This is a genomic window from Actinomadura sediminis, assembly GCF_042675525.1.
Classification (GTDB): domain Bacteria; phylum Actinomycetota; class Actinomycetes; order Streptosporangiales; family Streptosporangiaceae; genus Spirillospora; species Spirillospora sediminis.
Genome location: NZ_JBHTJA010000008.1, coordinates 1 through 55,136 on the forward strand (window position 1 = coordinate 1; position 55,136 = coordinate 55,136).

Here is a 55,136-nt window from a genome sequence, read left to right on the forward strand (position 1 = left end):
GCGCGGTCGCGCACGTGGAGACCGCGGCGGACTCGGCCAAGATCCGCCTGCGCCGCATGTGGGGCAGCCAGGCCGCCGGATTCGCCACCACCCTGCCGTGCGGCATCTGTCCGCCCGCCCTCGGCCGCCGCCTCATCCGCTGAACCTGGAGCACTTATTCCTGATGACTCACCACGTTGAACAGCAGGCGATGGCCGAGCCGCTCGCCCCTGCTTGGGGTTGGCGCGGGCATGGTGCCGGACGCGCCGCGCACGTCGAGGCGGCGCCGGAGTACCAAGCCACCACCAGCCAAGCCTGCGGCCTCTACCCCTTCACCGCCGGCTCCGGCACGCCGACCGCCGGCACCCCCGTTGGACGCCACCAACTCTGGGGCGAAGTCGTTTGCCTCGACCCCCTCGCGTGGCTACGCGAAGGGCTCGTCACCAACCCGGGGATGTTCGTTCTCGGGCAGCCCGGTACCGGTAAGTCCACGCTGGTGAAGCGGCTCGTCACCGGCGCCGTCGCCACCGGAACCACACCGATCGTCCTGGGCGATACCAAGCCCGACTACACGCGCCTCGTCGAATACCTCGGCGGCCAGGTCATCCGAGTCGGACGCGGCGCCGACCGCATCAACCCCCTCGACGCCGGACCGCTGGACGAAGCCCGGCGACGCCTCACCGGCGCCGACGCCGAAACGCTCCGATGGGAAGTGCGGTCGCGGCGGCTGTCGCTGCTGCTGGCGCTGGCGACGCTCGTGCGCGAGGCCCGCATCACCAACGCCGAGGAGGTCGTGCTCGGGCAGGCCATCGACCTGCTCGACGACCGCCTCGACCATGAACCCACCATCGTCGACGTCCTGCGCATCGTCGAAGAAGGCCCCGCGGAGCTGCGGGCCGCAGCCCGCACCGACACCGACGTCTCCTACCGCACTCAGACCCGCGAGCTGGTGTTCACGCTGGATCTGCTCATCTCCGGCTCCCTGGCCGGTGTCTTCGACTCTCCCACGACCCGCACCCTCGACCTCGACGCGCCAGCCATCAGCGTCGACATCTCCCGCGTGCGCGCCGCAGGCGACAAGCTCCTCACGGCCGCGATGCTGTGCACCTGGGCGTACGCGTTCGGCATGGTCGACGCCGCCACCGCCCTGGCCGAACTCGGTGCCGCCCCACGCCGCTCCTACCTGGGCGTCATGGACGAACTCTGGCGTGCCCTACGCGGCGCCCCTGGCCTCGTCGAGCACGCCGACGCCCTCACTCGCCTCAATCGCGCCAAGGGAATGGCGTCCATCATGATCACCCACTCGCTCGCCGACCTCGACGCCCTCGCCACCGAAGAGGACCGTGCAAAGGCCAAGGGGTTCGCCGACCGTTCCGCCATCACCGTCCTGGCTGGGTTGCCGCCGCGCGAGTTGGCGCGCGTCCACGAGATCGCCCCGCTCACCGGACCCGAACAACACCTCGTGTCCTCCTGGTCGGCCCCCGACAGCTGGCAGCCCGGCGCGCGCCACCCCGGCCGCGGCAAGTACCTCATCAAGACCGGCGAACGCCTCGGCATCCCCGTCGAACTGTCCCTCGTCGGCGCCGAAAGCGACCTCTATGACACCGACCAGGCCATCCGAGGAACCGCATGAGTCGCGCACTCGGCCCTCGTGCGTCGATGTTCCACTCCAGCGCGACTGGTGGATGGTTCGTCCTCGCCGCCTGCTGGACGCCGATCGTCGGGCTGTGGATCCTGTGGGCCTCGGCCAAGGTCGCCGCCGCGTTCACCGATGGACGCGTGATGCCGTTCGGTGCCGACTTCGCGTTCGTCCTCGCCGAGCGGAACACCGACCAGGCATGGCCGGGAACGCCAACGCCCCTGGTCATCAGTGTTCTCACGGTGATCGTCACCGCCGCCGCGACCGGGATCTGGGTCGGGTGGGAACGTATCTCCGCGCGTTATCCACAGCCTGGGGATGCGGTGGCCGCGCTCGCCGACAACCCTGGCCTCACCGCGCTGCAATCGGACGCGACGGCGAACAAGGCCGTCAGCCTGCGCCGCTCTCTGCGCGACACTGCCCCGGGCGACGTCGCACCCGACGACATGGGGCTGGTGCTGGGCGATGTGCTTCTGCCCGGTGACCGTAGCGGCCCGACGTTGTTCACCTCGTGGGAGGACACCGTCGTGGCGTTCATGGCGCCGCGGTCGGGCAAGACGACCACGCAGTCGATCCCGCACGTGCTGTCGGCGCCGGGGGCGGTCATCGCGACCAGCAACAAGGCGGATCTGTGGTCGGCGATCGCCGCCGTCCGCGCCGAACGCACCGGCGGGCGCAGTTGGCTGTTCGACCCTCAGCACATCACCTACCAGCCGCAGACCTGGTGGTGGAACCCCCTCAACGGCCTGGCCACCTTCGAGGACGCCCACCGGCTCGCCGGGCACTTCGTCCTCACCGTCGACGACGGCCAGAAAAAGGACCTGTGGGGACCCGCCGCCCAAGACCTGCTGTGCGCGCTGTTCCTCGCCGCCGCCACGTCCGGACGATCCCTGCACCACGTCGCGCAATGGCTCGACGAACCGGCCGTCCCCACCCCGATCGAGCTGCTGCAGGAGGCCGGGTTCCAGCTCATGGCGTCCTCACTCAAGGGCACCCAGAACGGTGCCGTCGAGACCCGTGACGGGATCTACCAGACCGCCCGCACCGCCGCCAAAGCCCTGCGCGACGAGGAGATCCTCGCCTGGGTCACCCCCAACGACGACCTGCCGGTGTTCGACCCGCACGCCTTCGCCGGCTCCCGCGACACCCTGTACCTGCTGTCGAAATCGCTGTCGGCCGCCGCGCCGCTGATCGCCGCGCTCACCGACACCACCATGCGCGCCGCCGAACGCCGCGCCGAACAGGCCGGCGGACGCCTCGACCCGCCCCTGGTCGTCGCCCTCGACGAGGCCGCCAACATCTGCCGTATCGCCGACCTGCCTCAGCTGTACTCCCACCTCGGATCGCGCGGCATCATCCCGGTCACCATCCTGCAGAGCTACGAACAAGGCGTCACCGTCTGGGGCGAACCCGGCATGGCCGCCCTCTGGGGCGCCGCCACCCGCAAACTCATCGGCGCCGGCATCGACTCCCCCCGACTCGTCCGCGACCTGGCCACCCTCATCGGCCAGCACGACGTCCCCGTCCGCTCCATCACCTACAACGACGGACGCGCCAGCGAACAGATCTCCCTACGACGCCAAGAAATCCTCGAAGCCGCCGACATCCGCGCACTGCCCACCGGCACCGCACTCCTGCTCGCCACCGGCACCAAACCCGCACTCGTCCGGCTCCGCCCCTGGTACGCCGGGCCGCACGCCACCGCCATCAACCAGGCCATCAAGACCGCGGACGCCGCCATCGCCGAAGCCGCCCGCGATTACTACGCCATCCGCGACGAGCCCGCACCAGACACCTGGTAACGGCCGCGGCATACCAGAGAGGACGAACTCCCACGTGCATTCCTCGCGTACTCAGGAGACTCATTGCAGCCCCAGGACGACAACCGCTCAAGCTCGAACGAGACGCCGGAGCCGCTCTACCCCAACGTCACAAGGTGGGTGACGCACCACTTCATCCCCATGTACAGGCGCACGCTCGGCGGCGAGTTCCGCTGGTGCGCCGAATGGTGGCGGCACGACGAGGCGATCTCCCGGCTCACCGCCCTCTGGTACGCCTGGGAGGCCATGCGCCTGCAAGGCGCCACCGGCATGGCCCTGTGGTACCGCGACCACCTCGACCACCAACTCCCGGTACTGCTCGGCCCACGCGGGCCCTTCTACCAATGCACCGAGAACGAACACCTCGCGCCGCACCAAGCGCGCCTCGTCCCGGTGCCCTTCGGATGGCTGCGATCCGACGATGACGTCATCCATGCAGCCGACGCGTAGCTCTGTCCTGACCGCCAACTCGCAGAATCTTTCGCCTCTCCTTCTGGAGTTCCGCATGCCCGACCGCATCGACGCCGCCCTTCTCGCGCTCGACGCCTACCAGCAACACCTGCTCCCTGGCCTCACCACCGGCCACCGCGAAAGCCGAGCCGAAGCCGGAGGCCTCATTCACGGACTCGTCCACGACCTCCTCCGCTACGCCGAACACAACGACCTCGACACCGTCGACTTCATCGACCAGCTCGTCCGAGCCCGAACCGACCCCGACACCTACGCCATGGCCCTGCCCGACCGATTCCTACTCAACGCCGAAGTCGAATTCCGACCCGGCCGCCAACCCAACGGCGGCCCGGACTACCGCGGATTCATCGACGAACTGAAGGCATCCCCCACCGGCCAGAACACCTGCACAGTGCGCGTGCCAGGACTCGCCGAACCCCTGCAGGCTCGAACGTCCGACCTCCGGCCCGCCGTGCCCATCCCGCTCGTCCCGACGCGCACCACGGGCATCGTCCACTCCGCCACCGAGGCAGAAGCCACGATCATCGCGCTGTCCATCGAGATGCTGCGCGACCACGCCGGCTCCGCCGCCGACCCGCAAGCGCTGGCCGACCTCGCCGAACTCTCCGGAACGCTGGCCAACTGGTCCGGCACCACACACGCAACCGTCGCCCGCCACCTCCGCCGCATCGCCTGGAAAGCCCTGCACACCGCGAACGACGACCCGCGGGCGCCCTCATCAGCCGAACTCGCAGCCACCGCATTCCCCGACGACCTCGCCGACACCCTGCGAGCCGACGAAGAACACGCACGCCAGGTGCGTCCGACACGACCAACCGAACCCGGCCGTCCAGCCAGACAGCACCCCTAGCCCCGACCCGCCACACCGACCACCGGAGCCATGATGGCCAATGCCGGCCCGGACGAATTCGCCGAATTCGCAGCCACCATCCTCGACACCTTCCAGGGCCTGTTCGAGGAGACCGGACACCTCGGCCACCGGACGAGCGACGCCCACGCCCGTGACCTGCTCGGCGACCTCCTCGTCGACCTGATGCACTACGCCGAACGCCGCGGTCTGGACTTCGGCGACATCCTCGGCGAGTCGCGCGGCTACTTCCGCGTCGAGCAACAGCCGGCCGATACCTACACGATCGGCTCGACAGTCGAGCTCGAAGGGCCTGCCGCGGAGGAGGCGGTCCTACTCGGCCGCCCTACACGGGGCACCATCACCGGGCTCTTCGTCCCCGAACACGGCTTGACCGAGTACTACGTGCACTTCATCGGAGACAACAGCGACCGGCGGGTCATCGGCGCCGATCTCGATCCGGCTCCGGGCTTCCCCGCCACCTCCACCGCAGAAGGTGTAATCGCCAACCCGCTGAGAGCCGAGGAAGTACTGGTCGAGGCGACAACGCGCATCGGACTCGCGGACATCAGCGGAGTCGCCCCGAACCCGGACGATCTCCGGGATCACCGCGCCCTCCTCAGGGCATTCGTCTCCTGGACCGACATGGACAGGCGAAGCGTTACCGATCTCCTCCTCAGCCGCGTCGCGGAACGCCTCCCGTCACCGGGTGCCGCGCAGCAGCCGACGTCCACGGTGGAAGAGCCCACCCCGGGGAGGCTGGCCGCTCAGGGCTTCCCGGTACCCATCGCGGAGCGCTTGCGCGATTCCGTTGCAGGAGCGCCGAAGCCGGGGGCGAGCGCCCATCCCCGAAGGCACGGCCCGGCTCGCTAGCCGTCAACTTCGAGGCATAGGCGCGACACTCCGCCACGATCGTTGATCATTGCCTGGCGGATGCCCACACTGGCCTTATCAACTTTAGTCAACGAGGCACATCAAGGCCTTTTCAAGGCCATGGTGTCGACAAGGTGGAGCAGCTCCTTGCAGCAACATTTCGAGACCGTCAACGCAGAGATCCGGTCTGCAGACGGCGTCCCGGCCCTGCTCGCAGCAGCCTTCAAGGGGCTGGAAGTCGTCGAACGCGCCACCATCGTCCTCGCCGACGCCGCCCCGGCCAGCACCTATCCCGGATACCAGGTCGCACGAGCGGAGGCCACGAACGCCTGGTCCGCGCTGTCCATGGCTCCCACGCTGGGCTGCGCTGATCGTGCGTCCACCGAAGGCAACGACGTCGAGGAGCTCGCCGACTCCATTCGCGCCTTCGTATTGGTCGTTGCCGAGGCGATCGTGAACGTCGCCTCCAAGACGACCGAGCCCGGCGACCGGACGGCCTGTCTGCGGGCCGCGCATCACGCCGGTCACGTCCACACAGCATTGAGGTGAACAGATGAACCACGATCCGAAGACCAGCCAGCTCGTCCGAGCCTCCAAGGCGCTGGAGGGTTATGAAGAGGCCGCTTTCCCGGGCAAGTCTTCACTCCTCGGACGGGACAAGCTCTACTCCTCGGCGCTCCTGGCCGCACTGATCTGCGACCTGGAGCACTACGCCAACCAGCACGATCTCAGCTTCGCCCACGCGGTCAACGTCGGCCGATCCGCTCACGCCGAGGAGGCCGCCGAGCAGGCAACCTACTTCATCGGCGACCACGTTCGGCTTCTCAACCATGATGGTCGCTGCGGCACCATCATCGGCTGGGCGACCATCGACGACCACGAGGACCGCCTCTTCCTCATCGTCGTCCCCGGCGTCTCCCGCGTCTACGATGAACGTGCCGCCGACCTCGAACCGGCCCCACCGTTCCCCGCGACGAGCACGACCACCGGGGAAGTGACGCACGCGCTCCAGGCCGAATCGGCCTACATCGGCTTCGCGGCCCGCATCCCTCGCACAGCGCCGTCACTCCAGCCGGCCCTGCGGCAGGACTGCCAGAAACTGCTCTCCGCTCTCAGCACATGGAGCGGCGTCTCCGTCCCCGAACTCCTGAAGGGACTGCACCCCAAGGTCACCAAGCACACGGAGACGTTCTCACCCAAGGACGATGACCGTGCCTCCACATTCGAGCCGTCACTCGAAAGAGAGCACCACGGACCGTCCTGACGCTCACCTTCATGCCCCTACGGAGGACATCCCGCATGGCCCACGAACGCGAGCACGAAGAAGTCCGGCACACCTGGTTCAGCGAGATCATGACGGCCGCGCTCAACGACCTCGCCCACACCGAGCGCGTCATCACCGCCTTCGCCGCCCAAGAGCCCAACGGCTTCATCGCCTGGGGGCTGGCCGAAGGCGAAGCCGTCCAAGCCCACCAGGCCCTGAAGCAGGCCCCCTCACTGCACGCCGCCGTCCCGTCGGATCGCACCGCCGAGGACGCGACCGCCGACGCTCTGTTCGCACTCGCCAGAAAGGTGACCCAGAACCTCGTCCGCGCCGCCGAACTCGCCGCCGACCCTGACGACAAAGCAGCCTGCCTGCAGGCGGCCCTGCACGCCAGCCGGCTCCGGGAAGCCCTCCGGTAGCCGTGGCGACCTTCGGTGACATGTCCGCCCTCGCCCGCCAGCACCTCACCGAACTCAGACGAACACTCCACGCACCCGAAACCATCGCGCAAGCCCGGCATCCGGCCGTGCCCGCCGAGCTGTCGCGCCTCACCACCGTCCTGGCCCGCTACCACGACCGCCTCACCACCGGCTTCGGCGTCCCGCACCCCGACGAACACGGAGTGCGGGACGCCGCCCGCCGAAGTGCGCTGCTCCTCAGCGATGCCCAGCTCACCCTCGGCGCTCCTTCAGCCACCGAAATGCCGGCCACGGAGCTCGCAGGGAGGCTTCGGTCCGTCTCCGTCGCTCTGGGGTGCGGCCTCGACCTCCTGGCCTCTCACTTCCCCACGGCCCCTGATCAGCCGACCTCCGACAGCGCCGCCGTCATCAACGCCACCGACACGGCCCGCTCCCTCATGTACGACCTCGCCGAATACACCGCTACCTGCGCCCACTTGAGCCAGCAGGCGGCCTCCCCTTCCGCGGAGGCCGCCGGGCCCCTACTGCAGGCCGCAGTCATTTCCCGCGTGTTCGGACAGCACAGCCGGGAACTCGCATCCGCCATCCCTTTTCGGACCACCCCGGAGCGCATCCCGCCCCGGCCCGGCGAGGGGTTCGCTGAACTCCTCAACGGAATCCACGCCAGTGTCCAACGCCTCAAGAACCCGCAGGCGCCGGTCTGCGTCGCGACCTGGCGCTACCTCGCCACCGCAGCCGCCGTCACCAGCGACATCAACCACAAACTCATCCTCAGCCTGGCCCGGCGGCTCGAAGAGCTCCACGAAGACACCCCGGGCGCAATATTCAACGAAACCGCCATGGCCGCCAACCGCACCAGATGGAAATGGCGCCTGGTCGTCAAGCACTGGAACCGACTCCCCGGCTACTTCGGCCCTCCGGACAGCCCGATCTCAACCGATGCCAGCGACCTGATCGTCAGGCTCGGACGCCTCGTCTACAGCGACCCCGACTGGCGCCCGTCTCCCCGCAGCACCTACCTGATCAGGCCGCTCGATGAACTGGCACGAACGTCAGCACAGGCAACCGAGGTCGCAGCCGCCTCTCTGAAGGCCTTCGATGCCTGCAACACCATCGCCCACCACCGGCGCGCCGCCAGCCGCGACGCAGCCGTCATCATCGCCATCGAGAAAGAGAACCTGAACCACCCTCGCTACCCTGACGTCCCCAAATGGCACAACCGCGCCATCCAGCTTTTTAACCGCTATGAAGTCGCCGAATCCGAGGGGCACAACGCAGCAAACCTGCTGAGAAACGCAATCCAAAGCATCGAGGCGAACCAGAAGACTGCAACACCGCACCCGATGGCGGAGCAGCAAACCGCAGCACCGCTTGACGCTTTCCCCACCTCCCTCGCCAAGCACCTCGCCACGCAGCAACTCCACGACACGCCTTCTCGCCAACCCCCAAGCGGCAACATCTCGAGACCGGACAGATCCGGACCTTCAAGGTGACGCCCGGCCACTGGGGCCAGGACGGCTTCGGATTCGCTGGGGTGTCGACCCTGCTTCAGGCGAGCGTTGCCTCAACTGCTGGTCCCGCCTCTGCCCCGACGGTCCCGCCAGCTACACCAGCCGCGCATCCCCGCGGATGTCACTTGGGTCGAGCGGTAGGGGAAGGATCAGGACGTCGAATAGTGGGGCGTCCGGCCAGCTGGGGCGGAGTCGGCCGGCGCGGTGCCAGCCCCACGCCTTATAGGCGCGGTAGGCGGTGCGGTTGTCGGCTTCGACCAGCAGCGTGGCCCGCTTTTCGTTCCGCCGTGCCAGCAGCTCGTCGTGCAGCGCGTGGGCGGCACCTTGGCCGGTCCATCTGCGGCGAACCATGATCTCCGAGAGCGCGAAGGTTCTGGTGCCGTTCTCTTCGGTGAAGCCGGGCTCGGGCTCTTCGAGGAGTCCGCGCCACCATGCCGTGTCGGCTCCGAGCGGCCATCCCCAGGTCTGCCCCACCGGCTCGCCGTCGAGGTAGGCCACCACCATGTCGAAGCCGCGTCCGGAGGCGGTGTAGGCGTCGAAGCGGGTCATGAACTGCTCGGGAGAGTCGAAGGGGTCACCGCTGGCGATGGCGTCGGCGTAAGCGTCTCGGTAGACGTCTTCGACGGTGGTGCGGACGGCGCGGGCCTGCTCGGCGTCATAACGGCGGAACTCGAACTCGGGCGTGCCGCTGAGGGTCATGCCAAGGACGCTACTTTCGTCGATAGGTCGCTGGCGATCGTCCCGTAGCGATCGTGGAACTCGGCGTCGCGGCGGGCGAGCGGCTGCAGCGTTCTCAGCGCTCGCATCGAGCCCACGTTCTCCAGGTCGCTGAGGGTTCGGTGACCGACCTCCAACGCCTCGGCCGTATCACCGGCGGCAAGCCGCATCTCGGCAAGCATCGCCCGGTAGTACACCTGATTGCGCGGCGCCAGCTCCATCGTGTCGAGCACGCGTTCAAGGAGCTTTGCGGCCCTGGTGGGGTCGCCGAGCAGCGCGGTTACGCGTGCTTCGTGTCCCATGATTTCGGAACGCCTGACGAACCCGAGCGCTTGCCTGTCGGTGGGATGGTCGCCACGGTCCAGCTCGCGGTGAGCCGCGGCGATCGAGGCGCGGGCGGTCGCGGCGTCGCCGAGGAGGGCGCTCACCGTGGCGGTGCGCATATCGATCAGAGCATGGAGTCTCGGCGAGGGGTGGTGCTTCGCAGCTTGTGCGGCGATGCGCAGTGAGCGCAGTGCCTCCCGGGCGGGACCGCGCTGCCCGCTGGAACGGGCCAGCGCGGTCGATTGCATGGCGACCGTCGCGTGTACGTGGGCGCGCAACTCCGAGTCGTCTCCGCTGTCGGCGAGCATCGCGGCTTCCTGCGCGAGCCGGCGGGCGAGGGACCGTTCCCCGGAGTCGAAAGCCAGGAAGCTCGTGCAGTTCCCCAGGTCCGCGGTTGCCCGAAGGAGGTCGAGACCGATCCGTTCGTCGTAGTCGCTCTCGTCCAGCATCGCCTTGGCGCGGGCGAACAGGCGCAGGCCGTTCCTGAGCAAGCTCGCGCCGCCCACGCTCCAGTCCCGAGTCCACAGCTCGTCGGCGCAGGTCTGCAGGTAGTCGACATGAGTGCGGCCGATCCTGCCGGGCGAGAGGAAGCCGTCCGGTAGCAGGGGCCAGGCGGTCAGGGCGAGCATGCCGCCGTTGAAAGTCCTGCGGTCCAATTCGTCCCCCTCCCGGGGATCTTGAGGTGGGTAGACTGCGTCTGGCGTGCCCAGGACGAGCGGCAGCAGCGCCTCCCGTGGCACGCAGAGCGCGTCGGCCCACGCCAGCAGCTCCCGGATGTCGTACAGCGTTCCCCGCTCGCCGGATTCGGCCCGGGCGACCTTTGTCTTGCTCCAGCCGGGCACGAGGTCGGCCATCTGCTGCTGAGTGAGGCCCGCGGCCGAGCGCAGCAACGCCAGGACGCCGCTGAAGTTCAGCTCGGCCAGGGCCCGACGCATCGGCGGGGTGTCCCATAGCCACGTTGGCGCGCTGACAGGGGATTCCCGCAATGCCCGCTGGCAGGCCCCGCAGACGGGTTCGGTGTTGTAACGGGACAGCAGCGTTGAACGGCACCCTGGGCACAACTTTTGTTCGGGCATCTGGGCCTTCCCGGCCGGGGAGACGCGGACCTTCATCACTCACGCTAGAAGGCCGCGTTCCGCGCTGCCAGCAGCCTTGATGCCAATGTGGCACCCGCACGGTGGGACGCCGGTCGCCACACTGGTCGTTGCCGCTGCGGGCCGTGGCTGGCTGGCTTGTAACCCCAGCCGCCGCCCTTGGAGAGCTCGGTGACCAGCACATCCGAAAACGCGATTCGTCATCTGGCCGCGCTGGCCGACAGGCTTGCCGGGCATAGCGCGTTGCGCATCGACCGAGATTTCGCGCAGTCCCCACCACAGTTGTCGATCAAGAACGTCGCCGCGCGGGACGGTCGAGGGTGGGAGTTGATATCCGGTTCGATCCGCGTCCTGACGGAACGGGGCACGAGCTGGTTCGTGTGGGACGACGGAGTTCGACTCGGTCCCGTGGGAGCCCTCGACGCCGTCACCGAGTGCATCCTTCGGGCACTGACGGTCGGAGACGCGGGCTCCGAACTTCCACCACCAAGGTGCAGACCGAGTCGGCGCGCTCTGGAATGCCCGCCTCGGTAGTCACCCAGGTTCCTGCATCCCTTTGCTCACCGCCCACCTTCAGCCGCTGTGCGGCCCGTTTCCCTCCCGTCGCGGGCCGCACAGCTTTACTCCTCAGAGGCAAATGGAGCCTTGATGCCACTTCGACGAGAGCCCCGATACCAGTCCGTCACGCCGGTGACCGGTACCAACAGCGCCCGGGGCCAGCGGCGGTCTCGCCATAGCCGTTGGCGTACTCGCATCGCCCACTGGCTGGCGCCGCCCGTTCCCAACCGAGTGAGGGTTGGCTACGGGGCTGGAGTGTCCTCGCATGACGCGAGTGCCTGGCAAGAACTCTGTGACCAGCTGGCGTCACGTGTGCTGTTGCTGGCAGAGCAAGTTCGCCCGGCTCTCGACGAGTTGGAGCGGGACGAGGACGTCCCCGAGCGCGTGCGGCTGCTGTACGACATCGATCACGGAGTCGCTCGCATGCGGCGTCTCGCTCGTGACATCCGGGTCCTGGCCGGACGGAGCACGGACGAAGCCGGCACTCACACGTCCTCGCTCCTGGACGTCGTTCGCGTGGCGGCGTCGGGGATCGAGCACTACGACCGGCTCCACATCGGCCCGGTCGCCGATCGGGCGCTGGTGGATCACGCCGCTGATGACGTCGCCTCGCTGCTAGCCGTGCTCCTGGACAACGCCACGCGCTGCTCTCAGGCCCCGGCAATGATCAGTACTCGCTCGTTCGGTGACGGAAGCCTGCTGGTCAGGATCGAGGACGACGGCCCCGGAGTCGACCCGGCGTGGGCGGAGGCGCTCAACCGAGTGTTCGTCGGGCCCGTCCCGCCGCTGAGCCCCGCCAATTGCCGCCGTTCGGGTTTCGCGGTCGCTCACCGTCTGGCCCGTAAGCATGGTCTCGGGCTCGCTCTCGTCTGCCGCCGCGCGGCCGAGGCCACACCCGAGCGTGAGGGGCGAAGGGGCACGGTCGCGATGGTGACCATCCCGCCGCATCTGGTGTGCGAGATCCCTGAACCTGTCGGCGCCCTGTTGAACAGCCCGTCCGAGCCGGTCGTGGATCCGGGCCCGAGGACGGGCACCGCTGCGGGACGACGCGAGCGGGCGTCCTTCGCCGATGACGTGGCCGCCTTCAGCGCCGCAACGTCCAGCAGGTTCTCACCCGATACGCGCAGCCCCCGAGCCCACCCAGCTCCGTCCTTCATCAGTCACCCGCAGGGAGGAGCGAAGGCATGACCGCGCCCGAGCACGTCCACCACCCACCGTCCGTACCCGACGACATCGCCTCGCTCATCAACGACTTCGTCGGTGAAACGCCCGGCGTCTCGCACGCGATCATTGTGTCCGCTGATGGGTTGGCCCTGACGTCCTCTCGAAACCTCGCCATCGATCTGGCCGACTCGCTGTCAGCGATGGTCGCCGGACTGACCGGCCTGTGCGGGAGCATCGCCGACCATATCCACCGCGGAAACTACGAGCACGCCATGATCCGGCTCACCCCCGGTCACCTACTCATCATGGGCATCAGCCCGGCGGCGAGCCTGGCCGTCCTCACCGAGACCTGCGCGGATGCGGGAGCGGTCGCCCATCAGATGAACCGTCTCGTCAGCCGCACCGGACACCTCCTCACCTCGAATGCACGAGACGAGCTTCGCCGCCGCAACGGCCGGAGGCCAGCGTGATCGGCGACATCCACGCATCAACTCGACCGCCCCAGCACCCCTGGGTGCGCCCGTACATGGCGACGGGCGGGCGCGTCGACGTTCCACGGCAGGTTCCCCTGCACACACGCGTGACGGCGCAGGTCTACGACGGAGCCTTCGCGGCACGGCTGCAGCCCGAGTCGCGCCGACTGTACGAACGGGCCTATCGGTCCACGGCCGCCTCGGCCGCCGAGACTCTGTCCGAGCTGGCTGCCGGGTGCGGTGTGCCCCTGCGAGTTGCCCGCGTCCTGTTGAGCGATCTGGCCGCAGCCGGTCGGGTGCAGATCGGGTCGGACTTGGATGCCTCTCCGCACAGCATCCACCTGCTCGAAAGGGTCCTCGATGGCCTTCGCCAGCTTGCCTGACCGAATGCCGCAGACCGCGCTACGCGCCGTCGGCGTAGGCGGAGGCGATCTGGTCGAAGATCGCTTCGGCCTCCTCACCGAACAAGGCCGTTCTCTCCAGCTCGGCGAACAGCCGCACGTAGTACTGGATGTCTCGCGCATCGGTGATGGTGATCGTGGCGGTCTCCAGGCCCACCGTGACCAGCCGTTCGTCGAACGTCTCGAACCCGTGCAGCGGCACCTCACGGACGCGCGCGGCGAAGGGAATGATGCCGATCCGCACGTTCGGCCGACGAGCCAGTGCCGCGATGTGCCGAACCTGCGCCCCCATGACCTCGTCCGCGCAGAGCCGCCATCGCAGGGCCCCTTCGGTGAGGACGAACGTGAAGCGCTTGCTGCGGTCGCGGAAGATCTTCTGGCGTTCGGCCAGCGCGGCCATGCTGCGATCCAGATCGTCCCCGGAGACCGAGAGACTGTAGATCTCCCGCGTGAACTCGGGAGTCTGGAGCAGCCCGGACACGGTCGCCGGCTGGAAGAACCGGAGCCGCTTCGACTCCTTCTCGACGCGGCCGATCTGCTGCTGCTTGCGCCACGCGCCGCCCCGGAGGATCGCCCGCGCGCTCTCGGTGTGGCGGTGCAGCGACTCGGCCAGGCCGGTCAGTTCGGAGAGGGTTTCGCGGTCGGCACCGTACAACCGGCAGAGCGTTTCGATGTCCTCGATGGTCGGGACGGTGGTGCCGTTCTCGATCCGGGAGATCTTGGGCTGGCTCATGTCGGCCTGCCGGGCGGCGTTCGTCCCGGTGAGGCCGCTGTCGAGACGTAGCCGCCTGAGCGCGCGGGCCAGCTGGTCGCGTTCGCGCCGGTAGCGCTCGGGTGCTTCCTCCATCAGGGAGGGAGTCTAAATGCAGGGCAGGTCATGGCCGGGAACCGAGCCAGTTCTCGCGGCGGTACTCCGGGTGCCTGTCCCACCATGCGGTGAACGGTTCCGCCTTCTCCAAGACCGCGTCGCGGTAGCCGCGGTAGGCGGCGGCCCCGGCACCGTCGACGAGCTCGGCTCCGAGGAACCGTCCTTCATCGTCGTAGCGCAGGACGGCGACCTTGTCGTCGTCGAACAGCCAGAAGTCCTCGTTCGGCACACCCTCGGGCCGTGCGTGCTCGGCCTCGTCGAGGATGAAGACCTCCTGGCCGTACTGCGACGAGACGGCGTATCCCCATTCGCATTCGAAGCGCAGGTACTCGGAGATCGGGCTGCGCAGGATGTGCACCTTGTACCAGCGCTTTCCCGACGAAATCTCCTGCGCCATGAACTCCAGCCACTCGCGAGTGGCGGGCTCGATCTCCAGCGGGTCGCCGTTGAGGTAGCGCTCGAGGCGTTCGTTCTCCGACGACACGGTGTACCGATCGAGCGTCTCCATCCGGAACGTCTCGTTCTTGAAGTCGTCGAACAGCGCTTCGAGCTCTGCTTCAGTGAGCATTCGGAACCACCTCGGGAAGTAGCGAGATCGGCACTTCGACGGCCGTTTCCCCCGCGGGCAGGGCCAGCAGGGCGAGTGCCTCGGCGTCGTCGACCAGTTCACCGCGCACGATCGCCGTGCCGTGGCCGGTCAGCCGCACCGCAGGGGTTTCCGGGGACGTCGCAGAAGGGGACGTCCACAGCATCGTCACCGGCACCTCCACCTCCGCCTCCCGTTCCGGGAGAGGGCTGCTCGACTCCGAAGCGACGATGTAGCCCTGCACGATGAAGCTTCCCCGGTCGGTCAGGTACAGGGTGGGGCACGTGGGTTTCGGGTCGCAGGCCCCTCGAAGCCGGGTCAGGTGCATGGGGGTGTTCCCTCTCGGATCGTGCGGGGTGACCGTACCTGAAGCATTCGCTCCTAGCTTGAATATGTCAAGGTCTAGGAGGTGCGAGCTACCATCTTGCGCGCTTGGATCGTCGCAAGCCGGCCAACCGCGAAGGAGGATGGGCTCGGTTTTTCCGCCACGCCACCATCAGAGACGAGTGAAAACGACTTCGAAGCGGCGCAGTTCCGAGGCCGTTTGGACGGGCAGGTGCCAGCGAGTAATGATCATCACCACAGATATCCAATGAGCTCGTTCTCGACGACTGCCAATGCCTGCGCGGCATCCAAGGTGAGAAGCGGCTCCACCGCAGAGGCTTCATGTGGCGTTGCTGTCACCGAGGTTCCCTCGCTCCAGACCTCCGACGTCCAGCCACTGCTTCTCTGTCGGTCCGGGCTTGAGATGGGATCGCCGCGAACAAGCAGCAGCTCTCTGCGACAGAGTGGAGGATCACGCACGGGACCGCTCGCACCGTGCGGGATGGAGGGTCATTGTGGTCTGCGGTGGTGGACGGGGCGACCGCCGAGTTCGCGGGCGATGGTGTCGACGGCGTCTCGGGCGTTGATGCCGGAGCCGATGAGGGTGGCGGAGCCGGGGCCGGTCCAGTCTCCGTAGCCGATGAAGTGGAGGCGGGGTTCGGCGTCGGCGTGAGTGCCGGAGATGCGGATGTGGCCGTTCTCTTCGCGGAGCCGGAGCGGGGCAAGGTGGCGCAGGGCGGGGCGGAAGCCGGTGCACCAGATGATCGCGTCGCAGTCCAGGCGGGTGCCGTCGGGCCAGGCGATGCCGGTGGTGGTGAGGCGGTCGAACATGGGGTGGGCGTGGAGGTGTCCGCGGTCGCGTGCGGCGCGGACGGGCGGGACGGCGACGATGTCGCCGAGGTCGGCCACGCCGCCGCCGTCGGCGGTTCCGGCGAGGACGGCCGCGCGGCGGCGGGTGGCGATCTCGAAGAGGGCGCGGCCGTCCACGTGGTCCGGGAGGAGGCGTGGTGGACGCAGGGTGGCCCAGAACGTCTCGATGTCGGGATCGGCGGACAGGTCGGCGACTATCTGGGCGGCGGAGTTGCCGCCGCCCACGACGACGACTCGTTGCCCGTGGAAGGCGTGGGGGCCGTGGTAGCCGGTGGTGTGGAGTTGGCGGCCTCGGAATGCGTTCTGGCCGGGGTAGTGCGGGAGGTAGGGCTGCCACCAGGTGCCGGTCGCGCTGATCACGCGGCGGGCCGTCCATGGGCCGTGGTCGGTTTCGACGCGCAGGTTCTCGGTGTCGCGGTGGACGGTCTCGACGTGGACGGGACGGTGGACGGGAAGCTCGTAGCGCTTCTCGTAGGCGGCCAGATAGTCGGTCACGTGCGTCGCATCGGGGTAGCCCTCGGTGGCGGGCATGGGACGGCCGGGCAGGGAGCTGTACTGGGCGGGCGAGAACAGGCGCAGCGAGGGCCAGGCGTGTCGCCATGCGCCGCCGGGCTGGTCCTGCGCGTCGAGGATCGCGAAGTCCAGGCCGGCGCGGCGCAGGTAGAAGCCGGCGGCCAGCCCGGCCTGGCCGCCGCCGATCACCAGGACGTCGACCAGACCGGGGTGGAGGGACGCGGAGATCAAGCTCGCGCCCCCGGCGATTCGGCCGCGCGCGAGTTGATACGGCGGCGTAGCCAGAGGGAGACGTACACCAGGGCGACCAGGACGGGCACCTCGATGAGCGGCCCGACGACGCCGGACAGGGCCTGCCCGGACGTGACGCCGAACGTGCCGATCGCGACGGCGATCGCGAGCTCGAAGTTGTTGCCGGCGGCGGTGAAGGCGAGCGTGGCGGTGCGGTCGTAGGGCAGGCCGATGCCGCGGCCGAGGGCGTAGGAGCCGCCCCACATCAGCGCGAAGTACACCAGCAGCGGCAGCGCGATGCGCGCCACGTCCACCGGCTGCGAGGTGATCGTTTCGCCTTGCAGGGCGAACAGGATCACGATGGTGAACAGCAACCCGTACAGGGCGGTCGGGCCGATGCGCGGTAGGAAGCGGTCCTCGTACCAGTCGCGGCCCTTGGCCTTCTCCCCGAAGCGGCGCGTCAGGTACCCGGCCAGCAAGGGGACGCCGAGGAAGACGAGCACGTTGACGATGATCTTGCCGGTGGAGAAGTTCAGGTCGTCCTGGGCGAGACCGAGCCAGCCGGGCAGGACCTGGAGGTAGAACCAGCCGAGGGCGCCGAACGCGATCACCTGGAAGATCGAGTTGAGGGCGACCAGGACGGCGGCGGCCTCGCGGTCGCCGCACGCCAGGTCGTTCCAGATGATGACCATCGCGATGCAGCGGGCGAGCCCGACGATGATCAGCCCGGTGCGGTACTCGGGCAGGTCGGGCAGGAAGATCCAGGCGAGCGCGAACATCAGTGCGGGGCCGATCACCCAGTTCAGGACGATCGAGGCGGCCATCAGCCGCCGGTCGCCGGTGACGGTATCGAGGCGGTCGTACCGGACCTTCGCCAGCACCGGGTACATCATGACCAGCAGCCCGAGGGCGATCGGGAGGGAGATGCCCCCGACTTCCACCTTGGACAGGGCGTCGTCCATGCCCGGGACGGTGCGTCCGAGGAGAAGCCCGGCGGCCATCGCGGCGATGATCCACACCGGAAGGAAGCGGTCGAGGGTGGACAGCTTGCCGACCAGCCCGGCTTCGGGGGCCGGCGCGTCGGTGGTGGGAGCGCTCGTCACGGGCAGGGCCTCTTCCGGATCTGGGCGCGGGCGGCCTCGGCGGTACCGGCCAGGTCGGCGAGCCGGGCGGACGCGTCCCGCAGCGGTTCCGGCCGCAGCCGGTAGTAGGTGAACCGGCCGCAGGGCTCGGTCTCCACCAGCCCGGTGTCGCGCAGGACGCGCAAGTGGTTGGAGATGTTGGTCTGCCGGGCGCCGGTCTCCTCGACCAGGTGGCACACGCACAGCGCCTCGACCGCCAGGAGTTCCACTATCCGGGCGCGCAGCGGATCGGCCAGGGCCCGCAACACATCAGCATCCGTTGATATCAGCACAGGCTGATGATAGCCGCTGCACCCGAATGGTCGTGTTCGCGCCGCTTGACCGTGCGACTTACCTCAATCTACATTGAGTCAATGGATGCTGAGCAATCTGACCTGGTTCGGCGGGCGGCCGTGCACGCCGCGCTCGCCGAGCCGGTCCGGCTGGCGATGGTGGACGCCCTGGCGCTGCAGGACGTTTCGCCGAAGGAGCTCGGCGCGGGCCTCGATCTGCCCTCCAACCTGCTGGCGCATCACCTGGGGGTGCTGGAGCGGGCGGGCCTGGTGGTCCGGGGCCGCTCGGAGGCCGATCGCCGCCGCAGCTACGTCCGGCTGGTCCCCGAGACGCTGGACGACCTGGTGCCCGCGGCCGTGCGGGGGCTGGCGCGGCCGTCCCGCGTGGTGTTCGTGTGCACGCACAACTCGGCGCGGTCCCAGCTCGCCGCCGCGCTGTGGGTGCGCCGCAGCCCGGTGCCCGCGGCGTCGGCGGGGACGCGGCCGAGCCCGCACGTCCATCCCCGGACGGTCACCACCGCGCGGGCTCACGGGCTCGACCTGCTGACCGGCGGCACCGCGCACGTCCGGGACGTCCTGGAGCCCGGCGACCTCGTCGTCGCGGTGTGCGACAACGCCCACGAACAGCTGGCCGCCGGAAGGAGCGCGGGCCGGCTGCACTGGTCGGTTCCCGATCCGGTGCCCGCCGACACCGACGCGGCGTTCGAGGAGGCACTGGCCCTCATCCGGCACCGCGTCGGGCGGCTCGCCGCGGCCGTGGACACGTCCGCTCCGGGGAGCCCGGCGTGAACAGGACCGGTGAGCGGGCGGTGTTCGAGCGGATCGCGGTACGTCTCGCGGCCCGGTTCCACGGGCTCGCCTCCGCCGAGACGATCGGACGGCTGGTCGCCGATTCCTATGAGCGGCTGCGCGCGACCTCGCGTGTGGACGCCCATCTGGTCGTGCTCGCCGAACGGTTCGCCGCCGAGCGGCTGACCGCGCTCGCCCAGGCCGAGGGCCGACGCGGCAAACCGGTGCCGGAGGCGCTGTTCGTCTGCTCCGGGAACGCGGGCCGCTCGCAGATGGCGGCCGCGCTGGCCGCGGTCCGCGGTGCCGGGCGGCTCCACGCCCGCAGTGCGGGGACCGCGCCGGCCGCCGAACTCGAACTCGTCATCGTCGAGGCGATGGCGGAGATCGGGGTCGATCTGTCTCCGGAGTTCCCCAAACCGCTGACCGACGAGCTGGTCGCAGCGGCCGATCTCGTGGTGACGCTCGGCTGCGGGGGCGCATGCCCGGTGCTGCCCGGCATCCGCTACCTCGACTGGACGGTCCCCGACCCCGCCGGACGTCCCCTGACCGAAGTCCGCCGCATCCGCGACGAACTCGACCTGCTCGTCACCGACCTGCTCACCACCATCCAGTACAAGGAGAACGCATGACCGAGAGCCCCGCGACCACCGAGACCGGCACCACCGAGACGTTCGGCAAGCCGAGCGTGCTGTTCGTGTGCGTCCACAACGCCGGACGCTCACAGATGGCCGCCGCCTACCTCGCGCACCTGGCCGGGGACGCCGTCGAGGTCCGCTCCGCCGGGTCCGAACCGGCCGACCGGGTCAACCCGGCCGTGGTGCAGGCGATGGCAGAGGAGGGCATCGACGTTTCCGCCGAAACGCCCAAGGTCCTCACGATCGACGCGGTGCGGGCGTCCGACGTGGTCATCACGATGGGCTGCGGCGACACCTGCCCCGTCTTTCCTGGCAAGCGCTACCTCGACTGGAAACTCGACGACCCCGCCGGGCAGGGCGTCGAGGCCGTCCGGCCCATCCGCGACGAGATCCGCACCCGGATCGAGGCACTGATCGGCGAACTGACCCGCCCCTGACACCCCGCGGAAGGCACTCACGTCCCGGCCGCGCCCCGCCACCTCACAACTGAACATAGACAGACATCTATTTTATGTCTCAAGTCACACCTTGTTCGCCCGGTGTTCACATAGACGGACTTCTATATACGCGGGTGCCAACCGGTACCGCCGAGTCCGGCCCGCCGAGTGGAGGGCCGAAAGTGAACAAAGGACGACGGACGTGACCAACTCGATGCGTGTGCCCGTGCGCGGCTGGATGCGGGGCGCGACGGTCATCGCGAGTGCGGCAGGGCTGGCCGGGACGCTCGCCGCCTGCGGGGGCGGCTCGGACGACGGGGGCTCCGGCGGGGACCTGTCGGGCACGGTGAGGGTGGACGGTTCGAGCACGGTGGCGCCGCTGAGCACGGTGGCCTCGGAGCTGTTCACCGAGAAGTACGGGCGGGTGCAGATCCCGGTGGGAACCTCGGGCACCGGCGGCGGGTTCGAGAAGTTCTGCCGGGGCGAGACCGACATCTCCGGCGCCTCTCGTCCGATCAAGGACGAGGAGAAGCAGGCGTGCGCCTCCGGCGGCGTCAAGTATGAGGAGTTCGCGGTCGCCAATGACGCGCTGACCGTGGTGGTGCATAAGGACAACACCTGGGCCAAGTGCCTGACCGTGGAGCAGCTCAAGAAGATCTGGGCGCCCGGCTCGAAGGTGAACAACTGGAACCAGGTCGACCCTCAGTTCCCCGACGAGCCGCTGAAGCTGTTCGGGGCGGGCACCGACTCGGGCACCTTCGACTACTTCACCGAAGTGATCAACGGTGAGGAGGGCTCGAGCCGTACCGACTACCAGCCCAGCGAGGACGACAACGTCACCGTGCAAGGGGTGTCGGGCTCCAAGGGCGGTATGGGCTACTTCGGGTACTCCTACTTCGAAGAGAACGCCGACAAGCTGAAGGCCGTCGAGATCGACGGCGGCGACGGGTGCGTGGCGCCCAGCCTGCAGACCGCGCAGGACGGCACGTACAAGCCGCTGTCGCGGCCGCTGTTCATCTACCCGTCCGCCAAGGCGCTGCAGCGGTCCGAGGTCGAGGCGTTCGTTGAGTACTTCGTCGACAAGCACGCCGAGATCGCCCAGCAGGCCAAGTTCATCCCGCTCAATCCCACCCAGGAAGCCGAGCTGAAGAAGGACCTGGAGGCCCTCAAGAGCCAGGCCGGCGAATGACGGCGTCCACCCCGGCACCGCCGACCGCAGGGGCCTCGGCGCCTCTGCGGCGGCGGCGCCCCCGCTACGGCGAAGCGGTCATCAAGGGGATGCTGCTGGTGGCGGCACTGGTGTCGGTCGCCACCACGATCGGCATCATCGTCTCGCTGCTGCCGCCGACGCTGCGGTTCTTCGAACGTGTCGGCGTCTGGGACTTCCTGTCGGGCACCACCTGGAGCGCGTTGTTCGAGCCGCCGTCCTACGGCGTCCTGCCGCTGCTCGGAGCGACCCTGCTCATCACGGCCGTCGCGATTGTGGTGGCCGTCCCGCTGGGGCTGGCGGCGGCGATCTACCTGTCCGAGTACGCCCACCCCCGCACCCGGAAGATCTTCAAGCCGGTGCTGGAGGTGCTCGCGGGCATTCCCACGGTCGTCTACGGGTTCTTCGCGCTGGCCGCCCTCACCCCGCTGCTGCAGTCCCACTGGCCGTTCGGCGACGGCCCGGAGGTGTTCAACGCCCTGTCGGCGGGCCTGGTGATGGGGGTGATGATCATCCCGACCGTGGCGTCGCTGTCGGAGGACGCCATGGCCGCGGTCCCGCACTCGCTCCGCCAGGGCGCCTACGCGCTGGGGTCCACCAAGCGGATCGTGGCGATCCGGGTGGTGCTGCCCGCCGCGCTGTCGGGCATCGTCGCCGCCGTCGTGCTGGCGATCTCCCGCGCGGTCGGCGAGACGATGATCGTGGCGATCGCCTCGGGAAACCGCGCCAACCTGAGCTGGAACCCCCTGGAGGGGATGCAGACCATGACCGGCTACATCGCGCAGGCCGGTGAGGGCGACCTGCCGACCGCCTCATTCGACTACACCACGATCTTCGCCGTCGGGCTGCTGCTGTTCCTGCTCACCTTCGTGATGAACGCCCTCAGCATCCGCCTGGTCCGCAAGTACCGCGAGGTGTACGAATGAGCGCTGTCGAAGTGGAGTTGGAACGCCCCGTCGAGCACGGCCTGGAGGGGCGGCGCCGCCTGCTGGAGCCTGTGTTCCGCATCGCGCTGTTCACCAGCCTGGCGATCGCGGTGGCGTTCCTGGCCGTCCTGCTCGCCTACGTCCTGCACGAGGGCTGGGGCCGGCTGGACTCGCGGCTGTGGACGAACTTCCCCTCCAAGCTGCATCCGGAGCGGGCGGGTGCGCAGTCGGCCATCATCGGCACCGTGTACGTGGTCGGCCTGACCGGCCTGTTCTGCGTGCCCATCGGGGTGATGACGGCGCTTTACCTGGAGGAGTACGCCCGGCGGGACCGCTGGTACAACCGGCTGATCGAGTTGAACATCCAGAACCTGGCGGCGGTCCCCTCGATCGTCTACGGCATCCTCGGTCTGGGCATCATCGCCCGCGGCCTGGGGTTCGGCCGGACGCTGCTGGCGGCGTCGCTCACGCTGTCGCTGCTGGTACTGCCGGTCGTGATCATCGCGGCACGGGAGGCCGTCCGCGCCGTGCCCGGCTCGATCCGGCAAGGTTCTCTGGCCCTCGGGGCCACCCAGTGGCAGACGATCTGGCGGCAGGTGCTGCCCGCCGCCGTCCCCGGCATCGCCACCGGCGTCATCCTCGCCCTGTCGCGCGCGATCGGCGAGGCGGCACCGCTGCTGCTGCTCGGCGCCGTCGCCCACATCACCTTCAACCCCGAGAGCGTCAACGACGCCTACACCGTCCTGCCGATCCAGATCTTCAACTGGGTCAAGCAGCCCGAAGCCGAGTTCCACACCCTCGCCTCGGCCGCCATCGTCGTCCTGCTGGCCATCCTGCTGACCATGAACTCGGCCGCGGTCTGGCTGCGCAACCGCTTCGAGAAGCGCTGGTGAACGCCGACATGAGCCCGACCACTCCCGGAGCCCCCATGACCGAGACCACCCGATCCGCCGGCACCCAAGCCGCCAACAACCAGCCGGTGGCATCTGTGACCGGCCCGGCGACCGGCGGAACGGGCGCCCCGCGCAGCGACCGCCCCTCCACCGGCCGGACGGTGCACCGCGACGCGCGCCGTGAAGCCCCCGACCTGTCCGACCCCGTCTTCGAACTCGCCGACCTCAGCGTCTCCTACGGCGGCTATCAGGCCGTCCGCGACGTCACCATGACCATCGGACGCCGCCAGATCACCGCCATGATCGGCCCGTCCGGCTGCGGTAAGAGCACGGTCCTGCGCTGCTTCAACCGGATGAACGACCTCATCCCCGGCACCCGCGTCACCGGCAAGATCGCCTACCACGGCCAGGACCTGTACGCCGACGATGTCGACCCGATCGAGGTGCGCCGCCGCATCGGCATGGTCTTCCAGAAGCCCAACCCGTTCCCCAAGTCGATCTACGACAACATCGCCTACGGCCCCCGTGTCAACGGCGTCCGCAAGGGCCTGGACGACATCGTCGAGGAGGCCCTCACCGGCGCCGCGCTGTGGGACGAAGTCAAGGACAAGCTCAAGGACAGCGCCCTGGCCCTGTCGGGCGGGCAGCAGCAGCGGCTGTGCATCGCCCGCACCATCGCCGTCAAGCCCGAGGTCATCTTGATGGACGAGCCGTGCTCGGCGCTCGACCCCATCGCCACCGCCAAGATCGAAGACCTCATGCACCAGCTCGCCGCGACGTACACGATCGTGATCGTCACCCACAACATGCAGCAGGCCGCCCGGATCTCCGACCGCACCGCGTTCCTCACCGCCGACGTCGACGAGGCCGGCGAGCGGCACGGCCGGCTGGTGGAGTACGACGAGACCACCACGATCTTCACCACGCCCGCGGACAAGCGCACCGAGGCCTACATCACCGGCAGATTCGGCTGACCCGGCCGGAACTCAGGAGGCTCACGGACGTGAACGACCAAGCCGCCGCCGCGGCTGCCTCTCCCGCTCCCGCCCGGCACCTTCCGGCCGGGCCCGCGCCACTCACGGCCGTAGCGACCGCGGCCGAACGGGCGCATGTTCCGCTGCTGCTGGTGGCCGATCCCGACGCGGGCCTCGGCCACGAACTCGTCCTCGCCCTGGCCGCCAAAGGGGTCGAGACGACCGTGTGCACCGACGGCGCCCAAGCCCTGCTGCGCACCGGCGCGCTGCACCCCGACCTCATCCTCATCAGCGCCGGCATCCCCGTCGTCGACGCCGTCACCTTCGTCACCGCCGTCCGCGGCAGCCTGTCCACGCCCATCATCCTGGGCGTCGGGGCGGGCGACGCCGACCGCGCCGTCGAGGCCCTGGCCTCGGGCGCCAACCTCTGCGTCGCCCGCCCCTACCGGCTCCCCGAACTGCTTCCCCTCATCACCGGGATCCGCGACGACACCGCCGTGACCGGCACCCCCGTCCTGACGTGCGGCTCGATCGAACTGGACCCCACCGCCCACGTGGTGCGCGTCGGCGGACGCATCGTCGCGATGCCGCTGCGGGAGTTCGAGCTGCTGCACTACCTGATGCTCAACGCCGACCGCGTCGTCGACCGCCGCCAGATCCAGCACCACGTATGGCGAACCGACAAGGTCCGCACCAACACCATCAACGTCCACATCCGCCGCCTGCGCGAAAAGCTCGGCGACGACCCCGAAAACCCCATGATCATCCTCACCGTCCGCGGCATCGGCTACCGCCTCACCCGCCCCTGACCCGGTCCACCGGGTCCATGCCGGTGCATCCGCCGCCCCGTCCGGCAAGGGCGTTCACCCGCCGGGCGGGCACCGGTCATCCACGGGCCACGCGACCGAGACATAGACGTCCATCTATGAACAGCATGATCTACCTGTCGCGTACAGCAATCCGAAGGGAACAGCGGCGATGAAACAATTCGATCGCAGGCGGTTCTTGACCACTGCAGGCGGAACCATGGCCGCAGGGGTGGCAATGCAGACTCTCGGTTCCCATGCGGCGTGGGCGACGGCGGGGCGTCCGCGCCGCCGTCACGACCGCGACGGCTACGGGCCGCTGCGCCGCGCCCGCGCCGCCAACACCGGCGAAGAGCTCCTGGCGCTCCCCGCGGGCTTCACCTACACCGTGTTCGGGCTCACCGGAACCACGATGAGCGACGGGCAAGCCACCCCCATCGCCCACGACGGGATGGCCGCGTTCCCCAGCCCGCGCCGCGGTGCCGTCCGCCTCATCCGCAACCACGAGGTGCGCACCGGCCCGGGCAGCCCCACCGGCCGTGTCCATGTCCCCGGCTCGGACCGCTACGACGAGCAGGGCGTCGCCGGCACCACCACCCTGGACGTCGACCCGCGCACCGGCCGGGTCCTGGAGCACTTCGTCAGCCTCAACGGCACCACCACCAACTGCGCCGGCGGCGTCATGTACGGCGGCCGAGGCTGGCTGAGCTGCGAAGAGACCACAGCCGGTCCCCGGCAGGGATGGCAGCGCAAGCACGGCTACGTCTTCGAAGTGCCGCTGCACGGCCCCGGTCCCGGGCGTCCCGCCGCCTCCCGGCCGATCACCGCGATGGGCCGCTTCTCCCACGAGGCCGTCGCCGTCGACCCTCGCACCGGATACGTCTACGAGACCGAAGACGACTCCGGTAAGCCCAACGGCTTCTACCGCTACCGCCCCCGCAACCCCCGCGACCTCGCCGACGGCGGCGTCCTGGAAATGCTCAAGATCACCGGGCGGCCCGGTTACGACACCCGCGAAGGCCAGCGCATGGGCGCCAGGCTCCCGGTCGAATGGGTCCGCATCGACGACCCCGACCCCGACCTGGAAAACGGCGCGGCCACCTGCACGCAGCAGGGCCTGGCCGCGGGCGGCGCCAAGTTCAACCGCCTGGAAGGCTGCTGGTACGGCGACGGCAGCATCTACTTCAACTCCACCAGCGGCGGCGACGCCAAGAACGGCGACTCACCGGGCGCCGACGGCTACCGCGAAGGCTACGGCCAGGTCTGGCGCTACATTCCCGGCCGCCGCCGCGACCGCGACCACGGCGGCCGGGGTCCGCACCGCTGGAACCGGGACGGCGGAACCCTGGAACTCGTCTACGAATCCCCCGGACGCAAGGTCCTCGATTCCCCCGACAACCTCACCTTCACCCCGCGCGGCGGCATCATCCTGTGCGAGGACGACGCCTCGTCCGCCGACGCCGACCCCCACCCGCTCGCCCCCGGCCTCGACAACGTCAACCGGCTCATCGGCCTGGACCCCGGCGGCGCCCCCTTCGAGTTCGCCGTCAACATCACCGACGACAGCGAGTTCGCCGGCGCCTGCTTCAGCCCCGATGGCTCGGTCCTGTTCGCCAACACCCTCGGCTCCACCACCGACCTGACCCCGCCCGGACGCACCTACGCCATCCGCGGCCCCTGGCGCCGAGGCCCCCTGTAGACACCGGCCACACCAGCCCGCCCGTCCGTCCCCGCCCGGCCAGGTCTTCGGCCCCCCGACCGTGCACCGAGCCCAAGCCGGGCGGCCGCGAACGAGCAAGTGGAACCCCCGGTGCGAGCCCTCTCCGCAGGGCCGCCGCACCGGGGTCTCCTGTCCTCGCGTCAGCCGCAGGGCACAGGGCCGCAGGTCGCGGTCGGCGCCGTATCGGCGGCAGCCGTGGCCCGCAGGTATGTGCGGACGTACGGAGCCGGTCCTCCTTCCGCGAGGTAGGCGCCGAGGCGGCGACTGCGTTCCGCGACGGCCCGCAGCAGGAGGTCGAGCAGTGCCTCGGGCGCCGGCGATGCGCCGACCGTCCCCCGCCAACTCCAGACACGGGCCTGCGATCCGTCCGGATGCACCGGGCGCATCTCAAGACCTTCGGCACGGATGGTCGGCGATGCCACGATGCCCTGCTCGACCGCGTCATCCCACGTGGTGATCTTGGACGCCGCAACGTCGATCACGATGCCGAGCCGCTCGGCGAACGGGCGGACAGCATCGATGGCCTCGTGAAGCAGCGCGAGCGTCGCATCGCACGATCCGCACGAATCCTGATCCTCCATGGCCACGGTCCAGTACTCGACGATCAGCCGGACCCTGGACCCGGTACCAATGGAGACCGCCTCTGTGTCGGCGACATAGTTGACAGTCATGTTCTTCCTTCCTCGTCGGCAGTGCTGTTCGAAGCGCAGGCGGACGAGCGGGCGAAGTCGTCCCGGGCACGATCGAGCGTGTCGGCGATACCGCGCAGAGCCTCGCTCACGGCGTCGAACTGGATCTCGTACAAAACGCTCCGGCCGCTCTTGGCCGCCCGCAGCACACCGGCCGCACGCAGAAGCGCCAAGTGCCGGGACACCACCGACAGATCCACATCGAGGCATTCGGCCAGCTCGGACACCGAGCAGGCGCGGCACCGCTCCGCGAGCAGGTCGATGAGACGAACCCGCGTGGGATCGCTCAAAGCTCGAAAGAGCTGATGGGACAGCACCGCACCGAGGTCGCCCACCCCTTCATCCTTGCTCATTTGCACAACTATGCAAGCTTTCGAGGGTGAGCGCAACCCCTTACTCGCCGCCCCTGCGACCAGTGGGCGTCTGGCTGGTCCGGCAGGGGGCGCGAGCATCGTGGCTGGTCGTGGATTGGCGCGGGCGCCAGCACGCTCGGGTCGCACGGATGCGTCGCCGCCTTCCAGCCCGATGCGAACTTCGGTTGCATCCTGGCCGCCTATGGCGGGGTCTTCGTCGCCGGCTCGCTCGCCCGGGGGCATGGTGATGGACGGCTTTCCCCGACCGGTGGGACGTCATCGGTGCCCTGGTATGCCTGGCAGGAGTCGCGGCCATCATGTACGGCACCGCGCGAGCACTGAAGGCGAACTCCTGTCCCGAGCATCACGAAACAGCACAAGGCCGTGACGAAGCCGAGCGACCCCAGCCCTTTGCGCCGTTCATCGGACGTTCACTCTCGTTCACCGGACATACACTCGCGGCATGGACGATGGCGGCGTGACCCTGACCGCTCAGCACCAGCAGCCCGCGTCCGGCACCGATGCGTGCCACCCGCCGACCCCGATCACCCTCACCCCCATGCCCCGGTCGGAGGCCGAAGAGCGCGCGCGCACGTTCAAGGCGGTCTCCGACCCGACCCGGGTCCAGATCCTGGGCATGATCGAGGCCAGCCCGGACGGCGAGGCGTGCGTCTGCGACCTCACCACACCGCTCGGCCTGCGGCAGCCGACCGTCAGCCACCACCTGAAGATCCTCACCGACGCCGGTCTCGTCACCCGCGAGAAGCGCGGAACATGGGTGTGGTACGCGATCGTCCCCGAGCGCCTGGACGCGCTGCGCGCACTGCTGCACTGACTTCTCACGTCCACCGCCCCGCCGACCGGCGGCCCGCATGCACGCCCAGGCGATGAGGGACGCATCGACGAGTCGGTCGAGGAACTGCGCACCGCGCCCGCAGAGGCGGCAGGTCATCGCGAGCAAAAACGCTGCGGGACGCACTGCCCGACGCACCACGAGGGTCCCGAGGTCTTGCGCCCCGGACCGACATCGCACGCTTCTCGAACGACCCCGCACGCCAGCCCGGGCCGGTTGACGAAGGGGTGCCGCCGGCAACGAGCCACCTCACATATCGTCATTTTTGCATGTGACAATATATGGGTGGATGGCGGGTCGCCGCCGAGGCAGAGTCTCGATCAGCGAAGGAGTCCTTGCGTGCAACATCAAGAAGGCATGGCCGGCCCCGAACTCGTCCGGTGGGTCGAGTACGAGCGCGGGATGCACGCACGATGGATGGCGGACGTCACCGGCCCTTCGATGCACCAGGTCACCGACCTGGTGATCGCGAGGCGGCCTGCGCGGTTGTACCGGCCGAGTGCCGACGCGGCGCTGCCGGCTCTGGTCTACCTGCATGGCGGCGGCTGGGTGCTCGGCGACATCGACTGTTATGAGGGGGTGGCCCGGAGGCTGGCGGTGGCATGCAACACCGCGGTGGTGTCGCTTGAATACCGGCGTGCGCCCGAGCATCCCTTTCCCGCGGCGCTGGAAGACACCGTGGCGGCGATGGAATGGCTCGGCGCGCACGGCGGCGAATGGGGCATGGACGCCTCGCGCATCGGGCTTGCCGGTGACAGTGCGGGCGGGCAGTTGGCGGCAGCGGCCGGTCTGCGCCTGGCCGCCTCCGGCGGGCCGCGGCCGGCACTGCAGCTTCTGATCTATCCGGCGCTGGATCTGCGTGATCAGCGAGGCTACCCCGACATCATGACCCGGGTGCTGTCGCTGTACCTGGGCACGCGGGAGCGCACGGACGGCGAGGTTTCACCGCTGCTGGCAGCGGATCTGGCCGGTATGCCCCCGACGGTGATCGCGACCGCCGAGCACGATGTCCTCCACCTTCAAGGGGAAGCCTTCGCCGCCCGCCTGCAGGACGCCGGTGTGGCCGCGACCCATCTGTTCGGACAGGGGCTGCAGCACGGCTTCCTGGGACAACTCAGCACGGTTCCGGCGACCGCCGACTTCCTCACCGCCATCGGTTCCAAGGTCCGCCGAATCCTCCAGGAGGCACCGGGCGCCGGTCTGCGTTCCTGACCTCCGCGTCACCGAGCCGGCCGAGGCGGGACATCGGACCCAACGCCATTCTTGGCCCGAGAGGAGGATCGGGAACGGCCAGTAGCGACAGGGCGGCTGAAGCCGACGGTCAGCGGGGGTGTCGGCGAGCGGCGGGGTCGGTTTCTGCGGTGACGCGGGCGGAAGTGTGTTCGCCGAGGCGGACGTAGGCGCCGAGGCTGGCCAGGTGGGCGTGGCGGCCCTTGGCCTGGAGTTCGGCGGCGGCGCGCCCGGCAGCGGCGAGGTGTTGCAGCGCGGAGTGGCGCAGCTGGTGCAGTGTCCATCCGTTGCCGTGTGGGTCGAGGTCGCGGGTGGTGGCCTTGAACAGGTATTCGGCGCGCGGGTCGGACAGCCGGCCGTGTCCGGTGGCGGGCAGATGTCGGCGGCCGCGGGCGTGCGGGGTTCGAAGGTGGGGGCGCGGCGGTCGGCCAGGAGCACCGGTCCGGCGGTGCGGCCCTTTAGGAGGCGGGGCAGCAGCCAGGCGGTACCGGTGGCCCAGTGGACGTACTCGATCGCGCCGCCCTTGGATACCACGCGTGCCCGGCGGAACTCGGGCTCCAGATCCTCGATGTTGAGGGAGAGGATCTCTTGGACGCGGGCGGTTTCGTCCAGCATCCGCCACAGCACCCGCTCGCGCAGCGCGTGCGCGTCGTCGGCCAGCATCTTGTCCAGGCGGGCGCGGGGGATGGCGCCGTAGCCGCGGCGGGCGGTCTTGCGGCGGGTCAGCCGCCGCGCCGGGTTGGTGGCCAGGAGCTCTCGTGTCGCTGCGCCCAGGTGGTGAACGAGGTGAGCGCCGACAGCTGCCGGTTCCAGGTGGCGGGCCGCCGCGCCGTTCCACCGGTCCATCACCGCGGCCGGTCGACGGCGGCCGCGAGGGTGCCACAGGCGCCGGTTGGGCCGGGGCGGCCGGGGAACGCGACGACGGGCACGGCGAGACCTCCACGGGCGGGTGTGACACGTAACCTTGCCGAGTCGCCTGCGCCGCAGCGGACGGTGAGCTGGGCAAGCACCGGCTCCCGGGGATCAGTGTGAGAGGTCATGCAGATTCTGTGTCACACCGGTGCCTCCGGTCAGCCGGTGCGTGCTCCGCGGGGTTCGGCGCGCAGGATGTCGATGGCGGTCTGGGCGCAGTTGCCGCAGATCCACACGCCGGGTCCGGCGACCAGGGGGCCGAGGTCGGTGCAGCCGCAGAAGGAGCAGGCCCGGCCCGTGCTCTTGCCGATGCGGCGGTGCCGGCGCTGGACGGGCGCCACCCATTCCTGGAGGTCTTTCTTGAGCCGGGGGATGTCGGTGCCGAGGTCGTCCAGGACGCGGCGGGCGGCCGATCCGGGGTCGGTGGCCAGGCTGAACAGCAGGTGCTCGCAGCGGAGCTGGGTGTGGCCGCGGCGGGCGGCCAATCGGCGTGCTGCGGCGATGGCCTGTTCGGCTTCGCCGTCGCCGACGACCCGGCGTTCGGTTCCGTCTCCTGTGGCGATCGTCGCGGGTTCGAGCAGGCGGGCGGCCGCCTCGCGGACCTTGCCGCGGGTGACGCCGAGCCGGTCCAGGACGCCGGCCGACACTCCGCCGTGCAGCAGGCCGAGCAGCAGGTGGTGGGTGCCGGCCGCGCTGCCGTCGGCGTCGGCCGCGGTCTGGGCGACCTGGAGGCAGGCCTGCAGCCTCGGGACCATGGCCAGGTTCTCGGCGGCGTCGGCGATCTGGTCGTCGACCTGGAGCCGGTCGGCGAACTTCTGCCGTGCGGCCTGCTTGGAGACGCCGAGCCGTTCCCCGATCAGCGTCCAGGACACGCCCGCCGCCCGGGCCGCCCCCACGTAGTGCTCGATCAGCGCGTCGGCCGCGGTGCTGGCCTCGGCGGCGGCGGCGACCGCGGCCGCCAGCAACTCCAGCGGGTCATCGCTGTCGGCCCGCTGCTGCACGGCCGTCACCAGATCCTGGAGGTTCACCTCGCCCATCCGACAACCCTAGATTGTCGATTTCGAATCGACAATGCTGGCTTGTCGAATAGTTCGCCGTGGTTCAGTCCTGGCTGTCGGGGATGCGGGTGCAGCAGGTCAGGGCGGAGGCGTTGTCGGCGGCCAGCGAGCGGGCCAGGACGATCAGGTCGGCCACGCGCGGGTCGCCGACGGAGTAGCGCAGTCTCCTGCCGTCGCGGCGGGCGGTGACGTAGCCGCAGTCGACCAGGCAGGACAGGTGCACCGACACCCGCGGCTGCGAGATGCCGGCGTGCGCGACGCAGTCGGCGGAGGTGCGCTCGCCGCCGAGGATGTACTCCAGCAGCTTCAGCCGAGTGGGGTCGGCCAAGGCGCGGAAGAACTTCGCCACCGTGTCCAGGTGGGCGCACGGCACCTCCGTCGCATTACGGGCGGGCGATGCGGGGGCAGGGGGGCGGTCGGGCATGCGGGCCTCCACAACGGGAACTATTCGCCTACCCGCATAATATGGCTGCCAGTGAGCTATTCGGTTAAGCGCATAGGTCGCGGGTGGTTGTGGTCCCTGATGCGAGGAGGTGCTGCGGTGAACGCAGCGGGCAGCGGATACGACCTGGCGGTCATCGGCTCGGGCGGCGGGGCGTTCGCCGCGGCGATCGCCGCGCGGCGCAAGGACCGCTCGGTGGTGATGATCGAACGCGCCACCACCGGGGGGACGTGCGTGAACACCGGCTGCGTGCCGTCCAAGGCGCTGCTGGCCGCCGCCGAGGCCCGCCGCAGCGCACTGGAGGGGCAGCGGTTCCCCGGCATCCGCACCGAGGCCGGGCCGGTGGACTTCGACGCGCTGATCGACGGCAAGGACACGCTGGTCCAGCAGATGCGGGCCGAGAAGTACACCGACCTGGCCGCCGAGTACGGCTGGGACATCCTCCAGGGCACCGCCCGCTTCACCGGCAGCCCGGACGGCCCCGCCCTGCAGGTCGCGCTGGCCGACGGCGGCGGCATCCGCCGGATCGAGGCCGCGCACTATCTGGTCGCGACCGGCTCCGCTCCGTGGGCGCCGCCCATCGACGGCCTTGCCGAGGCCGGCTACCTGACCTCCACCACCGCGATGGACCTGGACGTATTGCCGGAGAGCCTGCTGGTGCTGGGCGCCGGGTATGTCGGGCTGGAGCAGGCCCAGCTGTTCGCCCGCCTGGGCACCGAGGTCACCGTGATCGCGCGCAGCCGCCTGACCTCCGGCGAGGAACCCGAGATCTCCGCCGCCCTTCAGGACGTGTTCGCCGGCGAGGGCATCACCGTCCACACGCACACCCGTCTGACCGCCGTGCGCCGGGACTCCGGCGAGATCGTGGCCACCGCCCGCACCGCAGACGGTCAAGAGCTGGAGCTGCGCGCCACGCATCTGCTGGTGGCCACCGGCCGCCGTCCGGTCACCGGCGGCCTGAACCTGGACGCGGTCGGGGTCACCACGGGCGAGCGGGGCGAAGTCGTGGTCGACGAGCAGCTGCGTACGGCGAACCCGCGGATCTGGGCGGCCGGGGACGTCACCGGGCACCCCCAGTTCGTCTACGTCGCCTCCGCCCACGGCGCGCTGATCGCCGACAACGCCTTCGACGACACCACCGGCCGGGCCGGGCGCACGGTGGACTACCACCACCTGCCCCGCGTCACCTTCACCACCCCGGCCATCGCCTCCGCCGGCCTGACCGACGCCCAAGCCGTCGCCCAGGGCTACACCTGCGACTGCCGTGTCCTGCCGCTGGAATACGTGCCCCGCGCGCTGGTCAACCGCGACACCCGCGGCCTGATCAAACTCGTCGCCGACGCCTCCACCGGCCGCCTCCTGGGGGCGCACGTCCTGGCCGACGGCGCCGGAGACGTCATCGCCACCGCCGTATACGCGCTCGCCAATGAAATGACGGTGCAGCAGATGGCCGACCTGTGGTGCCCCTACCTGACCATGGCCGAGGGCCTGAAGCTCGCGGCCCAGACCTACACCCGCGACGTCACCAAGCTGTCCTGCTGCGCCAGCTGAAGCCACCGGGAAGGAACCCGATCATGAACGCGAGCCGGACACGGCCGATGACGGTCGGCGAGCTGTCCCGCCAAACCGGGGTGCCGGTCAAAACGCTGCGCGCCTACACCGACCTCGGGCTGATCTACACCCTGGGCCGCAGCCCCGCGGGCTACCGGCTCTACACCGCCGACGCCCTGTGGTGCGTGCGGTTCATCGACCAGCTGCGCGGCCTGGGCCTGACCGTCGCCGAAATCCGCGAACTGACCACGGCACATCTCCACGGCCCCGACACACCGGTCGGCGCGCACCTAGCCGAACTGCTGCACCGCTCCCGCGAACGGCTGCGCCAGCGCATCGCCGCCCAGCAGCAGACCCTGAACCGGATCGAGAAGTTCCAGGCCGAGCACCGGGCGGACTTGGCGGAGGACGACCTGTGCTGGGCCGGCGACCCGCAGTGCGCTTGACCCTCACCCCGGGGGCAGACCCTACGGTCGGCACGCATCGGGCCCATCCACCCAAGGAAGGAACGCGGTCGTGGACACCGACACCCAGGACTTCGCCGCCCGCTTCACCGACTCGCTCACCAGCGCCCCCGGCCTGGAACTGACCCTGCTGCGGCCCCTGCTGAGGCTGCTGGCGGCCGGTGAGCCGGTCACCGTCGACCAGCTCACCGCCGAGACCGGCCGCACCCGCGAGGAGATCCGCCACGCGCTGACGGCGATGCCCGACACCGAGTACGACGCCGAGGGCAGAATCACCGGCTACGGCCTGACCCTCAACCCCACCCCTCACCGCTACGAGACCGACGGCCGCACCCTGTACACCTGGTGCGCGCTCGACACGCTGGTCTTCCCCGCCGTCCTGGGCCACACCGCCCAGGTGACCTCCCCCTGCCGCGCCACCGGGGAGCCGGTGCGGCTGACCGCGACCCCGGACGGGCCCGCCGGCATCGAGCCGGCCACCGCGGTCGTCTCCCTCGTCGCCTGCCAGGCTCCGGCCTCGATCCGCACCAGCTTCTGCAACGAGATCCACTTCTTCACCGGCGCCGAGGCCGCCGACGAATGGCTGGCCGGCCACCCCGGGTCCCGGGTGCTGCCCGTCGCCGACGCCTACGCCATCCAACAGCCGCTCATCCAGCAGATCCGCACCGGCACCCCGTCCGGCTGCTGCTGACCCCCAGGGGGTGGCCGGCCAGCGGCCACCCCCCGAGGCGGCCGACAGGAAGGAGATCGCCATGAACACCACCACCGCTGATCTGCTCACCGACGCCGCCATCGCCCCGGTCGCCGGATACGCGGCGACGAAGGTGATGGAGCCGGTGAGCATGAAGCTCTACCAGCTCCAATCCGACACGGCCCGCGGGCGCGAGGACGACGCCCGGCCCGGCTCCCCTCCCAGATCGCCGCCGACAAGACCCTCGGCCTGCTCGGCATCCACCTGAAAGGCACAGCGCGGGAGCGGTCCGGGACGGCCTTCCACTACGGGCTCGCCATCAGCTGGGCCCCGGTGTACGCGCTGCTGCGCCGCACCACCGGCCTCAATCCGGTGGCGGCCGGCCTGACCGCCGGGGCCGCGATGTCGATGATCGTGGACGAGGGCATCACCCCGCTGGCCGGCTTCTCCGCCCCCAACCGCGCCTACCCGGCCGTGACCCACCTGCGCGGCTTCGCCGCCCACCTGGCCTTCGGCCTCGCCATCGCCGCCGTCACCGAAACCGCCTGGACTATCCTCGACCGCCGCCCCGCGCGCTGACAGCCACCGGCTGCCGACCGGATGCGCAGGCTCGCTGCGTCCCATTCTTGTTCACCCTGGCCGCGTCCGGGTCACGCAGCGGCCGCAGGCCCCGCCCCCGGGAGTGGGGGCGCGGAAGTTGTAGTGGCCCAGGCAGTTGATGTTGGCGTGGCGCAGCGGGGAGCGGCGCGCCACATCCTTCTCCAGGACGTTCATCAGAACGCGAGATGGGGTGCGCTCACCGCCCCGCGGCGAGCCGCGGCGCGTGTTCGATGATCGCGCAGACGTCACCGTTCCCGTCGTGGACGGCGCCTCGGGTGGCGTCTCGGGCGGCGGTGTCGCGGGTGCGGATCAGGGTGCGGCGGAGCTGGCGCAGTTCGGTGATGGTGCGGTCGACCTCGGCGATGCGCTGGTCGAGGACGGTCAGTACGTGGGGGCAGGGTTGGATGCCGCCGCGGCGGATGGTCAGGATGTCGCCGATCTCGGCAAGGGTCAGGCCGAGGGTCTTGGCCTGGCGGATGAACCGCAGCACCGCAACGTCGTCGTCGGTGTAGAGGCGGTAGCCGGCCGCGGTGCGTTGTGCGGGCGGCAGCAGCCCCTTGGTCTCGTACAGCCGGACCGCTTTGGCGCTGAGTCCGGCTGCCTGCGCCGCTTCACCTACCGTCAGCATGTCGTTGCTCATCCTGGTACCTCCTGACGTGCGAGTCTATCCGGCTTGACTTTGCCCCTGGGGCAAGGTTCTACGGTCGCGGATATAAGGCTCCAACGAGAGGTGGCAGGCATGAGGCAGCTGGTGGAGCTGCAGGTGACCGGGATGGAGTGCGCCGGGTGCGCCCGGCGCGCCGAGGCCGCCGCGACGCGGGTGGACGGCGCCGTGTCGGCCGAGGCGGACCATGCCACGGGGCGGGTGCGGGTGGTCTGCGATCCGGCCCGCGCGCCCGAGCCGCAGATCGCGGACCGGTTGGCGGCGGCCGGGTTCGTCCCCGCCCCCGCCCCCGCCGCCCCGACCGGGAAGGCCAACGAGGCCGGTCGTGGCGATTCTGGCGATTCGGCCGGGGCAGGGGGGCGGCGATGACGACCAAGGCACCGAACATGAAGTCCCCGGACACCGGCACGGGCGCCGAGGCGGGGCGGGAGCGGTGGTGGGCGGCCGAGCCCAGCGACGTGGCCGGGCACGTGCGGATCCGGGCGCGGATCGCCGGGCTGCACTGCTCGCTGTGCACCGGCACCATCGACAAGGGCCTGGGCCGGCTGCCCGGGGTGGACAAGGTCGCCGTCAGCCTGACGCATGAGCAGACGCTGGTGGACTACGACCCCGACCGCATCACCCCGGACCGAATCCTGGGCACGCTGCAGGATCTCGGCTACCAGCTGTACGACCCGCGCAAGCTGCGCCGGTTCGAGGACGAGGAAGCCGACCTCGTGCGCGAGGGTTTGCGGCTGCTGACGGCCATTGCCGCGTCGCTGACGGCGATCGGGCTGATCGCGCAGCTGGCCGGGGTGTGGTCGGTGCTGGTGCCCGCGTCGGTGGTCGCGGTGATGGTGCCGGTCGGGTACGCCATCTTGCGTCCGGCCGGGCCGCTGCGCGCGGCCGCTGGAGCGGTCGGCATCATCGCTCCGGGCCTGGCCGCGATCGCCGCTCGGGTGACAGGCGTGCTGGGGGAGCCGGTGACAGGGTGGCTGGCCGGGGGGCTGGCGGCCGGTGTGGTGGCGGCGGTGGCGCCGCACATCGCGCGGATGGCCGCCGCGGCGGTGCGGCGGCGGATCCTCAACCAGCATGTGCTGCTGGAGGTCGGCGCGTTCGCCGGGATCGCCGGTGGCGTCATCGGGTTGACCGGGGTGCTGCCGGGCTATCCGACCGCGGCGTTCTTCGCCGTGACCGTGCTGGTCACCAACTACCACATCTTCTCCGAATGGCTGTCGCTGCTGGTCAAGACCCGCTCCGGCCAGGCGGTCAAGAAGCTGCTGGACCTGCAGCCCGACACCGCCTGCGTCGTGCGCGACGGGGTCGAGTGGCAGGTCGCCGTGGAAGACGTCGCGGCCGGTGAGCTGGTGCGGGTCCGGCCGGGTGAACGCATCCCGCTGGACGGGGCGGTGCGCGACGGGCACTCGGCGGTGGACGTGTCGGTGGTGACCGGCGAACCGGTTCCGGTGGAACGCGCCGCGGGCGATGAGGTGATCGGCGGATCGGTCAACACCACCGGCAGCCTGCTGGTCGAGGTCACCCGGACCGGAGCGGAAAGCTTCCTGGCGCAGGTGACCCGCCAGGTCGAGGACGCCCGCGCTCTCAAACCCGGCATCTTGCACCTGGTCGACCGCGTGCTGCGCGTCTACACCCCCACGGTCCTGGCCGTCTCCGCGCTCGCCCTGATCGGGTGGCTGGCCGGCTCGTGGGCGGCCGCCGGGGAGCCTGATGTGCGGCGGGCGGTGTTCGCCGCGCTGACGGTCCTGGTGATGGGTTACCCGTGCGCGGTCGGGATCGCCGCCCCTCTGGCGATCGTGCGCGGCGCCGGGCAAGCCGCCGACGCCGGGATCCTGATGCGCACCGGCGAGGCGTTCCAGACGCTGCGGCTGGTGCGGTACATGGTGCTGGACAAGACTGGCACCCTCACCCAAGGGACCCCCACGGTGCGAGCCGTGCACGCTCTGGACGGCGATGACGACAGGCTGCTGGCTCTGGCCGCGTCGGCCGAAGCCCACTCCGAGCACCCGCTGGGCCACGCCATCGTGGCCGCCGCGGCCCAGCTACACCTGCCCACGGCCGAGCCCGGCGAGTTCACCTCCATCACCGGCGCGGGGGTCCGCGCCGACGTCGATGGCCGCCAGGTGCTCATCGGCAAACCCGACCTGCTGGCCGAGCGCGGCATCGAGCCCGGGCCCCTCGCCGAGGCCGCCGACCGGTGGCGGCGAGCCGGGGACACGGTGGTCGCCGTCGCCGCCGACGGGCAACCCCTCGGGCTCATCGCGCTGGGCGACCAGATCCGCCCCGAAGCCGGCGAGATGCTCGCCGAGCTGCGCCGCCTGCGCATCGAACCGGTGCTGGTCACCGGCGACGACCCCGCCGCCGCAGCGCACGTGGCCGCCCGGCTCGGTATCGAGCGCGTTCACGGCGGGGTGCTGCCCGGCGGCAAGGCCGACATCATCCGCAGCCTGCAGGACAGCCTGCAGGGCGGGGTTCGGGTAGCGATGGCCGGGGACGGCATCAACGACGCCCCCGCCCTGATGCAGGCCGACGTCGGCATCGCCATGGGACACGGCACCGACATCGCCATCGAATCGGCCGACATCATCGCCCTCCATGAGGACCTGCGCACCGTGACCGCCGCGCACGCCATCAGCGGCACCGCCTACCGGCGCGTCAAACAGAACGTCGCCCTGGCCTTCGCGTTCAACGGCATCGGCATCCCCGCAGCCGCCACCGGCCTGATCTACCCGGTCTGGGCCATGATCGCCATGGCCGCATCGGTCACCGCCATCTTCCTCAACTCCATCGGAGCCCGCCCCCGCCTGCTGGTCGCCGCCATCGCCAGCGTCGGCCGCCGTCCCGCCACCGAGCAGAAACCTCACTGAACAGACGGCTACAAACCACAACGGAGGGTAGCCGGACGATCGAACGAAAGGAGATGGTCACCATGACCACAACAATCGCGCCCGACCGCACCCGCGAATGCATCGACGCCTGCGCCGACTGCGCCGCGGCCTGCCAGACCTGCGCCGACCACTGCATCCGCCAGACCGACCAGCAGATGATCGACTGCATCCGGCTGTGCCTGTCGTGCGCCGAGGCATGCCTGGCCTGCCTGCCCTCACTGGCCCGCGACGTCAACTACCAAGCGCTGTGCCGGGCCTGCGCCGAACTGTGCGACGCCTGCGCCGCCGAATGTGAACGCTACGACGACCCGACCATGCGGCAATGCGCCCAGGCGTGCCGCCGCACGGCCCAAGCCTGCCGCCAGATGACCGGCGCCTGACCGGCCGGCCACTCATTTCCCATCGGCGGCACCGGCACACCGTCGGTGCCGCCTGGTTTACGCTCACGTCCACAGCGGGCCGGAATCTTGCGGCCGCAGCGGGGGCCAGCCGCCAGCCGGGTCGATCCGCCGGACCACGCCCACGCCCCGGATCCACGAACACCACATCCGCCGACGTCAACGTGAAGAACCGGATCAGCTCGTCCCGCACGATGTCCAGGAACGATCGAAGCCGCTTCAGCTGCTCATCGGAGCACAACCGCGTCGCCACCCGCCCACTCCACGATCCCTACGCCGCACAAACGGTACGAACCGTAGCGGCCATGATCGCCAGCCGTTCCAGAAACCCACATCAACACAGGTCAGGCATATCCGTTGGTTTTGCCCGTACTGCCGGGACCCCCGAAGGTGCCGCCGATCGTCGCCGAACCGTCGACCGTGTCCGAGTCCCGCGCGGCAGTAGTAGCCGTCCGGCGCCGGGGTCCTGGGGAGCTTGCGGTGAACAACTGGTCATGATCGCGTGCTACGCGTTCGGCGCGCGCCCCCGGTCAGTCGGACGGCTCGGGGTCCGGTGGCGGGCAGCAGGCGTGCAGGTACGTCCGCAGTTCGGTGAGGGACGCGTCGACGGCGGCGGAGTCGATGCGGTAGTGGACCTGCTTGCCGACCCTGCGGGAGGTGAGCAGGCCGCCCCGGCGCAGGATCGCGAGCTGCTGGGACGCCGTCGGCTGCGCGATGCCGAGCCGTTCGGCGACCGCGCCCACGGTGATCTCGACGCCGCCGGTGAACAGCTCGAGCATCTGCTGCCGCTGCTCGCTGGCGAGCGCCTTCAGGAACTCCCGCGCTCCCGGGCCGAGCGGTGCGGCGCCACCGCACCCGGCCGGGGACTCGCCACGGTCACCGTTCACACCCGGCGTGTCCGGCCCCGTCGCCCCGTCGACCACAGACTCTGTCGCCACCCGGTTCCTCCTGTCCTCCGGAGCGAAGACTGCCTCCCACCCTACGCGACACATCATCATATTGACATATAAGAAAGTAGCGATATGTTGCGGGCATGAGTACGCACACCGCATCACTGATCGTCATCGGCGGCGGGCAGGCAGGGCTGGCAACGGCCCGCGTCGCCCGCGACCTGGGCCTGGCGTCGATCGTCCTGGAGGCCGCGAACCGGGCCGAGGGATCCTGGCCGCACTACTACGACAGCCTCACGCTGTTCTCGCCCGCCCGCCGAAGCGGTCTGCCCGGTGCGGTGTTCCCCGGCGACCCCGACCGCTACCCGACGCGCGACGAGGTCGTGGAATACCTGGCGGGCTACGCACGGCGGCTGGACGCCGACGTCCGCACCGGCCACCGGGTCGAGCAGGTGTCCGCACCGGCGGACGGGCAGGAGTTCCGGGTCGCCGTGTCCGGCGGGGAGGAGCTGACCGCGCCCCTGGTGGTCGCCGCGACGGGAGCCTTCAGCCGTCCGCACCGTCCCGCGCTCGCGGGCCTGGACACCTTCGAGGGGACGGTGCTGCACTCGTCCGACTATCGGCGCCCCGAGCCGCTGGCGGGCAAGCGGGTGGTGATCGTGGGCGGCGGTAACTCGGCGGTGCAGATCGCCATCGAACTCGCCGCGGTCGCCGACGTCACCCTGGCCACACGCCACCCGCTGCGCTTCATGCCGCAGCGCATCGCCGGACGGGACGTGCACATCTGGTTCCAGCGCACCGGCCTGGACACCGCGGGCTGGGCCAAGCCCCTGCTGACCGGCGGCAAGGGCACCCCTGTCATGGACACCGGCACCTACCGCGACGCCATCGCGACCGGCAACCCCGACCGCCGCCCGATGTTCACCCGGCTCGACGGCGACCAGGTCGTCTGGGACGACGGCACGCGCGAGCACGTCGACGTCGTCCTGCTGGCCACCGGCTACCGGCCCGGCGTGGATTACCTCGCCGGCCTGGGCGCTCTGGACGACGACGGGCTGCCGCGCCACCGCGGCGGCGTCTCGACCACCCATCCGGGGCTGGCTTACGTGGGGCTGGAGTGGCAGCGCTCGTTCGCGTCGGCGACCCTGCGCGGAGTCGGTGCCGACGCCCGCCATGTCCTGACCCGGCTGCTCAAGCAGCCCAGGCCGGACGGCAAGAAGCCAGCGCGGGCCGCGAACTGACGCGCCTCCATCATCTGGCGGAAAGCGCGAATGTCAGGTGCCGGTGAGGACAGGCAGTGCGAACAGCCCCGACAAGCGGGTCAGCTTCTCGGCCACCACCCTGTAGTACACCCACGTCCCGCGCCGCTCACCCTCGATCAAACCGGCGTTGCGCAACACCTTCAGGTGGTGGGAGATCGTCGGCCCCGACAGCTTGAACGGCCCGGTCAAGTCGCACACGCACGCCTCACCATCCTCGGCAGAGGCGATCATGTTCAGCAGCCGCAGCCGGACCGGATCGGCCAGCGCCTTGAACACCCCGGCGAGCTCAACGGCCTCGTCCTCGCGCATGAGCGGACCGCTCAGCGGCGTGCAGCACACGCCGTCACCCACAACACCCGGTTCCATCAACTTAGACATGCATCTAATTTGACATGCATCTATCCAGCGAGGCAAACTCCGTACTGCTTAGACGGATATCTAATCAGGAGGTCGTGGTGAAGACCTTGTTCGCCCGCATCACCGCCCATCGGCCTATCAGCCCGCGCATCGGGAAGATCACTTTCCAGGATGGGCGCGGCGAGGTCTGCACCCGCGCCTGCCGCTCGGCCGCCCACCGCGACCGTGTCACCATCGCCGCCTACCGCGCCCGCTTGTGACGCGCCCGCCCGACAACAGGCCTGCTCTCTCACCTAGGAGGATCCGATGAACAACCAGACCAGTCCGGAGGAGCCCACCGCGCAGGCAGGCTGCTGCGGAGCCGGCGCTTCCACCACCGACATCGGTCAGCCGACGGCCACGGCCGTCACCACAGACCAGATCGGTGACGTCCCTGTCGCCGGGCCGGTCGTGGTGATCGGGGCCGGGCCGGTCGGGCTGGCCACCGCCGCGCACCTGGCCGAACGCGGGCTCGACTTCCTCGTGCTCGAAGCGGGCGACGAGGTCGGCGCGGCCGTCCGCGAGTGGGGTCACGTCCGGCTGTTCTCGCCGTGGCGCTACGACACCGACGCCGCCGCCCGCCGCCTCCTCCAGGCCACCGGCTGGACGCTGCCCGACCCCGACCATTTGCCCACGGGCGCCGAACTCGTCGACGACTACCTCGTGCCACTGTCTCGGGTGCCCGCGCTGGACGGACGCGTCCGCACCCGCACCCGCGTCCTCGCCGTCACCCGCCGGGGCGCGGACGCCACCCGGACGATCGGCCGTGACGAGCGCCCGCTCATGGTGCGCGTCCGCGAGGCCGACGGGACGGTCCGCGACATCGACGCCCGCGCCGTCATCGACGCGTCCGGCACCTGGGGCAACGCCAACCCGCTCGGGCACTCCGGGCTGCCCGCGCCCGGCGAGCGGCAGGCCGCCGACCGCATCACCGGGCCGCTCCCCGACGTCCTCGGCCGCGACCGCGACCGCTTCGCCGGGCACCACGCTCTCGTGGTCGGCATGGGCCACTCGGCCGCCAATACACTCCTCGCCCTGGCCGAACTCGCCGAAGACGAGCCGGGCACGCGCATCACCTGGGCCGTGCGCGGCACCTCGGTCGCCCGCCTGTACGGCGGCGGCGACGCCGACGGGCTTCCCGCCCGGGGCGCGCTCGGCACCCGGCTCAAGCAGGCAGTCGAGGCCGGGAAGATCGAACTGATCCGCGGCTTCACCATCACCCGCTTCGAAGAGGACGGCCCGGTCACGGTCATCGGCACGACGGCCGACGGCGAACGCTCCGTGACCGCCGACACCGTCGTCGCCGCCACCGGCTTCCGCCCCGACCTGGACATGCTCCGCGAGGTCCGCGTCGAACTCGACCCGGCGACCGAAGCCCCGGCCAAGCTCGCACCGATGATCGACCCGAACTTCCACTCCTGCGGCACCGTCCCGCCGCACGGCGAACGCGACCTCGCCCACCCCGAAAAGGGGTTCTACCTGGCCGGGATGAAGAGCTACGGCCGCGCCCCGACGTTCCTCATGGCCACCGGATACGAACAGGTCCGCTCCATCGTCGCCGCGCTCGCCGGGGACCGCGAAGCCGCCGACACCGTCCACCTCGACCTGCCCGAGACCGGCGTGTGCTCCACCGACCTGATCACCGACGACCTCCTTCCCGGAGCGCAGGACGGCGGCTGCGGCACCTCGTGCGGCACCGAACCGGCCTCGCCCACCGCCCAGGAGGCCACGTCCTCCTGTTGTGGCACCCCCGAACCGGTCACCATCGGCGTCGGCGCGCCCGCCGGACTCGGGTTCGCCACCGGACGCGTACACGGCTACTCGGGCGACGCTGAACACAGCGAGGTCTGACCGCCCGTGGGTTTCGTCTCCTCGACGTCGGTCCCGGCGGCTCCGGCCGCCGGGACCGACCGGCATCTGCGCGGCGTTCTGATCGCCCTGTGCGTCACCGAGATCACCAGCTGGGGCGTCCTCTACTACGCCTTCCCGGTGCTCGCTTCCGCCATCACCGCCGACACCGGCTGGTCCACTCCCGCGATCACCGCGGCGTTCTCAGCCGCGCTCGTCGTTGCCGCCCTCGTCGGCATCCCCGTCGGGCGGTGGCTGGACCGCCGCGGCCCGCATCTGCTGATGACCGCCGGATCCGTGCTGGCCACGATCGCAGTGATCGGCCTGGCCGTCGCGCCGTCGCTCGCCTGGTTCGCCGCCGCCTGGCTCGTCGCCGGGATCGCGATGTCCGCCGTGCTCTACCAGCCCGCCTTCGCCGCCCTCACCCGCTACTACGGCCCCCGGCACCTCACCGCGCTGACCACCCTCACCCTCGTCGCGGGCCTGGCCAGCACCGTGTTCGCGCCCCTCACCGACATGCTGTCCGGCCGCCTGGACTGGCGCGACACCTATCTCGTTCTGGCCGTCGTTCTGGCCTTGGTCACCATCCCACTGCACGCCCTCGCACTGCGCCGCCCCTGGCCGACGCCACCTGATCCCCCGACCGACCACGATGACATCGCCGGGACGCGGCACATCACGCGCAGCCGCCCCTTCTGGATGCTGACGGCCGCACTGACCCTGTCGGCGTTCGCAATGTACGCGGTGCTGATCAACCTCGTTCCCCTGCTCACCCACAGGGGCGCGTCCCCGACCGTCGCGGCCTGGGCGCTGGGGCTGGGCGGTGTCGGCCAAGTCGCCGGGCGCTTGGCCTATGGCGCCCTGACCCGCCGCACGAGCGTCCGCAACCGCACCGCCCTGGTCCTCGGCCTGTCGGCCGTCACCACCGCGGCCCTCGCCGTCACGCCCGGACCAGCGCTCCTGCTCATCGCCATCGCCGTCCTGGCCGGAACCACGCGAGGGATCGCCACCCTCCTCCAGGCCACCGCCATCACCGACCGCTGGGGCGCCGCCCACTACGGCACGCTCTCCGGCCTGCTCGCCGCCCCGGTCACCATCGCCGGAGCCATCGCACCAGCAGTCGGCGCCGGTCTGGCAGCCACGCTCGGCGGCTACCCCGCGTTGTTCGCGGTCCTGACATTCACGGCTGCCGTCGCCGCCGCCCTCGCTCTGGGCAGCATCCCCACCACACCCACTACCCGAGCCGACTCCCCGATGCCCTGAGACACATAGTCGCCGAGACAGGGCACAATAGCCTCAGCCTTCCGCAGTGATCCATTTGCCGCGTACAGGCCCTCCCGCGAGGCCGTGGAGGAGCTGCCGTACGAGGGCGGCCCATCAGCGGCACCCCCGGCTTTCAAAATCCAAGGAAGGCCAAGTCCATTCTGAGCGGTAGGGCCCCAGATGCGGGGCCACGGGAATCGGCACAGGACACCCGGTGGCACGCTTCTAGCTTCTGCGAGCGCGAAATGACAAGAGGCCCACTCTCACGAGAGTGGGCCTCTGGCCTGGGGAACAAGGACGATGCTGGCTTCCAACCAGTAACCACTTCGTGGTCTTCGCCGAACTGGCCGGGAGCACGTCGATTGCGTCCGGGACGAGACAAGGAACGTCGCCCCCGGCGGCTCGGCTGCCGAGGGCGTGGAACTCTGGTGAGAGTATTCCTAAAGGTCGAACTCACCGTTCTTTATCTGCCTCACCAATGCGCCGTATGCTCCGGCGTGGAGAGCGAGGTGGCCGGCCTCGGGGTTCTTGGAGTCGCGAACCGCTCGGGCGTCACCGATGCGGGCGACTTCGACGCACTGGTTGCCGCCGCCGCTGTGGCTGGACTTGCGCCACACCGGGCTCGACGAGGCGCCAGAGTTGATCACCAAGCGTTCTCCTAAGTCACAGCTGATCGTGGAGTTCTCGGAGCATGGCGACGGACTCGTGCGGGTCGAGGGTTCCTTCCAGCATGTGAGTCCAGGCCAGTTGGTAGGTGTCCAGCTCCGGCTCCGATTCTAGATAGAGGTCTCCCATCAGCCCCTCGGCGTAGACGACCGGCGCATCCTCGGGGTTGTGGAATATGAGGATGACGAACTCGCCTTCGACGCCGGCGTGCGCCCCGAAGGTGAACGGCAGGACCTGGAGGGTGACGTTGGGGAGCGCGCTCGCCTCGATGAGGGAGGTCAGTTGGTCCCGCATGACGTCGCGGCCGCCTACGTGACGGCGGACGGCTGACTCGTCCAGGACGACGTGAACTTCGGGCGGGTCATCCTTGCCGAACAGGGCCTCGCGCCTGGCGGCGCGGGCTGCGACTCGACGTTCGACCTCTTCGGTTTCGAGGGTGGGCCGCGTGCGGCCGATGATGGCTCGCGCGTAGTCGTCCGTCTGCAGGAAACCGGGCACGAGCTGCGCGTTGATCCTGATTCTCGCCGCCGCGCTCTCCAGCCCGACGTACGAGCCGGTGAACACGTCCGAGTACTTCGTCCACCAGCCGCGGCGCCGCGCGTCGCGCCCGAGCTGGATCAGCGCCTCCCGCTGCGGGGATCGCACGTCGTACAGGTCGAGCATGTCCTCGAGGTCGTCGGTGCTGACGCGGCTGCGTCCGTTCTCCAGCCGGTAGAGCTTGCTCTTGCTGAAGTCGAGACGCTTCGCCGCAACCTCGAGCGATAGCCCGGCGGCCTCCCTGAGCCGCTTCAGCTCTCGCATCAGGCGACGGCCTCGAACGGTCGGACTCTGATCCATGTGCCTGCCCGCCAAGTCTGCCGATGGGTGCGCGGAATCACCAGGTTGTTCCCGGTTCGTCATATCTGCAACCTGTCACTTCTGAAACCAGTCATGTGTGATCTGTTGCATGTCTGACACGGTGCGTACATGATGCTAGTCACATCCTGGCGTTGATGCTGCTAGATCCCCCAACGCCCGCACCGCCTGAGCCCCATGGCAGGTCGAAGCCATCGACATGGCCGCTGATGTATGGCCTCACAGGCCGTTCTTCTTGATCGCTTCATCGGCCATCGGCTCCAGATGCCTGGCCGATGGGTGGCCGGGCGGCGTCCCGCAGCTTTGCCAGGAGGAGCACCAGGTTGCCGACCTGGTTGGACTACTCGGAGGCGCATGCCACATGGAGGCACCACCGCTCTGCAAGACGTCCGCGGCTCCGGACGAGCCAGAACGCACGCTCGTCCGGTGCCTGGACGGTCCCCGCCCCGAACACCGAGCCCGCGACGTGCTCGTCGAAGTACTGGGCCGGCTGGACGCCACGGAAGAGGCATTCGAGGCCGAGCTCGCCGTCAACGAGCTCGTCACCAACGCGCATCAGCACGCCCCGCCACCGTACGAGCTCCGCATCTCCTGGACGGATACACGAGTGACGATCGCGGTCGTGGACGGCGGCGCAGATCACGACACCGTGCTCAAGCGCCTGTCGCGAGCGACGGCCGGATGCCCGTCGGAAGGCGAGTCGGGCCGCGGGCTCCAGATGGTCGCCGGACTCTTCGGCGGCCGGTGCGGCGCCGGGACGACGGCTACGTCCACCGGCCTCGTCCCTGCGAAACAGATCTGGATCGTGCTACCTCGCAAGAGCAGGCACCCGGAAGGAGTCCGGTGATGGCGATGACCGAGAACGAGCGACAGGCGGTCCGGCTCGCAGACGACCTTCGGAACCACATCGGCCGCTGGCTAGCGCAGCGCGGACTGCAGGGCCCGGTGAGCGTCTCGCCGTACGTGGGGCGGGATGGGCGGCCGAACGTCCTGATCCGGACGGACGCGCATGTTGCTCGTGCCCTCGCGATGAGCCTGGACGAACGATCCCACCCGCCCCCGCAACGTCCATTGCCGCCGAACCGGCACGTCTGACGGCGCCCTGCGGGCGGCTGGGGGAGCACACGACCGCTCGACGCGCCCGTCGCGGCTCCGACCGTCGAGCGGTCGATTCAGTCGCCTTGAAGTCTCTTGAATTATTCACTGCTCACGTGAATAATCTCAGGTCGTCGACACTCGACGAAGGAGTCAGTGGCATTGGATGCGGAGAGCCTAGACAAGGCGAGCAGCGGCATCGACCCCAGCGTCGCGACCGCCGCGGGCATGTACGACTACTACCTGGGCGGCACGGACAACTTCGCGAGTGACCGGCGAGCCGCTCACCGAGTGATCGCTGAAGCCCCGGAGGCGCTGCTCCTCGCTCGGGAGAACCGCCGCTTCCTGCAGCGCGCCGTCCGCTTCCTCGCGCGGGACGCGGGGATCCGGCAGTTCCTCGACATCGGCACCGGGCTCCCGACGCAAGGCAACGTCCACGAGATCGCCCAGCAGGAGGCACCCGGCGCGCACGTCGTGTACGTCGACAACGACCCGAAGGTGCTGGCCCACTCGCGGGCGCTCAAGACAACGGAAGCCGGGACCACGGGGGTCATCACCGCGGACCTGCGGGATCCGCAGGCGATCCTCGACCACCCGGAGACCCGCCGGCTGATCGACTTCGATCGACCGGTCGCGATCCTCCTGGCGGCCGTCCTGCACTTCATCGCTGACGACGCCGACCCCTACGGCATCGTCGATCGGCTCCGCGCCGCCACGGCGCCGGGCAGCTACCTCACCATTTCCCACGTCACCGCCGACTCTCGTCCCCGGCGGGCCAACGGGCTACGAGACGTCTACCGGTCCACCAGGAACCCCGTCACCCACCGCACCCGCGAGCAGGTCGACCGCTTCTTCCACGGGTTCGAGTACGTCGACCCAGGACTCGTGTACGTCTCCGCGTGGCGCCCCGACGGCACATCGGACGTCAGTCCAGAAGAGGTGTGGGTGCTTGGCGGCGTGGGCCAGAAGCCGTAATACAGCGGCGCCTGAACTGCCAGGGTGCCGACAGGAAGAGTTGGTTCAAGAGACTTGGAGGGTCTCATGCCGAGGAACAGCACCGCAGAACTGGAAACCGTCGCCGAACAGCCTGGCGCCGTCCAGGACCTCTTCTATCTGGACGTCCGGCTGCTGGAGATCGCGGACCCGGCCGGCCTCGTGAACGTCACCGACGACGGGTGCACGAGCACCTGCGGGGCCTGCATCAGCAACGCGTACTGACCGGCTCGCCCACGAGCGCACTCCCGGCGCCGCCGCGACGCCCGCGGCGGCGCCACCGTCCCGCTCACGCATCACCGCCACGGAGGGCGTCGTGCCTCCTTCTGCTCGCTCGCAGAAGTTCGAATCCGTTGGCGCGGCCCTGTTCCGTGCCGCCGCTCACTCCTCGATGACGCTTCCACCCTGCCCCGAGCTGACCGGCAACGCCACCCCCGAACATGCCGCCACGTGGGCGGACTGGCTCGGGCAGGTCTGGTCGGACGAAACCGTGGCGGAGGCTCTCGAACACGCCAGCCCCTCGCTGGCCCGGCAGGTGCAGTCGATCCGCAGCGGCCAGACCACGACTCCGCGCGAGACGCGGCGCGCCGTCCTGTCAGTCGTCCGCTACCTGCAGCGCATGACGGGACGAGCCACGCCGTTCGGCCTGTTCGCCGGTGTCGCGCCCGTCTCCTTCGGTACGGAGCCGCGGTTCCGCTGGGGTTCGCGGCACCAGGCCGTTGCCCGCGCCTCCGCTGGTTGGCTCGCCGGAGTCATCGACCAGCTGGAAGGCTGCCCCGAACTCCTGGCGCGTCTGCCCGTCATGGCGAACAACACGCTGACCGTCCGCGGGAATCGCCTCGTCGTGCCTTACCGGCCATGGAAGCGAGCGCGTGGTGCGGGAGCCGTCGAGATCACCGTCCGTCATACGGATGTGGTTCGCGCCGCCGTCGAGGCGGCCCGTGCCCCCATCCGTATGGAGGGCCTGGCGGACAAGATCCAGGCTGACTTTCCCACCGCGGCACCATCGCAGATCACCACGTTGCTCACCGAACTAGTGAACCGTGGCGTTCTCATCAGCAGCTTGCATGCGCCGAGCAGCGAGCCCGATGCCCTCGGACACTTGGTGAAGGAGCTGCGGGCCGCAGACGCTTCGGCGGTTGTCCCTGTGGCCAGGCTCGTTGGCGAACTCGAGAAGATCCACGAGCTGATCGGTCGCCAAGAGCTCGCGCCGCCGAGCTCGGCGGGAGCGATACGCGTGGACGTCTCCGAGTTGATGCGCATGGTTTCGCCGTCCGGTCACCAGCCCCTGGCGATCGATCTACGGCTGGACGCGGAGGTCGATCTTCCGCACGAAGTCGTGCGCGAAGTCGAACGGGCCGCGCTCGTCCTCACCCGGACCAGCGCCTTCCCCGTCGGCTCTCCCACCTGGCGCGCCTACCACCAGCGGTTCTACGAGCGATACGGGATCGGATCGTTGGTGCCGCTCTTGGACGTCGTCAGCGACAGTGGTGTCGGATGGCCGGACGGCTACCCGGGCACGACGACCCCGGAGCGGCGCTCCCCGATGTCGTCCCGCGACAGGACGCTGCTCGCCATCGCCCAGCGGGCGGCCCTCGACCGTCGTGACGAGGTCGTTCTGGACGACGAGTTCATCGAGTCGCTGAGCCTCACCGCTGAGCCGCTGCGGTCACCGTCCCACCTGGAGCTGGGTGTGCGCGTGCATGCCGCCGACCGGCGAGCGCTGGAGCGTGGCCGCTTCACGATCGAAGTCGTCAGCGTCTCGCGAGGGGCCGGCGTCTCGTGCGGCCGGTTCCTGAACGTCCTCGCCGCACAGGACCAGGCGGTGCTCGCCGAGGGATTGGCACACCTCCCCGGAACCGACTCCGGCACCCTGGCGGCGCAGCTGTCCTTTCCGCCGCTGGATCCGGCGACCACCCACGTCACACGTACTCCGCGGTTGCTTCCAACCGCGATCAGCCTGGCCGAGTACAGCCCGGCCGACCGTACGACGCTGGCGCCCGATGACCTGGCGGTCGGGTGCGATGGCCGCCGCCTCTACCTGGCCGATCCGGTCCGTGGCCGACGGCTGGAAGCCTTCGGCATGCACGCGCTCAACCTCGTGACGCATACACCGCCGCTGGCTCGCTTCCTCACGGAGCTCGGCCGCGCGCAGTGCGCCCAGGTGACGACGTTCGACTGGGGCGCCGCGTCGCACCTTCCGTACCTGCCCCGGCTGCGCTACGGCAGAACCATCCTGTCCCCGGCTCGCTGGCGGCTACAGGCCCGCGGACTCCCCGCGCGTACACAGCCTTGGACAGCATGGGACACCGCGTTCGGGGAGTGGCGGGCACGCCGCCGATTGCCTCGATCGGTCTACCTCGCCGAGGGCGACCGGCTCCTACCGCTCGACCTGGAGCAGACGGTCCACCGAGTCTTGCTTCGCTCCCATCTGGACGGTGCCTCGGAGGCCGTTCTATCCGAGGGCTCCACTCTCGGCGACGCTGGCTGGTGCGACGACCGTCCGCACGAGGTCATCGTTCCGCTCGTCGCCACCGAGCCGCCGGCGTGGCCACCGCTGCCCGCCCCAACACCAGCGCGGGTCATCACCCGCGACCGGAGCGAGACGCCAGGCACCTCGCAGGTCCTGCTCGCCAGCCTGTACGGAGATGTTCAGCGACAAGACGTCGTCCTCACCGAGCATCTGCCTGCTCTGCTGCGCCAGTTCGACGAACCCGTCTGGTGGTTCGTCCGGTACCGGGACCCAGCGCATCACCTTCGCCTCCGCATCGTCCTTCCCGAACCGGAGGCGTTCGGCGATGCGGCCCGCGCGGTCAGCGCCTGGGCCGACGACCTGCGCCGTGGCGGCCTGCTGCGTGAGGTCACCTACCCGACGTCCTGGCCAGAGACCGGCCGCTGGGGCTCCGGGCCAGCATGGACGGCAGCCCGGTCGGTGTTCGCGGCTGACTCGCAGGCATCGCTCGTCCAGCTCGGCTCGGCCCTGCGCCTGCACCCGCACGCACTTGTAGCGGCCCAAGCCGTCTCGATCGCCGTCGGCTTCACCAGCGACGTCGCCGAAGGTATGCGATGGCTGATCGAGCACATACCGGCGAAGGCACCCGAACGCGTTCCGCGGCCTATCTTCACCGAGGCCACACGCATCGCCGACCCCTCCGACAGTTGGGCGACGCTGCGCCAAGCTCCGGAAGGCGCCGCGCTCGCACAAGCATGGAGCGCACGCGACCAGGCCTTGTCCGAGTATCGGACCTACTTCCCCTCCCCTCACACCGAAGGGATCTCGCCGAACGACGTGCTCGCGTCGCTCATGCACGTCAACTTCGTCCGATCCCGCGGCATCGACTTCGACGAAGAGGCAGCCGGCCTGTACCTCGCCCGCGCCGCCGCACTCGCATGGACGGTCCGTGCAGACAGGGATCGCCGATGATCGCTGGGCATCCCGCGCGCGAGATCGCCGATGCTGTCGCCGAGGTGCTTGCACACCCTGATGTCCTGCCCGCGCGGTTGACGTCCTGTCCCTGGTGGCGGCAGTCGCTGGCTCACGGGGCGCCCGGCATCGCCCTGCTGCACATCGAGCGCGCCGCCGCCGGGCTTGCACCGTGGCGGCACGCCCACGACTGGCTCGCGTACGCCACCCAGGCGCCGCTCACCACCGGGTTCGATAGCCACCTGTTCTACGGAGCCCCCGCAGTCGCCCATGCCCTGGCCTGTGCGAACGAGTTGCTTCCCGACTCCTATACCGAGGCTCTCGACCGCCTCGACCGAGTGATCGCCGACGATGCCCGCCGCCGGGTCGGTTGCGCGCTGGCGGCGCTGGACGCAGGGCACCTGCCGTCCCTATCCGAGTTCGATTTGATCCGAGGCCTCGCGGGCATCGGGTCCTACCTCCTGCGGCGCACTCCCGACGGCGATGCGACGCGCGCCGTCCTCGAATACCTGGTGCGCCTGACCGAGCCCACGCAGGACGGTGAGGAGACGCTGCCGGGATGGTGGGCGCTCTCTGGACCCGACGGGCAAGAGAGCGCCCGTTTCAGAGGCGGCCACGCCAACTCCGGGTTGGCCCACGGAATCGGCGGTCCGTTCTCCCTGCTCGCCCTCGCCGCTCGACGCGGCACCCTCGTGGACGGTCACCTGGACGCGATCGCTCGCATCTGCGACTGGCTCGACCGCTGGCGCACCGACACGCCGTCCGGACCCATGTGGCCCTACTGGATCAACCGAACTCAGCTGCGGGCCGGTCGGCGAGACGTCTCGGTCCAGCGGCCGAGCTGGTGCTACGGAACCGCCGGTCTGGCCCGTGCGCAGCAGCTCGCGGCCCTGGCGACCGAAGACACCGGGCGCCGGAACATGGCCGAGCGAGCCTTGATCCAGGCCCTGACCGATCCCGCCCAACGTTCCGCGACCACCGACCCCACGCTGTGCCATGGGTACGCCGGACTCGCCCATATCGCCACCCGAGTAGCCGCCGATGCCTCCCCGGACAACGCCGAAACGCTGCACGCCCTCATCCCCGACCTCCTGGACTCGGCCCACCAGACGTCCGCTCACACGGCCGCGCTCGTGGACGAAACGGGAAACAGTCCGGCGCTCCTCGAAGGGGCCGCTGGTGTTGCCCTCGGCGTTCTCGCAGCCAGCGGCACCGGCCTTCCCCGATCAGGTTGGGACACATGCCTGCTCGCCGCCTGAACATGAGGACGAACCGCCCGATGTCTACCGCCGACTGGCAGCAGTACAACATCGAGTTCCCAGACCACCAGACGGCTACCGAGGTCGCAGCGCACCGGCTTCGTCCCGCACTGGTCGCGGCACAGGAGGCGGGGCTCCTGAACGGCTGGTGGTTCATGCGCAAACGCCCATGGCGGCTCCGCTACATCCCGACCTGCGACGCGCCCGCCACCATCGCCGAACTACTGGACGACCTGGTCGGCGCCGGTCGAATCAACGCATGGACTCACGGCATCTACGAGCCCGAGACCGCGGCATTCGGTGGCGAGGCCGCCATGGACGTCGCCCACATGCTCTTTCACAACGACAGCCTTCACGTACTCACTCGCGCCGCGCAGCCCGCCGTCCCGGAACTGGGCCAACGGGAGACGACGGCGCTGCTGTGCAGCGCGATGTTCCGCGCCGCAGGCTTGGACTGGTACGAGCAGGGTGACGTCTGGTCGAAGGTCGCCGCACTCCGCCCCGCAGCGCCGACGACGCACCGTCCCGAGCTGGTCCAGGCAGCACATCGGCTGATGACCGCCGATGCCCACGATCTGTACGGCGACGGCCCACTCTGCGGCCACGAAGGCTGGATCGCCGCCTTCGAACGAGCCGGGCGCGACCTGGCGGCTCTCGCTCGGAGGGGCTTGCTGACGCGAGGGCTCCGCGCCGTCCTCGCCCACCACGTCGTCTTCCACGCCAACCGTGCCTCGCTGCCGGCGGCGGACCAAGCCGCCTTGGCGGCGCTGCTGTCGAACGCCGTCTTCCACTCCGTCCCGAACACGCCGACCGCATCCACCACGACGATTAAGGTCCAACCGATGACTACTCTCAGTAACGATCAAGCTGCCGCGTCCGCCGATGGACTCCGCGCCGCACTGGCCGACCGGCTCCGCGACCAGAACGTCCTGAAGTCCCCGGCGATCGAGGAGGCTTTCCGACGGACACCCAGGCACCTCTTCCTCCCCGGAGTCTCGCTCGACCAGGCGTACGCCGACACCCCCGTCTACACGAAGACGGACGGAACCGGAGAGAGCATCAGCGCGGCATCCCAGCCCTGGATGGTCGCCACGATGCTCGAACAGCTCGACGCTCAGCCCGGCGACCGCATCCTGGAGGCCGGCGCGGGTACCGGGTACAACGCGGCGCTCATGGCCGCGATCGTCGGCCCGACCGGCCACGTGACGACCATCGACGTGGACGAAGACCTCGTCACCGGAGCCCGCAAGCACATTGCCGCTGCGGGCGCCGAGAACGTCGACGTCGTCCTCGGCGACGGCGCCCTCGGCCACGCGCAAGGTGCGCCGTTCGACCGCATCATCGCGACCGTCGGCGCGTACGAGGTCCCGACGGCATGGCTGGAGCAGCTCGCGCCGGACGGACGCCTCGTCGTGCCACTGCGCCTCCGCGGCACCAACTCCCGCAGCGTCGTCTTCGAGCGCCATGGCGATGGCTGGCGCAGCGTCGACAGCCAGCTCGCCGTCTTCATGCCGCTGCGAGGCATCGGCGACGACGCCCGCCGCTACGTCTCCCTGACGCCGGAAGGAGACGTGACGCTTCAGGTCCACAAGGACCAGACAGTGGACGACCGCGCTCTCGCCGGCGTCCTGGACACCGACCGCCACGA

General features: G+C 69.9%; 60 protein-coding genes and 1 pseudogene (1 of these 61 running past the window's edge). 43 read left to right on the forward strand and 18 right to left on the reverse strand.

What is annotated here, in order from left to right:
- Window positions 1-163 precede the first annotated feature (163 nt).
- The 9 genes from ACFQ11_RS06610 to ACFQ11_RS06650 all read left to right on the forward strand — a co-directional run bounded on the left by ACFQ11_RS06610 (window position 164) and on the right by ACFQ11_RS06650 (window position 8,805).
- Entirely contained in the window at window positions 164-1,612 is a 1,449-nt protein-coding gene (locus tag ACFQ11_RS06610; protein WP_378296982.1) for a hypothetical protein, read from the forward strand.
- On the forward strand, window positions 1,609-3,420 hold the full coding sequence (locus ACFQ11_RS06615) for a type IV secretory system conjugative DNA transfer family protein (RefSeq protein WP_378296983.1): 1,812 nt from the start codon (window positions 1,609-1,611) through the stop codon (window positions 3,418-3,420). Before ACFQ11_RS06610 ends, ACFQ11_RS06615 begins: the two co-directional genes overlap by 4 nt.
- Window positions 3,421-3,483: 63 nt before the next feature.
- Complete coding sequence (locus ACFQ11_RS06620; protein WP_378296985.1) at window positions 3,484-3,888, forward strand: DUF4913 domain-containing protein; 405 nt, start codon at window positions 3,484-3,486, stop codon at window positions 3,886-3,888.
- Window positions 3,889-3,943: 55 nt separating this feature from the next.
- Entirely contained in the window at window positions 3,944-4,759 is an 816-nt protein-coding gene (locus tag ACFQ11_RS06625; RefSeq protein WP_378296986.1) for a hypothetical protein, read from the forward strand.
- A 30-nt stretch (window positions 4,760-4,789) separates the two neighbouring features.
- Window positions 4,790-5,629: a hypothetical protein gene (locus ACFQ11_RS06630; RefSeq protein ID WP_378296988.1), complete on the forward strand. Its 840-nt coding sequence runs from the start codon at window positions 4,790-4,792 to the stop codon at window positions 5,627-5,629.
- A 147-nt stretch (window positions 5,630-5,776) separates the two neighbouring features.
- Window positions 5,777-6,178: a hypothetical protein gene (locus ACFQ11_RS06635; protein ID WP_378296989.1), complete on the forward strand. Its 402-nt coding sequence runs from the start codon at window positions 5,777-5,779 to the stop codon at window positions 6,176-6,178.
- A gap of 4 nt (window positions 6,179-6,182) precedes the next feature.
- Window positions 6,183-6,893 (forward strand): hypothetical protein, encoded by a 711-nt coding sequence (locus tag ACFQ11_RS06640; RefSeq protein ID WP_378296990.1) that lies wholly within the window; start codon window positions 6,183-6,185, stop codon window positions 6,891-6,893.
- 35 nt (window positions 6,894-6,928) lie between these two features.
- Window positions 6,929-7,312, forward strand: coding sequence for a hypothetical protein (locus tag ACFQ11_RS06645; RefSeq protein ID WP_378296991.1), 384 nt, complete (start codon window positions 6,929-6,931; stop codon window positions 7,310-7,312).
- 20 nt (window positions 7,313-7,332) lie between these two features.
- Window positions 7,333-8,805 (forward strand): hypothetical protein, encoded by a 1,473-nt coding sequence (locus ACFQ11_RS06650; protein ID WP_378296992.1) that lies wholly within the window; start codon window positions 7,333-7,335, stop codon window positions 8,803-8,805.
- 111 nt (window positions 8,806-8,916) lie between these two features.
- On the opposite strand, the gene ACFQ11_RS06655 is transcribed toward ACFQ11_RS06650, so the two are convergent.
- Together ACFQ11_RS06655 and ACFQ11_RS06660 are read right to left on the reverse strand one after the other, a co-directional pair.
- A complete protein-coding gene (locus ACFQ11_RS06655) occupies window positions 8,917-9,522 on the reverse strand; it encodes a GNAT family N-acetyltransferase (protein WP_378296993.1) in 606 nt (201 codons plus the stop codon).
- Window positions 9,519-10,799, reverse strand: coding sequence for a helix-turn-helix domain-containing protein (locus tag ACFQ11_RS06660; RefSeq protein ID WP_378296994.1), 1,281 nt, complete (start codon window positions 10,797-10,799; stop codon window positions 9,519-9,521). Before ACFQ11_RS06660 ends, ACFQ11_RS06655 begins: the two co-directional genes overlap by 4 nt.
- Window positions 10,800-11,771: 972 nt before the next feature.
- Here ACFQ11_RS06660 and ACFQ11_RS06665 point away from each other — a divergent pair.
- From ACFQ11_RS06665 to ACFQ11_RS06675, 3 genes are read left to right on the forward strand one after another with little or no spacing between them, the layout of a single operon-like run.
- On the forward strand, window positions 11,772-12,704 hold the full coding sequence (locus tag ACFQ11_RS06665) for a sensor histidine kinase (RefSeq protein ID WP_378296995.1): 933 nt from the start codon (window positions 11,772-11,774) through the stop codon (window positions 12,702-12,704).
- Window positions 12,701-13,150, forward strand: a complete 450-nt coding sequence (locus ACFQ11_RS06670) for a roadblock/LC7 domain-containing protein (RefSeq protein ID WP_378296996.1) — start codon at window positions 12,701-12,703, stop codon at window positions 13,148-13,150. Before ACFQ11_RS06665 ends, ACFQ11_RS06670 begins: the two co-directional genes overlap by 4 nt.
- Window positions 13,147-13,536: a DUF742 domain-containing protein gene (locus ACFQ11_RS06675; RefSeq protein ID WP_378296997.1), complete on the forward strand. Its 390-nt coding sequence runs from the start codon at window positions 13,147-13,149 to the stop codon at window positions 13,534-13,536. Before ACFQ11_RS06670 ends, ACFQ11_RS06675 begins: the two co-directional genes overlap by 4 nt.
- A gap of 19 nt (window positions 13,537-13,555) precedes the next feature.
- Here ACFQ11_RS06675 and ACFQ11_RS06680 read toward each other — a convergent pair whose 3' ends face one another.
- From ACFQ11_RS06680 to ACFQ11_RS06705, 6 genes are all read right to left on the reverse strand, one after another.
- Entirely contained in the window at window positions 13,556-14,401 is an 846-nt protein-coding gene (locus ACFQ11_RS06680) for a helix-turn-helix domain-containing protein (RefSeq protein WP_378296998.1), read from the reverse strand.
- Window positions 14,402-14,429: 28 nt separating this feature from the next.
- Complete coding sequence (locus ACFQ11_RS06685; protein WP_378296999.1) at window positions 14,430-14,990, reverse strand: DUF6879 family protein; 561 nt, start codon at window positions 14,988-14,990, stop codon at window positions 14,430-14,432.
- Window positions 14,980-15,336 carry a hypothetical protein gene (locus tag ACFQ11_RS06690; RefSeq protein ID WP_378297000.1) on the reverse strand — a complete coding sequence of 119 codons (357 nt, stop codon included), beginning with the start codon at window positions 15,334-15,336 and terminating at the stop codon, window positions 14,980-14,982. The genes ACFQ11_RS06685 and ACFQ11_RS06690 overlap by 11 nt, the downstream gene beginning before the upstream one ends.
- A 506-nt stretch (window positions 15,337-15,842) precedes the next feature.
- The gene (locus ACFQ11_RS06695) at window positions 15,843-16,946 is read right to left on the reverse strand and encodes an ArsO family NAD(P)H-dependent flavin-containing monooxygenase (protein ID WP_378297001.1); all 1,104 of its coding nucleotides are present in this window, start codon (window positions 16,944-16,946) and stop codon (window positions 15,843-15,845) included.
- Window positions 16,943-18,049 carry an ACR3 family arsenite efflux transporter gene (gene arsB, locus ACFQ11_RS06700; protein ID WP_378297002.1) on the reverse strand — a complete coding sequence of 369 codons (1,107 nt, stop codon included), beginning with the start codon at window positions 18,047-18,049 and terminating at the stop codon, window positions 16,943-16,945. Before arsB ends, ACFQ11_RS06695 begins: the two co-directional genes overlap by 4 nt.
- Complete coding sequence (locus tag ACFQ11_RS06705; protein ID WP_378297127.1) at window positions 18,046-18,333, reverse strand: ArsR/SmtB family transcription factor; 288 nt, start codon at window positions 18,331-18,333, stop codon at window positions 18,046-18,048. The genes arsB and ACFQ11_RS06705 overlap by 4 nt, the downstream gene beginning before the upstream one ends.
- A gap of 108 nt (window positions 18,334-18,441) precedes the next feature.
- On the opposite strand from ACFQ11_RS06705, the gene ACFQ11_RS06710 reads away from it, so the two are divergent.
- From ACFQ11_RS06710 to ACFQ11_RS06750, 9 genes are all read left to right on the forward strand, one after another.
- Window positions 18,442-19,149 (forward strand): arsenate reductase/protein-tyrosine-phosphatase family protein, encoded by a 708-nt coding sequence (locus ACFQ11_RS06710; RefSeq protein ID WP_378297003.1) that lies wholly within the window; start codon window positions 18,442-18,444, stop codon window positions 19,147-19,149.
- Window positions 19,146-19,778 carry an arsenate reductase/protein-tyrosine-phosphatase family protein gene (locus ACFQ11_RS06715; protein WP_378297004.1) on the forward strand — a complete coding sequence of 211 codons (633 nt, stop codon included), beginning with the start codon at window positions 19,146-19,148 and terminating at the stop codon, window positions 19,776-19,778. Before ACFQ11_RS06710 ends, ACFQ11_RS06715 begins: the two co-directional genes overlap by 4 nt.
- Window positions 19,775-20,221, forward strand: coding sequence for an arsenate reductase ArsC (locus ACFQ11_RS06720; protein ID WP_378297005.1), 447 nt, complete (start codon window positions 19,775-19,777; stop codon window positions 20,219-20,221). The genes ACFQ11_RS06715 and ACFQ11_RS06720 overlap by 4 nt, the downstream gene beginning before the upstream one ends.
- Before the next feature lie 202 nt (window positions 20,222-20,423).
- The gene (locus tag ACFQ11_RS06725; RefSeq protein ID WP_378297006.1) at window positions 20,424-21,410 is read left to right on the forward strand and encodes a PstS family phosphate ABC transporter substrate-binding protein; all 987 of its coding nucleotides are present in this window, start codon (window positions 20,424-20,426) and stop codon (window positions 21,408-21,410) included.
- Window positions 21,407-22,354 (forward strand): phosphate ABC transporter permease subunit PstC, encoded by a 948-nt coding sequence (pstC, locus tag ACFQ11_RS06730; RefSeq protein ID WP_378297007.1) that lies wholly within the window; start codon window positions 21,407-21,409, stop codon window positions 22,352-22,354. The genes ACFQ11_RS06725 and pstC overlap by 4 nt, the downstream gene beginning before the upstream one ends.
- A complete protein-coding gene (gene pstA, locus ACFQ11_RS06735) occupies window positions 22,351-23,247 on the forward strand; it encodes a phosphate ABC transporter permease PstA (RefSeq protein WP_378297008.1) in 897 nt (298 codons plus the stop codon). Before pstC ends, pstA begins: the two co-directional genes overlap by 4 nt.
- Before the next feature lie 35 nt (window positions 23,248-23,282).
- Window positions 23,283-24,221 carry a phosphate ABC transporter ATP-binding protein PstB gene (gene pstB, locus ACFQ11_RS06740; RefSeq protein WP_378297009.1) on the forward strand — a complete coding sequence of 313 codons (939 nt, stop codon included), beginning with the start codon at window positions 23,283-23,285 and terminating at the stop codon, window positions 24,219-24,221.
- Between the two features lie 152 nt (window positions 24,222-24,373).
- Complete coding sequence (locus ACFQ11_RS06745; protein ID WP_378297010.1) at window positions 24,374-25,030, forward strand: response regulator transcription factor; 657 nt, start codon at window positions 24,374-24,376, stop codon at window positions 25,028-25,030.
- Between the two features lie 235 nt (window positions 25,031-25,265).
- Window positions 25,266-26,726 carry an alkaline phosphatase PhoX gene (locus ACFQ11_RS06750; RefSeq protein WP_378297011.1) on the forward strand — a complete coding sequence of 487 codons (1,461 nt, stop codon included), beginning with the start codon at window positions 25,266-25,268 and terminating at the stop codon, window positions 26,724-26,726.
- 161 nt (window positions 26,727-26,887) lie between these two features.
- On the opposite strand, the gene ACFQ11_RS06755 is transcribed toward ACFQ11_RS06750, so the two are convergent.
- The gene (locus ACFQ11_RS06755; protein ID WP_378297013.1) at window positions 26,888-27,418 is read right to left on the reverse strand and encodes a hypothetical protein; all 531 of its coding nucleotides are present in this window, start codon (window positions 27,416-27,418) and stop codon (window positions 26,888-26,890) included.
- The gene (locus ACFQ11_RS06760; RefSeq protein WP_378297014.1) at window positions 27,415-27,789 is read right to left on the reverse strand and encodes an ArsR/SmtB family transcription factor; all 375 of its coding nucleotides are present in this window, start codon (window positions 27,787-27,789) and stop codon (window positions 27,415-27,417) included. The genes ACFQ11_RS06755 and ACFQ11_RS06760 overlap by 4 nt, the downstream gene beginning before the upstream one ends.
- A gap of 26 nt (window positions 27,790-27,815) precedes the next feature.
- Here ACFQ11_RS06760 and ACFQ11_RS06765 point away from each other — a divergent pair.
- From ACFQ11_RS06765 to ACFQ11_RS06775, 3 genes and pseudogenes are all read left to right on the forward strand, one after another.
- Window positions 27,816-28,112 (forward strand): annotated as a pseudogene (locus ACFQ11_RS06765) (YnfA family protein); the annotation flags it as partial.
- 140 nt (window positions 28,113-28,252) lie between these two features.
- Entirely contained in the window at window positions 28,253-28,624 is a 372-nt protein-coding gene (locus ACFQ11_RS06770; protein WP_075906574.1) for an ArsR/SmtB family transcription factor, read from the forward strand.
- A gap of 357 nt (window positions 28,625-28,981) precedes the next feature.
- Entirely contained in the window at window positions 28,982-29,854 is an 873-nt protein-coding gene (locus ACFQ11_RS06775) for an alpha/beta hydrolase (RefSeq protein WP_378297015.1), read from the forward strand.
- A 1,088-nt stretch (window positions 29,855-30,942) separates the two neighbouring features.
- Here ACFQ11_RS06775 and ACFQ11_RS06780 read toward each other — a convergent pair.
- Together ACFQ11_RS06780 and ACFQ11_RS06785 are read right to left on the reverse strand one after the other, a co-directional pair.
- Window positions 30,943-31,821: a Clp protease N-terminal domain-containing protein gene (locus tag ACFQ11_RS06780; protein ID WP_378297016.1), complete on the reverse strand. Its 879-nt coding sequence runs from the start codon at window positions 31,819-31,821 to the stop codon at window positions 30,943-30,945.
- Window positions 31,822-31,885: 64 nt separating this feature from the next.
- Window positions 31,886-32,215, reverse strand: a complete 330-nt coding sequence (locus ACFQ11_RS06785; RefSeq protein WP_143219764.1) for an ArsR/SmtB family transcription factor — start codon at window positions 32,213-32,215, stop codon at window positions 31,886-31,888.
- Between the two features lie 168 nt (window positions 32,216-32,383).
- Here ACFQ11_RS06785 and merA point away from each other — a divergent pair, with 168 nt between their 5' ends.
- From merA to ACFQ11_RS06810, 5 genes are all read left to right on the forward strand, one after another.
- On the forward strand, window positions 32,384-33,835 hold the full coding sequence (gene merA / locus ACFQ11_RS06790) for a mercury(II) reductase (RefSeq protein WP_449193548.1): 1,452 nt from the start codon (window positions 32,384-32,386) through the stop codon (window positions 33,833-33,835).
- Window positions 33,836-33,858: 23 nt separating this feature from the next.
- Window positions 33,859-34,281, forward strand: coding sequence for a MerR family transcriptional regulator (locus tag ACFQ11_RS06795; protein ID WP_378297018.1), 423 nt, complete (start codon window positions 33,859-33,861; stop codon window positions 34,279-34,281).
- A gap of 70 nt (window positions 34,282-34,351) precedes the next feature.
- Complete coding sequence (gene merB, locus ACFQ11_RS06800) at window positions 34,352-34,990, forward strand: organomercurial lyase MerB (RefSeq protein WP_378297019.1); 639 nt, start codon at window positions 34,352-34,354, stop codon at window positions 34,988-34,990.
- Between the two features lie 61 nt (window positions 34,991-35,051).
- Complete coding sequence (locus ACFQ11_RS06805) at window positions 35,052-35,258, forward strand: hypothetical protein (RefSeq protein ID WP_378297020.1); 207 nt, start codon at window positions 35,052-35,054, stop codon at window positions 35,256-35,258.
- Window positions 35,259-35,323: 65 nt separating this feature from the next.
- Complete coding sequence (locus tag ACFQ11_RS06810; protein ID WP_378297021.1) at window positions 35,324-35,569, forward strand: hypothetical protein; 246 nt, start codon at window positions 35,324-35,326, stop codon at window positions 35,567-35,569.
- 51 nt (window positions 35,570-35,620) lie between these two features.
- Here the strand turns inward: ACFQ11_RS06810 and ACFQ11_RS06815 are convergent, their stop codons facing one another.
- On the reverse strand, window positions 35,621-35,764 hold the full coding sequence (locus ACFQ11_RS06815) for a hypothetical protein (RefSeq protein WP_378297022.1): 144 nt from the start codon (window positions 35,762-35,764) through the stop codon (window positions 35,621-35,623).
- A 22-nt stretch (window positions 35,765-35,786) separates the two neighbouring features.
- Window positions 35,787-36,230: a heavy metal-responsive transcriptional regulator gene (locus ACFQ11_RS06820; RefSeq protein WP_378297023.1), complete on the reverse strand. Its 444-nt coding sequence runs from the start codon at window positions 36,228-36,230 to the stop codon at window positions 35,787-35,789.
- Window positions 36,231-36,329: 99 nt separating this feature from the next.
- Between ACFQ11_RS06820 and ACFQ11_RS06825 the strand changes: the two genes are divergently transcribed.
- The 3 genes from ACFQ11_RS06825 to ACFQ11_RS06835 all read left to right on the forward strand — a co-directional run bounded on the left by ACFQ11_RS06825 (window position 36,330) and on the right by ACFQ11_RS06835 (window position 39,519).
- The gene (locus ACFQ11_RS06825) at window positions 36,330-36,623 is read left to right on the forward strand and encodes a cation transporter (RefSeq protein ID WP_378297024.1); all 294 of its coding nucleotides are present in this window, start codon (window positions 36,330-36,332) and stop codon (window positions 36,621-36,623) included.
- On the forward strand, window positions 36,620-39,118 hold the full coding sequence (locus ACFQ11_RS06830; RefSeq protein ID WP_378297025.1) for a heavy metal translocating P-type ATPase: 2,499 nt from the start codon (window positions 36,620-36,622) through the stop codon (window positions 39,116-39,118). Before ACFQ11_RS06825 ends, ACFQ11_RS06830 begins: the two co-directional genes overlap by 4 nt.
- Window positions 39,119-39,180: 62 nt before the next feature.
- Window positions 39,181-39,519, forward strand: a complete 339-nt coding sequence (locus ACFQ11_RS06835; RefSeq protein ID WP_378297026.1) for a four-helix bundle copper-binding protein — start codon at window positions 39,181-39,183, stop codon at window positions 39,517-39,519.
- Between the two features lie 548 nt (window positions 39,520-40,067).
- Here ACFQ11_RS06835 and ACFQ11_RS06840 read toward each other — a convergent pair.
- Window positions 40,068-40,424, reverse strand: a complete 357-nt coding sequence (locus ACFQ11_RS06840; protein WP_378297027.1) for an ArsR/SmtB family transcription factor — start codon at window positions 40,422-40,424, stop codon at window positions 40,068-40,070.
- Between the two features lie 146 nt (window positions 40,425-40,570).
- On the opposite strand from ACFQ11_RS06840, the gene ACFQ11_RS06845 reads away from it, so the two are divergent.
- Window positions 40,571-41,668 (forward strand): flavin-containing monooxygenase, encoded by a 1,098-nt coding sequence (locus tag ACFQ11_RS06845; protein WP_378297028.1) that lies wholly within the window; start codon window positions 40,571-40,573, stop codon window positions 41,666-41,668.
- Between the two features lie 33 nt (window positions 41,669-41,701).
- On the opposite strand, the gene ACFQ11_RS06850 is transcribed toward ACFQ11_RS06845, so the two are convergent.
- Window positions 41,702-42,067: a metalloregulator ArsR/SmtB family transcription factor gene (locus tag ACFQ11_RS06850; protein WP_378297029.1), complete on the reverse strand. Its 366-nt coding sequence runs from the start codon at window positions 42,065-42,067 to the stop codon at window positions 41,702-41,704.
- 74 nt (window positions 42,068-42,141) lie between these two features.
- Here ACFQ11_RS06850 and ACFQ11_RS06855 point away from each other — a divergent pair, with 74 nt between their 5' ends.
- Genes ACFQ11_RS06855 through ACFQ11_RS06865 form a run of 3 tightly spaced genes read left to right on the forward strand, consistent with a single transcriptional unit; the run spans window position 42,142 to window position 45,196 of the window.
- Window positions 42,142-42,306, forward strand: coding sequence for a hypothetical protein (locus ACFQ11_RS06855; protein WP_378297030.1), 165 nt, complete (start codon window positions 42,142-42,144; stop codon window positions 42,304-42,306).
- A 46-nt stretch (window positions 42,307-42,352) separates the two neighbouring features.
- Complete coding sequence (locus ACFQ11_RS06860) at window positions 42,353-43,936, forward strand: FAD-dependent oxidoreductase (RefSeq protein ID WP_378297032.1); 1,584 nt, start codon at window positions 42,353-42,355, stop codon at window positions 43,934-43,936.
- A gap of 6 nt (window positions 43,937-43,942) precedes the next feature.
- Window positions 43,943-45,196, forward strand: a complete 1,254-nt coding sequence (locus ACFQ11_RS06865) for an MFS transporter (protein ID WP_378297033.1) — start codon at window positions 43,943-43,945, stop codon at window positions 45,194-45,196.
- Between the two features lie 440 nt (window positions 45,197-45,636).
- On the opposite strand, the gene ACFQ11_RS06870 is transcribed toward ACFQ11_RS06865, so the two are convergent.
- Both ACFQ11_RS06870 and ACFQ11_RS06875 read right to left on the reverse strand, forming a co-directional pair.
- The gene (locus ACFQ11_RS06870) at window positions 45,637-45,843 is read right to left on the reverse strand and encodes a DUF397 domain-containing protein (protein ID WP_378297128.1); all 207 of its coding nucleotides are present in this window, start codon (window positions 45,841-45,843) and stop codon (window positions 45,637-45,639) included.
- A gap of 16 nt (window positions 45,844-45,859) precedes the next feature.
- Window positions 45,860-46,663: a helix-turn-helix domain-containing protein gene (locus tag ACFQ11_RS06875; RefSeq protein WP_378297034.1), complete on the reverse strand. Its 804-nt coding sequence runs from the start codon at window positions 46,661-46,663 to the stop codon at window positions 45,860-45,862.
- Window positions 46,664-47,078: 415 nt separating this feature from the next.
- On the opposite strand from ACFQ11_RS06875, the gene ACFQ11_RS06880 reads away from it, so the two are divergent.
- The 7 genes from ACFQ11_RS06880 to fxlM all read left to right on the forward strand — a co-directional run.
- Window positions 47,079-47,564, forward strand: a complete 486-nt coding sequence (locus tag ACFQ11_RS06880) for an ATP-binding protein (protein WP_378297035.1) — start codon at window positions 47,079-47,081, stop codon at window positions 47,562-47,564.
- Entirely contained in the window at window positions 47,564-47,812 is a 249-nt protein-coding gene (locus ACFQ11_RS06885) for a hypothetical protein (protein WP_378297037.1), read from the forward strand. The genes ACFQ11_RS06880 and ACFQ11_RS06885 overlap by 1 nt, the downstream gene beginning before the upstream one ends.
- A 156-nt stretch (window positions 47,813-47,968) precedes the next feature.
- Window positions 47,969-48,787: an SAM-dependent methyltransferase gene (locus tag ACFQ11_RS06890; RefSeq protein ID WP_378297038.1), complete on the forward strand. Its 819-nt coding sequence runs from the start codon at window positions 47,969-47,971 to the stop codon at window positions 48,785-48,787.
- A 66-nt stretch (window positions 48,788-48,853) separates the two neighbouring features.
- Window positions 48,854-49,030, forward strand: coding sequence for an FxLD family lanthipeptide (locus tag ACFQ11_RS06895; protein WP_378297039.1), 177 nt, complete (start codon window positions 48,854-48,856; stop codon window positions 49,028-49,030).
- Window positions 49,031-49,121: 91 nt separating this feature from the next.
- Window positions 49,122-52,229 (forward strand): lantibiotic dehydratase, encoded by a 3,108-nt coding sequence (locus ACFQ11_RS06900; protein ID WP_378297040.1) that lies wholly within the window; start codon window positions 49,122-49,124, stop codon window positions 52,227-52,229.
- On the forward strand, window positions 52,226-53,488 hold the full coding sequence (locus tag ACFQ11_RS06905) for a lanthionine synthetase C family protein (protein ID WP_378297042.1): 1,263 nt from the start codon (window positions 52,226-52,228) through the stop codon (window positions 53,486-53,488). The genes ACFQ11_RS06900 and ACFQ11_RS06905 overlap by 4 nt, the downstream gene beginning before the upstream one ends.
- Window positions 53,489-53,508: 20 nt before the next feature.
- Window positions 53,509-55,136 carry the 5' portion of a methyltransferase, FxLD system gene (gene fxlM, locus ACFQ11_RS06910; protein ID WP_378297044.1) on the forward strand. It continues 436 nt past the right edge of the window, so the window shows 1,628 of its 2,064 coding nt (coding positions 1-1,628); the start codon lies at window positions 53,509-53,511; its stop codon lies beyond the right edge, outside the window.

What these genes read in the sequence shown, in the direction of transcription:
- ACFQ11_RS06610 (WP_378296982.1), top strand. Translation starts at nt 164, where the DNA reads ATGACTCACCACGTTGAACAGCAGGCGATGGCCGAGCCGCTCGCCCCT.
- ACFQ11_RS06615 (WP_378296983.1), top strand. Translation starts at nt 1,609, where the DNA reads ATGAGTCGCGCACTCGGCCCTCGTGCGTCGATGTTCCACTCCAGCGCG.
- ACFQ11_RS06625 (WP_378296986.1), top strand. Translation starts at nt 3,944, where the DNA reads ATGCCCGACCGCATCGACGCCGCCCTTCTCGCGCTCGACGCCTACCAG.
- ACFQ11_RS06630 (WP_378296988.1), top strand. Translation starts at nt 4,790, where the DNA reads ATGATGGCCAATGCCGGCCCGGACGAATTCGCCGAATTCGCAGCCACC.
- ACFQ11_RS06640 (WP_378296990.1), top strand. Translation starts at nt 6,183, where the DNA reads ATGAACCACGATCCGAAGACCAGCCAGCTCGTCCGAGCCTCCAAGGCG.
- ACFQ11_RS06645 (WP_378296991.1), top strand. Translation starts at nt 6,929, where the DNA reads ATGGCCCACGAACGCGAGCACGAAGAAGTCCGGCACACCTGGTTCAGC.
- ACFQ11_RS06650 (WP_378296992.1), top strand. Translation starts at nt 7,333, where the DNA reads ATGTCCGCCCTCGCCCGCCAGCACCTCACCGAACTCAGACGAACACTC.
- ACFQ11_RS06655 (WP_378296993.1), bottom strand. Translation starts at nt 9,522, where the DNA reads ATGACCCTCAGCGGCACGCCCGAGTTCGAGTTCCGCCGTTATGACGCC.
- ACFQ11_RS06660 (WP_378296994.1), bottom strand. Translation starts at nt 10,799, where the DNA reads ATGCGTCGGGCCCTGGCCGAGCTGAACTTCAGCGGCGTCCTGGCGTTG.
- ACFQ11_RS06670 (WP_378296996.1), top strand. Translation starts at nt 12,701, where the DNA reads ATGACCGCGCCCGAGCACGTCCACCACCCACCGTCCGTACCCGACGAC.
- ACFQ11_RS06680 (WP_378296998.1), bottom strand. Translation starts at nt 14,401, where the DNA reads ATGGAGGAAGCACCCGAGCGCTACCGGCGCGAACGCGACCAGCTGGCC.
- ACFQ11_RS06685 (WP_378296999.1), bottom strand. Translation starts at nt 14,990, where the DNA reads ATGCTCACTGAAGCAGAGCTCGAAGCGCTGTTCGACGACTTCAAGAAC.
- ACFQ11_RS06690 (WP_378297000.1), bottom strand. Translation starts at nt 15,336, where the DNA reads ATGCACCTGACCCGGCTTCGAGGGGCCTGCGACCCGAAACCCACGTGC.
- ACFQ11_RS06710 (WP_378297003.1), top strand. Translation starts at nt 18,442, where the DNA reads ATGGATGCTGAGCAATCTGACCTGGTTCGGCGGGCGGCCGTGCACGCC.
- ACFQ11_RS06720 (WP_378297005.1), top strand. Translation starts at nt 19,775, where the DNA reads ATGACCGAGAGCCCCGCGACCACCGAGACCGGCACCACCGAGACGTTC.
- pstC (WP_378297007.1), top strand. Translation starts at nt 21,407, where the DNA reads ATGACGGCGTCCACCCCGGCACCGCCGACCGCAGGGGCCTCGGCGCCT.
- pstA (WP_378297008.1), top strand. Translation starts at nt 22,351, where the DNA reads ATGAGCGCTGTCGAAGTGGAGTTGGAACGCCCCGTCGAGCACGGCCTG.
- pstB (WP_378297009.1), top strand. Translation starts at nt 23,283, where the DNA reads ATGACCGAGACCACCCGATCCGCCGGCACCCAAGCCGCCAACAACCAG.
- ACFQ11_RS06750 (WP_378297011.1), top strand. Translation starts at nt 25,266, where the DNA reads ATGCAGACTCTCGGTTCCCATGCGGCGTGGGCGACGGCGGGGCGTCCG.
- ACFQ11_RS06755 (WP_378297013.1), bottom strand. Translation starts at nt 27,418, where the DNA reads ATGACTGTCAACTATGTCGCCGACACAGAGGCGGTCTCCATTGGTACC.
- ACFQ11_RS06760 (WP_378297014.1), bottom strand. Translation starts at nt 27,789, where the DNA reads ATGAGCAAGGATGAAGGGGTGGGCGACCTCGGTGCGGTGCTGTCCCAT.
- ACFQ11_RS06770 (WP_075906574.1), top strand. Translation starts at nt 28,253, where the DNA reads ATGGACGATGGCGGCGTGACCCTGACCGCTCAGCACCAGCAGCCCGCG.
- ACFQ11_RS06780 (WP_378297016.1), bottom strand. Translation starts at nt 31,821, where the DNA reads ATGGGCGAGGTGAACCTCCAGGATCTGGTGACGGCCGTGCAGCAGCGG.
- ACFQ11_RS06795 (WP_378297018.1), top strand. Translation starts at nt 33,859, where the DNA reads ATGAACGCGAGCCGGACACGGCCGATGACGGTCGGCGAGCTGTCCCGC.
- ACFQ11_RS06805 (WP_378297020.1), top strand. Translation starts at nt 35,052, where the DNA reads ATGAACACCACCACCGCTGATCTGCTCACCGACGCCGCCATCGCCCCG.
- ACFQ11_RS06815 (WP_378297022.1), bottom strand. Translation starts at nt 35,764, where the DNA reads ATGAACGTCCTGGAGAAGGATGTGGCGCGCCGCTCCCCGCTGCGCCAC.
- ACFQ11_RS06820 (WP_378297023.1), bottom strand. Translation starts at nt 36,230, where the DNA reads ATGAGCAACGACATGCTGACGGTAGGTGAAGCGGCGCAGGCAGCCGGA.
- ACFQ11_RS06825 (WP_378297024.1), top strand. Translation starts at nt 36,330, where the DNA reads ATGAGGCAGCTGGTGGAGCTGCAGGTGACCGGGATGGAGTGCGCCGGG.
- ACFQ11_RS06830 (WP_378297025.1), top strand. Translation starts at nt 36,620, where the DNA reads ATGACGACCAAGGCACCGAACATGAAGTCCCCGGACACCGGCACGGGC.
- ACFQ11_RS06835 (WP_378297026.1), top strand. Translation starts at nt 39,181, where the DNA reads ATGACCACAACAATCGCGCCCGACCGCACCCGCGAATGCATCGACGCC.
- ACFQ11_RS06845 (WP_378297028.1), top strand. Translation starts at nt 40,571, where the DNA reads ATGAGTACGCACACCGCATCACTGATCGTCATCGGCGGCGGGCAGGCA.
- ACFQ11_RS06850 (WP_378297029.1), bottom strand. Translation starts at nt 42,067, where the DNA reads ATGTCTAAGTTGATGGAACCGGGTGTTGTGGGTGACGGCGTGTGCTGC.
- ACFQ11_RS06860 (WP_378297032.1), top strand. Translation starts at nt 42,353, where the DNA reads ATGAACAACCAGACCAGTCCGGAGGAGCCCACCGCGCAGGCAGGCTGC.
- ACFQ11_RS06875 (WP_378297034.1), bottom strand. Translation starts at nt 46,663, where the DNA reads ATGCGAGAGCTGAAGCGGCTCAGGGAGGCCGCCGGGCTATCGCTCGAG.
- ACFQ11_RS06880 (WP_378297035.1), top strand. Translation starts at nt 47,079, where the DNA reads ATGGAGGCACCACCGCTCTGCAAGACGTCCGCGGCTCCGGACGAGCCA.
- ACFQ11_RS06885 (WP_378297037.1), top strand. Translation starts at nt 47,564, where the DNA reads ATGGCGATGACCGAGAACGAGCGACAGGCGGTCCGGCTCGCAGACGAC.
- ACFQ11_RS06895 (WP_378297039.1), top strand. Translation starts at nt 48,854, where the DNA reads ATGCCGAGGAACAGCACCGCAGAACTGGAAACCGTCGCCGAACAGCCT.
- ACFQ11_RS06905 (WP_378297042.1), top strand. Translation starts at nt 52,226, where the DNA reads ATGATCGCTGGGCATCCCGCGCGCGAGATCGCCGATGCTGTCGCCGAG.